Origin of the sequence: Tardiphaga sp., from assembly GCF_041424195.1 — a bacterium.
Taxonomy (GTDB): domain Bacteria; phylum Pseudomonadota; class Alphaproteobacteria; order Rhizobiales; family Xanthobacteraceae; genus Tardiphaga.
On sequence record NZ_JBGMOE010000032.1, the window covers coordinates 54286 to 110446 of the forward strand.

The window sequence follows — 56161 nt, forward strand, 5'->3', positions numbered from 1 at the left end:
AGGAGAAGGTGGCGCGCATCGATGCGGCGCTCGACGCGCATCAGCGCCGCCTCGATCAGTTGTCCCTGAAGGGCGCGGGGCCCGCACTTGCTGCGGACAGCGCCGCGCGCCCCCAACCATCCGAGCACAAGTCGGCCTTCGATGCCTATGTGCGATCCGGCGAGAGCGAGGGGCTGCGGCAGATCGAGACCAAGGCGATGTCGGTCGGGTCAAACCCCGATGGCGGCTATCTGGTGCCTGTCGAACTGGACAGTGTGATCGGCGAACGGCTCGCGATGATTTCGCCGATCCGCAGCATTGCAGGCGTGCGCAGAATCTCCAGCGGCCTCTACAGGAAGCCGTTCACGACGTCGGGGCCGGCAACGGGCTGGGTCGGCGAGACGGCGGCGCGCCCGCAGACCAATTCGTCGACATTCGATGTGCTGTCGTTTCCTGCGATGGAGCTTTACGCCATGCCGGCGGCGACCGCGACGCTGCTCGACGATGCGGCCGTCAATCTCGACGACTGGCTGGCCGGGGAGATCGATCAGGTCTTTGCCGAGCAGGAAGGCATGGCCTTCGTCTCCGGCGACGGGGTCAACAAGCCGAAGGGCTTTCTCAGCTATACGACGGTGGGGAACAGCGCATGGAGCTGGGGCAATATCGGCACCATCGCCACGGGCGTTGCCGGCGCCTTCGCCGCGTCGAACCCCTCCGACAGCCTGGTCGATCTGATCTATGCGCTGAAGGCCGGCTATCGCCAGAATGCGAGTTTCGTGATGAACCGCCGGACGCAGGCCACCGTCCGCAAGTTCAAGGACTCCACCGGCCACTATCTGTGGCAGCCGCCGGCCACCGCCTCAGGCCGCGCCAGCCTGATCGGCTTTCCGCTGGCCGATACCGAGGACATGCCGGACATCGCCGCCGGCTCGCTGTCCATCGCCTTCGGCGATTTCCGCAGGGGCTATCTGATCGTGGACCGCCAGGGCGTGCGCGTGCTGCGCGATCCGTATTCCGCCAAGCCCTATGTGCTGTTCTACACCACCAAGCGGGTCGGCGGCGGGGTGCAGGATTTCGATGCGATCAAGCTGCTGAAGTTTGCGGTGAGCTGAAGGGCGAACGGCGCGGGCGATGTGCCGTCGCCCGCCATTGCCTGGTTCAGCAATAGCGGTAGTTGCAGCCAAATTGCTGGCGGCCGACAAGCAGCTCCGGCGGCACACCATAATGGCTGTAGTAATAGGAAACCTGCGGCGGGCCGAAATAGCGGTAAACCTGAATGGGAGCTCCGACCGGGGACGAATAGGTGGTGACCTTGTCGAATGGCGGGGATTCGACGGCAAGGTAACGCCCGCCGCCAACAAGCGGCGCCGGCTCCGCCACTTGACCACTTCCATAGCGCGGAGCGCCCGGGAGATCGGCGGCTGCCGCCGGCAGCGTCACGGCAGCAGCGATGCAGGCGAAGGCGAGCTGGCGCAGCACGACGGGCATTCCTTCTGATCAGCGCGTCACTGCGCGGGAGCGATGGCGACGGTTGTGCGCAGCATGTTTGCCAGAAAGAGCTTGTGTGAGGCTGATCTGACCTGAGCGGCGTGGGCCGCAGATAGGCCGGATGGCGCGGCAGGAGCGCTCGCCATCGCCTTCGGCGATTTCCGCAGGGGCTATCTGATCGTGGACCGCCAGGGCGCGCGCGTGCTGCGCGATCCCTATAGCGCCAAGCCCTATGTGCTGTTCTACACGACGAAGCGGGTGATGATATAAATCGAACTCTAGAAGATGAAATTTTGACGCGACCGGCAGAGTGGTTGATGTGGCAGGGATTGTCTCAGAGGTGGTGAGGATCAAGCTTCGTATGCCTACTTCATAAGTTTAAACCGAATAATTCTGATCTGAGTAGCTGTTTCCTAAGTCGGAGATTGTTTCGCTGCCTGAACTTCGATGGCTCGACAAACTCTCACAATCGCACAATAAGCGAAAGCCAGCAGCAGGAACATCGATCCTAATACAAGCCACGTCACCTCCCACGTCAGTCCTTTTTGGTAACCGGGGTCGCGTTGAAGGCAGCCATGATTGACTGCGTCGAACACGTCCCTTCGCCCCTTGCTAATTGCGTCCTGCTCGACTCTTGCTTGATTTGCCATCTCTAGAACCGTCTTGCTCCGGTCAACAAGCCGCAAAGAGGCATCTCCGGTCTGAGAGTTTCCGTATGCGAGAGCGCTCTCGCTATTTTTCAGAAGTTTCTCAACCAAGTTGTTGTATAAGGCGATTTCGTTGTTAGCGGTACTGTTGGCCAAGATCTCGTGAGCATGCTCACAAGTCTTGTTTGATCCGATTTCTAGCATCGAAAGCGTAATCCCGCGGCCCGAAGCCACAGCCGTCAAAGCAACAGGCATCGCAATAGTTAGGAGGTAGCCAGCAAAAAGAATCAATATCAGCCCGGTCACAAACAAGGTTACTTTCCAAGTTTCGGACAATCTTCCGAAGGCCTTTACGAGTAATATCATTTTGCCATCCTATCTTACTGAGCGCATGGGGGCTGCGAGGGCTTGCCACACGCTTTTGCCGCGTCGGCAGGCTTAGGTGGTGGTGTTGTTGAGACCACGACGATACTCGTGGGAAGCGGAACTTGTTTAAAACCAGAGACGTTTCCGCTTTCGTCGAACTTGAGGCGATAAAAGCCTGAACAGTTTTGAATCACGGTCTTTGTCCCACCCGCAGCAGCTCCGGGCTTAAACGCTAAGACGCCGGCGCCCGGGGCGATTGATTTGACTAGACTAGCGACGGCTGTGAGATTTTCCGCTGTCTTGCTATGGGCTTTTCCGGTTAATCCTGTCAAATTCCAGCCGTCCTGGAGAGTTGGGTCAGCCTCAGCAGTCCCGAAACCTGCATCCATCGTAATGGCGTATTCTTCAGATTTGTCTGGCAACATTATTAGCTTCGCTTCGCAGCTTGTTGAGTTGCCGGCGACGGTGGGCTGTAGCGATAGGTAGGGAGCGGGTCTCCAGTATCTTACGCCGCGTTGGTTATCATCGGTGACTCGATCAACCGAAACGCGGGCACAACCAGAAAAATTGAAAGAGATCGCGACGGCTGCAATCAATCTTGCGCACGTTAAAGTCATAGCCGGCCCCATAATTAAACTAATCAAAAGAGCAGCATAGCAATTGCACTAAATCTATTACAAGTTGTATTTGTGAGGCCGTCTAGATGGTGCCGGATCTTGCAAATGGGTGGGATGATAGTCTCGCTGTTGGAAGGTACACAGGTCGTGAAGCTATCGGCAGGTCGCAACGATTGCTGCGAAGGCTTGCAAGGGAGAAGCGCCACACGATCGCGCTCAATCGATGTTCGGGATTACTGGTTAGAACGCCAAAGTATTCGGTAGCTAAATGTCCGTATCCCCCTTCACCCAACGCCCCGCGCGCGGCTTCACGCTCGAAGCCATCGAGAATATGCGCCAACGCTACGAGGACACCGACGAGACGCAGGCGTCCATCGCGGCGGATTTCGGCATCCACAGCAAGACGCTTCGGACGCTGGCGCGCGACCATGGCTGGAAGCTGCGCAAGGATCGACCGCCGCGCGGTTTGCCCGCGGCGATCCGGTTGAACCTGTTGGCCGATCAGGCGGTGGGTGCTGCAGCCGGCGAAGCGTCGTCCGATCCTCCGGCGATGATGCCAGCGGCTGAAGAGGCAGCCGTGTCACCAAATATCGCTGCGAGGTTGGAGCAGGCGGTCGAGAAGGAATTGCGCAAGGTCGAAGCCTTGCGCAACGAATTCGGCAATCCCGCGCATCGCAGCATCGAGGCCGAGCGGACGGCGCGGACGCTGGCCACGCTCACCGAAACCCTGTTCAAGGTGCGCCGGCTGCGTGAGCCGGGCCAAACGGGCGCCGTTGCCGATGACGATCTGCCCGCCGACATCGCTGAATTCCGTCACGAGCTTGCGCGCCGCATTGACGCGTTTGTCCGCAGCCGGGCTGACGGAGTCGTTCCTGCCGACGCTGGGCCTGCAGACGCAACTGCGCCTGCACCATGATTTCGCGTGTTTTGCGCATCGCCATCAGGAGCATGGTGAGGCCGGCAATAATGGCGCGCCATGGACGACCTGGCTGATGCTGGGCGGGCGAGGGGCGGGCAAGACCCGCACCGGCGCGGAATGGGTGCGGGCGCTGGTGCGCGGCACGCCGCCTTATGCAGATCATCCCCATGGCCGTGTCGCACTGATCGGCGAGTCCGAGCACGATGCCCGCGAAGTGATGGTGGAGGGCGAGTCCGGACTGCTGCGGGTTGGCCCGCGCGCCGAGCGGCCGACATGGACTGCCACACGCAAGCGGCTGGAGTGGCCGAACGGGGCCGTCGGGCAGGTGTTCTCTGCGGATAATCCCGAGAGCCTGCGTGGCCCGCAATTCGAGGCGGCATGGTGCGACGAGCTTGCGAAGTGGCGCTATGCCGAAGCGGCATTCGACACGCTGCAATTTGGACTGCGGCTCGGTGCGCGACCGCGGCAGTTGATCACCACGACACCGCGGCCTTTGCCGATCATCAAGCGCCTGCTCGCCGATCCGCGCACGCGGGTCACGCGCGCGCCGACGCAGGCGAACAAGGATTACCTGTCGCCGACCTTTCTCGATGCCGTCGTCGGCCGCTATGCCGGCACGCGGATGGGGCGGCAGGAGCTGGATGGCGAGCTGATCGAGGATCGGCCGGATGCGCTGTGGTCGCGCGGGCTGATCGAGGCGTGCCGCGTGGTGGAGCCGCCGCCGCTGCAACGCATCGTGGTGGCGATCGATCCGCCGGGCACCTCGCGCAAGGGCGCGGATGCCTGCGGCATTGTCGCGGTGGGCCGCGCCGAGAGCGGCTGGTTCTATGTGCTGGAAGATGCCTCGGCGGCGGGGCTGTCGCCGTCGGCCTGGGCCAGCAAGGCGGTGGCGCTGTATCGCCGGCTCAATGCCAACAACATCATCGCTGAAGTGAATATGGGCGGCGAGATGGTGCGCGCGGTGCTGCGCGAGGTCGATCACACGGTGCCGCTGAAGGAAGTGCACGCCACGCGCGGCAAATATCTGCGCGCCGAGCCGGTGGCGGCGCTTTATGAGCAGGGCAAGGTGAAGCATGTCGGCTGCTTCCCCGATCTTGAAGACGAGATGTGCGACTTCGGAGTGGAGGGACTATCGAGCGGGCGCTCGCCTGACAGACTCGACGCCATGGTGTGGGGCATCACCTCGCTGATGGGCGGTGGGACTCACAGCGGCCCGCGCATCCGGCTGTTGTGACAATCAGTTGTGACAATCGGACGACGCCACGGAACCATGCCCCGCCGCTGTCGTTACCTCCATTCACGCCAGCTTTGGGAGAACGACAATGAGACTGACCGAACGCGTCGCGTGTGCGGCGGTGATTGCCGCGATGGGGACCTTTGCGGGATCGGCGGCCCGGGCTGCCGACCAGACCTTCACGGGGGTCGTCACCATTCTCGATCGCACCACCAGCGAAGTGGTGATCAAGCAGGCGCCGGCCGGCGAAACCATTGGCGCGAATACGCCGGGGGCGGTGGAGAAATTCAGGCTGCGCAGCGTGCCGGAGTCGCTGCATGCCGGCGAGCGCGTGACAGTGACCTATACCGAGAGCAATGGCGTCAAGACGATCAGCAATGTGACCGAGAAGAAAGACTAGGCGATCCGGGCGCATGACATGCTTCCGCATGCGCCCGGACGCCCTGATGCAGGCAGGTTCAATCCTTCAGCACGAATTTCTTGCGCAGCTCGGCCGCGACTTCGTCGGCGAGCTGCTGCGCATAGGTGGCGTGTTTCGGCGCGGTGATCACCATCGGCCGCCAGCCGAGCGCGGCATCCCTGCGAACCGAGACATAGACGCCGCCGACAACGATGCGCTGGGCGATCATTTCCTCGAGTTCGGCTTCGGTCTTTTCTTCTTTTCGCACAACCGGCTTCCCGCACTGCCCTGTGAAAGCTACCGCTTTAATTGGGGCGGCGTTTCGAAAATGCAGTTCACAAGAATGAGAGACGCCGGCGCCGCGATGTCGCAGTCGAAGGCATCGTCACAATGGGCACATGCCGCAGCGCGGCAGGCGTGTTCCGCGCGGCGCCGCAGATCTCAGCAATAGCCGTAGAAGCCGCAGCCATAGGGCGCGCGGCTGAAGATCGTTTCGGAATTGGTGCCGTAATAGTTGTGGTAATAATAGGAATTCGGCTTGCCGTAATAGCCGTGCACGATGGAGGGAATATCGACCTCCGGCGCATAGTGCACGATCGGCTCTTCGATCGGCCTTTCGTCCCGGACCACCACCACGCGGCGGCTCTTCACCACCGGCTCGTCGAACAGCCGGCCGATGCGGCCCTGGCCGGCCATGTCGGCGGCCTGCGCGCCCGCGGTCAGGGCCATCGCGACGACGGTGAGCGTGAGCAGGCGCAGCATCTGTGACATCCCCATGATTCGCGGAGCATAGCGGAGAACCTTTCACGGATCTTAACGACGGCGGCCTGGCGCGGCGCTTTGCCGGCACAGCCTTGCGCTCGGGAGCGCCGCCGTCAGAGCGGCGTGCCCCAGGCGCGCGCGGTCTGCAGGATCCAGTCGCGATACAGCGTCAGCGGCGTCACGCCGGTGAGGCCGCCGCAGCCGGCGGCGTTCTTCGCGCCGGTGGACCACGACACCACGCCGATCACGACGTTGCGGCCGTTCTGCTGTTGCAGCACCGGCCCGCCGCTGTCGCCGGTGCAGGCGCCGAGGCCGTCGCGCGTGTTCTCGGTCGCGGGATCGACCAGTCTGATCTGCAACTTGCCGGGATGGCTGGTGGAGACCAGGGACGCCGCGCGCACGGTGCCGCCGCTCTTGCCGTCGCCGCGCACGGCGACGCCGATGCCGGCCACGGTGTAGCTCTGCCCGGCGGCGAAGGGCTCGGTGGGCACGCCGAGCGGCAGCGCCGCCTTGCCGGGCAGGGGATCTGCGAGCTGCAGCAGCGCCACATCGGCGCTGGCGCGATGCGCCTTGATGCCCTGCGCATTGAACTGCGGATGATCGGCGACCCGTTTCACCGCCAGCAATTGCGGCTGCCGCTGCGCGTCATAGAGCACGATCTTGTAGCTGGCGCCGGGCGTCACGCAATGCGCCGCGGACAGCACCAGCGTCGGCGCGATCAGCGTGCCCGAACAGAAATTGCCGCGCGAGCCGACAATGGTGATCACCGCGCGGCCGATCTCGTCATCGCGCACCGCCGCGCCGCCGACAAGGGCGGAGGCGGGGACGGATATTGACGCGATGAGGCTGCTGGCGATGGCAATGCGGGCAACGGCAATGCGGGCAATGGCGCGCGAGTGCCTGATCGCGCGTGCGCGCGGCGTTGCGCCGGCGCGCGGCGGCATGCGGGAACCTGTCTGAATCATGGCGGGGATGTCAGCCGCACGGCCCCGCGATGTCAATGCACCGATTGGTCACACGAGCATCCCGGAGTTCCCCATGTCCGCCATTCCTCTGCTGCCGCCGGCCGGCGAGCCGCTGTCGCTTGCCGAGGCCAGACAATTTCTGCGTGTCGAGCACACCGACGACGACGCCGTCATCGCCGCGCTGATCGCCGCCGCCCGCGCGCATGTGGAAGCGCTGACGCGCCGTGCGCTGCTGACGCAGACCTGGCGGTTCGTGCTGGATGCCTGGCCGGCGGATGGACGCATCGCGCCGCGCATCGGCCCGCTCACGTCGCTGCTGGCAGTGCGGATATTCGATGCGCGTGGCGTCGCCCATGCGCTGGAGGTCGAGAGTTTCGTTGTTGATCGCGCGGCGAATGTCATCGCGGCGCCGTGCTGGGCCTTGCCCGTGCCGGGACGCGCTGTCGCCGGTATCGAACTCGATGCGGTCTGCGGCTTCGGCGCATTGGCGGGCGACGTGCCGGCGGATCTGATCCATGCGCTGAAGATCCTGCTGGCGCACTGGTATGACAACCGCGGGCTGGCCCCGGCCAGCGGCGGCGCGGCGACGCAGCCCGCAGGTCTGCAGGCGCTGATCGCGCCGTATCGGATGCTGTCGCTATGATCGATCCCGGACGGTTGAAAACACGGCTGGTGATCGAGGCGCCCGTTGAACGTGACGACGGGCAGGGCGGCGTCACGCGCAGCTACGGCGCCGTCGCCACGGTCTGGGCCGCGGTGCTGCCGGCGCGCATGACGCGCGCGGTCGAGGCCGATGCCGACGGCGCGCTGGTGCATCTGCGCATCGTCCTGCGCAGCGGCGTCGCGCTGACCCTGCGGCATCGCTTCCTCGACGGCGCGAAGATCTATCGCATCACCGCGCTGCGCGAGATCGACGACCGCAGGTTCATCGAGATCGACGCCGCATGGCGCATCGACTGACCTGAATCTTACCCCCCTTCAGGGGAGGGTAAAAAAGAGGGATCATCCCATGCCCGCAGCCCAAGTGAGTGCCAGTGCCAGTGTCGCCTTGCGCGCGGCGATCTTCGAGGCGCTCAAGGCCGACACCGCACTCGGTGCCGCACTCGGCGGTCACCGTGTCCATGACGAGCCGCCGGCCAATGCCGCCTTTCCCTATGTCACGCTCGGCGATGCCCGCATCGTCGATGTCTCCGCCGATGACGGCCAGGTGCAGGAGCATCAGCTCACGCTGCATGCCTGGTCGCGGCAGGGCGGCCACAGGGAGGCGCATGTCATCACCGGCGCGCTGCTGCAGGCGCTGGACGACGCGCCGCTGACGCCCGCCGGCCACCGGCTGGTCAATCTGCGTTTCGCCATCGCCGATATCCGGCGCGAGGCCGATGGCCGGACCTATCACGCCGTGGTGCGGTTTCGCGCCATCACCGAACCAGAGGATTGAAGGGAGCACGCGATGGGCGCACAGAAGGGCAAGGATCTGCTGATCAAGATCCATAACGGCACCACCTTCGTCACGGTGGCGGGATTGCGCAGCCGCCGCATCGCCTTCAATGCGGAGATCGTCGACATCACCCATGCGGAGTCCGTCGATCGCTGGCGCGAGCTGCTGGCCGGTGCGGGCGTGCGCCGCGCCTCGATCTCCGGCCGCGGATTGTTCAAGGACGGCGCGTCCGATGCCTTGGTGCGGCAGGCGTTCTTCGACGGCACCATCAATAACTGCCAGGTGCTGGTGCCCGATTTCGGCACCATCACCGGCCTGTTCCAGATCGCGAGTCTCGAATTCGCAGGGGAACACAATGGCGAAGTGAGCTTCGATCTCGCGCTCGAGTCCGCCGGCGCGCTGACCTTTGCCGCGGTGTGACCGACGGTGCTTGTGGCTTCACCCCACCCCGTCTCGCATTGCGCTTCGCGCGCTGCTCACCGACCCTCCCCCTTCAGGGGAGGGTAAGAACGGAGATCACCATGCCCAACAGATTGCGCGGCGAGATCGCCGCCGAACTCGGCGGCCGCAGCCGCACGCTGGTGCTGACGCTCGGCGCATTGGCGGAGCTGGAAAGCGCGTTCGGCGCCGACGATCTCGCAGCTCTGGCGGAGCGTTTCGGCTCCGGGCGGATGTCGGCGCGCGATCTCATTCGCATCATCGGCGCCGGACTGCGCGGGGCGGGCGAGGGGATCAGCGATGACGAGGTTGCGGCCATGACGGTGCCGGGCGGCGCGGCGGGCTTCGTCGGCATTGCGGCCGAGCTGATAGCAGCCACCTTCACCGATGCGCGGCAGGCGGCGCGATGACATCGCCCGCGCCATTTCCGTGGGCCGAGGCGATGCAGTTCGGCTTCGGCGTGCTCAGGCTGTCGTCCGATGCGTTCTGGCGGATGACGCCGCGCGAACTCGCTTGCGCCATCGCCGCGGTGCGCGGGCCCGCGTCGATGCCGATGGATCGCGGCGCACTCGACGAGCTGATGAAACAGTTTCCCGATTCCAGGGAGCCCTTGCATGAGTGACGCCAGTGACCTCAGCGCCGCATCCGGCGCGCTCGACAGCATGACGGCGAAGACTGCCGGTCTGACATCGGCCGCCACCACCTTCTCGAAGGTGATGACCCAGGCATTTTCGAGCTCGGTCGCGTCCGGCCAGAAATTCGACGACGTGCTGAAATCGCTGGCGCTGAAGATGTCCGATCTCGCCACGAAATCGGCGCTGCAGGCGGGCGCGGGCGCCATGACATCCGGCATTTCGGCGCTGGTGTCCGGCCTGTTCGGTAGCGGCAAATCCAGCGCAAGCAATAGTGTGAAAGCCTTCGCCGCCGGCGGCGTGATCGGGACGCCCAGCTATTTCCCGATGCCGGGCGGCGGCACGGGTCTCGCCGGGGAGGCAGGACCGGAAGCGATCATGCCGCTGCAACGTGCATCCGACGGCAGCCTCGGCGTCGCAGCTCAGGGCGGTGGCAACACGATCAACGTGCAGATCGCGACGCCGGATCTCGATGGCTTCCGTCGGTCGGAGAGCTATGTCACCGGCCAGATCGCGCGGGCGGTGGCGCGCGGCCAGCGCAGTCTGTGAGGCGCTCGCGGACCTCATGGTGAGGAGCCCGCTTCTTTCAGCGGGCGTCTCGAACCATGAATGCGTGCGATCTGCTTACCCTCCCCTGGAGGGGGAGGGTCGTCACGTGCGCAGCGCGTGACGGGGTGGGGTGACTGTTCATCGACGGTACTTGTGGCTTTACCCCACCCCGTCTCTCATCGCGCTTCGCGCGCTGATCGTCGACCCTCCCCCTCCAGGGGAGGGTGAAGGAAGAGTCTCATGACAACCTTTCACGACATCCTGTTTCCCCTCGATATCGCGCTGAAGAGCGCGGGCGGGCCGGAGCGGCGTACGGAGATCGTGTCGTTCGGCTCCGGGCGCGAGGCGCGCAATGCGCGCTGGGCGCATTCGCGGCGCCGCTTTGACGCGGGCTACGGCATCAGGACACTGGCGGCGCTGCAGAGCGTGGTGGCGTTCTTCGAGGAGCGGCGTGGACGGCTGCACGGCTTTCGCTGGCGCGACAGGCTCGATCAGTGGTCGAGCATGTCGGGCGAAGCGATCTCGCCTGATGATCAGGGCATCGGCGTCGGTGACGGCGCGACCGCTTCGTTTCAATTGATGAAGACCTATGGCAGCAATTTTGCGCCCTATCAGCGGCCGATCACCAAGCCCGTCGATGGCAGCGTGCGGATTGCCGTTGGCGGCAACGAGCTGGCGAGCAGTGCATTCACCTGCGACCCGACCACCGGCATCGTGACATTTGCCGGCGGGCATCTTCCGGCCGTGGGTGCAGCCATCACCGCAGGCTTTCAGTTCGACGTGCCGGTGCGGTTCGATACCGACTATCTCGAAGTCGATCTGTCGGCCTTTGCCGCCGGGGCGATCCCGAAAATTCCGCTGGTGGAGATCAGGATATGAGGACGATCCCGGCAACCTTGCAGGCCAGGCTCGATTCCGGCGTCACCACGCTGGCGCAGGTCTGGAAGCTGACGCGGCGCGATGGCGTTGTTGCGGGCTTCACCGATCACGATTGCGATCTCGTCATTGACGGCGTCACCTATCGCGCGGGCACCGGGCTCGCCGCATCAGAGGCCTCGAGCCGCTTCGATCTGTCGGTCGATGGGGGCGATATCGCCGGTGCGCTGGACGACGAAATCCTCACCGAGGCCGATCTCGCGGCGGGGCGTTACGACGCCGCCCAGGTGGAGACCTGGCTGGTGGACTGGAGCGACGTGGCGCTGCGCCTGCTGACGGCGCGCGGCACGCTCGGCGAAGTGAAGCGTGAGGGCACGGCGTTCATTGCCGAGTTGCGCGGCCTCGCAGACCTGCTATCGCAGGAAAGCGGCCGGCTCTATACGGCGAAATGCGGCGCCGATCTCGGCGACGGCCATTGTCGGGTCAATCTCGCCGGCTGGCGTGGCACCGGCGCGGTGGCGGCGCTTGAGGGCGTGTCGATGTTCTCGGCCAGCGGCCTCGATGCGTTTGCGGATGATCTGTTCACCGCGGGGCGTCTGACATGGGCAAGCGGCGGCAATGCCGGGCTGGCCATGGAGGTCAAGCAGCATCGCGTCACGCCGGGCCACGTGCGGCTGTCGCTGTGGCGGGCGATGGCCGAGCCGATTGCCGCCGGCGATACGTTCACCGTCACCGCCGGCTGCGACAAGACTCTGGCGACCTGCCGCGACCGTTTCGCCAATACCGACAACTTCCGCGGCTTTCCCGATATCCCCGGCAATGACTTCGTCATGAGCTATCCGACGCCGGGGACGGGTGGGGGATGACGCCGCAAGGAGCCATCCTCTCTTCGATTGATCGTCTGTGCCGTATACGCGACAGATTCTTGCAGCAACCAGTTGCGGAATTGCCGAAACGCGTGATTTCGCAACGAATCCTCGCTGTAAACGAGATAATACGTTCCTGTGCTCGCTGAATGCACTTTCGGATATGGCGAACTCAGTCGTCCGCTGGCTAAATCGTCGGCAATGAAGGAAGGGTCAGCCAATGCGTAGCCGAGGCCTTCAATGGCCCCCTGAATAGCCAAGCTGCGAGAGCTGAGCCAAATATCCTCGTTACTACTATTTTTCGTCAGTCCTGCGGTGGCGAGCCAGACCGGCCAATCTCCTGGCCGGGTCTGGATGTGCAGCATGGGGCGTGCAGCAAAGTCGTTGTGACGCTCTCGCAAGAACCTTGGGCTGCAAACCGGAGTCAGGTGCTCACCAAACAGCCGGTCAGCCAACAGGCCGGGCCAGTTGCCACAACCGTTTCGGATCCCGCAGTCGAAGCGCGACTGCTGGAAATCCACAACTTCCGCAGAGGCATCAATACTTATGCGGAAGGCGGGGTTTTGATGATGAAGGCGCTGCATCCGGGGAAGAAACCAGCGCGCCGCGAAAGTCGGCAACATGGTGACATGCAGTAACCGCTCTCGCTCTGAAATCGTCTCTGGCGCAACTGTGCGCCGAATGAGATCAAATCCGGCAGTCAACTGCGGCAACATGCGCTCTGCCGCCTCAGTCAGGCTGATGGAATTCGCGCGCCGTATGAACAGCTCAACTCCAAGCTCGGTCTCCAGCAGCCGGATCTGATGACTGATCGCAGATGGCGTGACATGCAATTCCGCTGCGGCGCTCTTGAAGCTCAGGTGCCGGGCGACAGCCTCGAAGGCGCGAATCGCGTTCAGAGACGGAAGGCGAACCTGCATGAGAATCTCTCAACCGATGGGCAAATTATTCGCGTTTGCGCCCAGCGTAGCGCCGAACCTAACTTAAATCCAAATAACTCTCTTCAAGATTAGGTTAGGTCCATGTCAGAATTTCCAGAGTTTCCCCAACTGGAAACCGCTCACAAGTCCTCAGGAGAGGTCTACGATCATGTGCAGCGCGCCTTCCACTGGATCATGGCCATCATCATTATTGTCGCCGTCCTGCTCGGTCTATGGGCGTCGTTCCTGATCCCGGGCACACCGCTCCGGCGAGCCTTGCTTGAGGTGCACAAGTCCTTCGGCATGATTTCGCTTCTTCTCATCGTTCCACGGATTGCCTATCGCTTGCTGGTTCCGGGGCCAACGGAGCTTGCGCACGGCACGGCCTTGACCCGCGCCGCCGCTCACGGCGGGCATCTGCTCTTATATATCCTGATGATCGTCATGCCCGTCTCCGGTTATCTGTTTTCCGGAGCCGGCGGCTATTCACTGCCGTTCTTCGGTCTGTTTTCCTGGCCGCGTATCGTCCCCCAAGACGATGCTCTTTCAAAACTTGGACAGGCTATTCACGATTGGGCAGCGTGGGTTGTTTACGCCATGCTCCTGGTTCACGTTGCAGCGGTCGTCGTGCATGAGGTTTTTACGCCTCATAGCGCACTTGCGCGAATGCTGCCGAGCTGGAAGCGACGGAGCGATCCGTAACATTGAGAAGTTGCTGATGTCGGCAGTCAAAGGATCTTGAAGTCGACACATCGACGGCCGCACAATTCGGTGAACGCATGTCGAGTGATCTCAAGCGCTGGAACACGATTATGGCGGCGCAGCCTGTTGCTCACTTGCCGCCGGTGACATCGAGGAAGGTGTTGGTGATGAAAGACGCCTCGGCGCCTGCCAGCCACAGGATCGCGCGCGCAACTTCTTCAGGTTGACCGCCTCGGCCCATCGGGATCGAATCCTTGACGCGATCCACGCGTCCGGGCTCTCCGCCGCTCGCGTGCATGTCGGTATAGATGTGTCCGGGGCGAATGCAGGCGACGCGTATGCCATCCCGCGCGACTTCCTTGGCCAAGCCGATGGTGAATGTCTCGAGAGCGCCCTTCGACGCGGCGTAGTCGACATATTCGTTCGGACTGCCGAGCCGGGCCGATGCCGATGAGATGTTGATCACGACGCCGCCCCGCCCGTTGTGACGATACGACATGCGCTTCACGGCCTGCTGGGCACAGAGGATAGGGCCAATCGCGTTGACGGCGAAGATGCGCTGCATCCGCTCGAATCCGAGATCTTCCATCCGGGACTGCCGCGCAAGCATTGCGGCGTTGTTTACCAGCACATCGATCCGGCCGAACACACGGTCGATCTCGGCGAATAGCTGGGCGACCTGCTCTGGATCCGCGCTATCTGCGCGCACGGGTAAAGCCTGACGCCCGGCAGCTTCAACGTCAGCCGCCACCGCAAGGGCGGCAGACTCGTTGGAGACGAAGCTGATCGCGACATCGTAACCTTGTGCGGCAGCAAGCCGCGCAGTCGCCGCGCCTACGCCGCGACTTCCACCCGTTATCAGAATGAGCGGCGCCTGTGAGACGGTATCCATTTGGCGAACCTTCATGTGGTGGTGAGCTGAAAATTGATCGACATTGCCGGCGACAGGCCGATGATCTCGCTGGCGGCATTCGGTTGGAGCACCGCGGCGCAAATGACCCATGCGAAAGCCGCAGCGTCATGCCTGCTGTCCGGACGAATGCGACGCCGCACCGGCGTCGACGTCGTCGCTCAGATGCCGCGAGAGCGCGATCACGAACGGGCAGATCGCCAGCGCCGTGATCGCGGTCGCGGCCGTGGCCGTCGCGGGGCCGAACGCATCGCCCAGAAAACCATAGAGAACGGGGGCACCGGCGCCCGCGCCGATGGTGCCCGTATAGAACAGAGCGAATGCACGCTCGGTGCGATGGGGCGGGGTCAGTTCGGGAACCGTTCCATACAGCACCGATGACGTGCCGTTGAGCATCACTCCCAGCGCCGGCAGAAGGACGATGGCCGGGACCAGCGGCAGAACCAGAACGCCGACAATCAGAACGGCCGTAGCACCCTCGGTGAAGAGGACGGTGCGCCGGGTGCCGATCTTGTCGCCAAGCCAGCCGCAGGCAAACTTGCCGGCGGCCCCGCCGATGAAAACAAGTGCCAGGGCAAAACCGATGGTGGGAAGCGTCGCGCCCTTTGCAATCAGTAGAAATGGCAGAAAGGCGAGGAAGCCCATTCTGACGGCGCTATCGAGCATTCCGATCGCCAGCAGCCAATAAAACCCGCCCCGATTTCGGCCCGTCTGGCGGGATCGTTCCTTCGCATCAATTGCATGTCCTTTGCCGACCGCCGGCATCCACACAGCCATGGCGAGGGACACGGCGATGCCCGCGACAGCGAGAGCGAATACGGCGTGTTGCCAGGCGACGCTGACAAGCAGCAGGGACATGAGCGCCGGGATGGCCGCCTTTCCGAGATCGCCGGTGAAATTGTAGACGCCAAGCGGCCTTCGCGCAGCGCGCCCATAGGCGCGCGACACGGCGGCGGATGCCAGAGGGTGTTGGGTGCTTGAGCCTGCGCCTGCCAGCGCAAGCGCCAGGCACAGTCCGACGATGCCGCCGGAGAGGCCCGCGAGCGCGTAGCCCAGTGCCGCCAGCGCTGTGCCGCAACAGAGAATGATTTTGGCGTCGATGCGCTCCGCAAGATGGCCTGCCGGAATTTGCAGACACGCCATGGTGCCGGAATAGAGCCCGCGCAAAATGGCGAGCACGCTGTAGCTCAGTGCGAATTCGGCCTGCCAGATCGGCAGCAGCACGTAGATCACGTCGGTGAAGCCGTCATGCAGGGCGTGATTGAGCCCGGTGAGCGCAAGCGTTCGCGCGGCGCGTGTCTGGTTCGGAGGAGGCGACGTGGCGGAGGTCGCGGTCTCGTGCTGTGTCATGGGTCTTCCGGCGCTGGCGCAGCAGTTACAGAAAATCTGAAGATTGGCGTGCCGGATTTGAATCGGACGCGCAAAATGCTGCTAAAAGTCACCATGAACGAGACTTGTGACTGTCACAAATCAGTAATACTCAAGTTATGGGTTAGAAATTCTCAATCATGTCCACCTTTGTCCCGCGCCGCAGCCTGCCGCCGCTGAATGCGGTCCGCGCCTTCGAGGCCGCCGCCCGTCTCGGCAGTTTGAAGGAGGCGGCCGTCGAACTCAGCGTGACCCATGGCGCCGTCAGTCAGCAGATCCGCCTGTTGGAAGACTGGTTGGGTGCTCCGGCGCTGTTTCGGCGCTCGGTCCGGCGGGTCGTGCTGACGCCTGCGGGCGCCGCACTGCTGGCCGAATTCGGGCCGGCCCTCGATCGCATTTCGGCTGCCGTGCAGCAGCATCGCACCAGACGGGATGATGCGCCGTCCATCGTGCTGCATGTCAACGCGCTGGCGACCTTCAGTCTGCGATGGCTGTTACGACGCATGGGCGCGTTTCGTGCGGAGCATCCCGACATCGAGGTCCGCTTGAGTACGTCGAACGAGACGATCGACGCCCTGGCCGAGCCATTCGACGTCGTGATCAGAGGAGGGCCGGACACCTTTCCCGGCTACACGTCGCGTTTCCTGTTCGGGGAACGGCGGCTGCCAGTGTGCAGTCCGGCCATTCTGGATCGGGCGCCGCTGACCGACATCCGCGATCTGTCGCGCCATACGCTGCTTCATGTCTCGTCGATGGCACGACTTTGGCGCGACTGGCTGACCGAGGCTGGGGAGCCCGCCCTTCGCCCGGAGGCATCCCTGACCTTCGATCATTTCTACCTGACCATACAGGCAGCGATCGATGGGCTCGGGGTGGCGATGGGTCCGACCGCGCTGGTCGCCGATGATCTTGCGGCCGGGCGATTGATGACGCCGTTTCCGGACATCAGTCTCTCGGCGCGAAGCTACTTCGCCTATCTGCCGGAAGCGCGACGGACCGATCCACATATCGCCGTGTTCTGCGACTGGCTCGAGCAACAAGGCCGCGATCTCGTCCGCAGCTAGCCTTCGCTGCATTGCTTCGTCCCGGGGCTCATCGCAATGACAACTGCACGCATCACCCGCGCTTTCCTCGTCGCCGAGGCGCGGAGCTGGATCGGCACGCGCTATCAGCATCAGGCGTCGCTCAAGGGCGTGGGATGCGATTGCCTCGGCCTCGTGCGCGGCGTCTGGCGCAGTTGCATCGGCAGCGAGCCGGAAGCGCCGCCGCCTTATGCCCCGGACTGGGCCGAGGCGCGGGGCGAGGAAGCGCTGGCGCAGGCGGCGCTGCGTCATCTGGTGCCCATTGCGTTGAATGAGTTCAGCGCCGGCGACGTGCTGCTGTTTCGCTGGCGCGACGGCTATGTGGCCAAGCACGCGGCGATTGCGAGCGGCGAGGGCACGATGATCCACGCCCATGACGGCGCCGCCGTCTGCGAAGTCGCGCTAACGCCGTGGTGGCGGCGGCGCCTGGCCTATGCGTTTCGGTTTCCCGGAGTCACTTGACGCCGGGCGCGTTGCGCGGACTTCATCATGCGCGGATTTCGCTCCCGGCTGCATCATCATTCATTGCGACACGTTCCTGTACCAGCATCGCGAATGATGTCTGGGCGTCATATCGATCGCTGTCGGCTTTCCAGACACATCGCGTCTCCGAAACAACATTCCCGCCTTTCAGCGGAAGAAGAACGACACCTGCAATATGCGCGGATATCATGGCGCGCGGAACCAGGGCGACGCCAAGACCGTGAGCGACGGCCGAGATCACGCTGACCCAATGCCGCACCTCATGAATGACCGTCGGCGAGAAGCCGGCAGACTGACAGGCCTCCAGAATGGAATTGAAATAGGCGGGCGAAGCCGAGCGACCGAACAGGATAAACTCCTCGCCGGCCAATTTCTCGAGTTGGACGGATCGTTTGGTGGCGTAGCGATGATCGCTGGGAAGACAGGCAAGAAGTGGCTCCCGGCAAAAGCGAAATCCGTCAAGGCCATCGGGCGTCTCGAGACCGTTGATAAAGCCGAAATCAATCTCGTCGCGCTTGAGGGCGGTAATCTGCTCAGCAGTATTCAGTTCCTGCAACCGCAACTCGATGCCGGGATGCAGCTGTCGGAACGATCGAATGATGGCAGGCAGGCCGCGATAAAGGGTCGAGCCGCCAAAGCCGACGCGCAACAAGCCGCCTTTCTCATGGTCGACTGCTCGCACGAAGTCGCGAACTTCCTCGACGCGACGGAGCAGAAAAGTCGCCTCCGATTGAAGTGCGCGCCCGGCAACCGTCAGCTCGACATTGCGGCTGTTGCGTTGAAAGAGCTTGGTGCCGAGGCTTTCCTCAAGCTGCCTGATGGCCAGACTGAGAGGCGGTTGAGAGATGGACAGCCTCTGGGCGGCGCGCCGGAAATGGCGTTCCTCGGCCAGAACCAGAAAATACCGCAGCAATCGCAGTTCCATCGCCGTCTCCGGGGATTGATATGTTCTGTGGATCGATCAACACGAAATAGTATTGGACGCTATCGGTCCGCCGCGGTCAACTGACTCCCAGAAAGCAAAAAAATCCGGGAGGACATCGAATGAATCGACCGAGGATGGCTGGCTTCGCCATGGCGATGGTTGCTGCGAGCCTCGCAATGGCGTGTAGCTCGGCGGCGAGAGCCGAATATCCGGATCGCCCCGTCAAACTCATTGTCCCCTTCGCTGCGGGCGGCCCCACCGATGCGCTGGCCCGCAATCTCGCCGAAGGACTGCGCGTCCAGCTCAAACAGACAGTGGTGGTTGAAAACAAGGGCGGAGCCGGGGCCAATATCGGCGCCGAATACACCGCCAATTCGCCGGCCGACGGCTATACCTTGATGTTCGGAACGTCAGGGCCTCTGGCCATCAATGTCAGTCTCTACAAGAAACTCAATTACGACCCGATCAAGAGTTTCGATCCCGTCATCATGCTCGGCAAACTCCCGAACGTGCTTTCCGCAGGTCCGGGATTGCCGGTCAAGGACCTCAAGGAGCTGATCGCCTATGCCAAGGCCGGCAACAAGCTGAACTATTCGTCCTCGGGTGTTGGCGCCTCGACGCATCTGTCGGGAATTCTCTTCAATGCGGAAGCCGGCGTCGATCTGCAGCACGTCCCGTATCGCGGTGCCGCGCCAGCCATGACCGATCTGCTGGGCGGACAGGTCCCGCTCAGCTTCTCGGACGTCTACTCGTCCGCTCCGCACATCAAGGCCGGGGCGATCCGCGCGATCGGTGTCACGACACTTGAGCGCACCCCGCTGCTTCCCGACGTTCCCACGCTCAACGAACTTGGGCTCAAGGGTTTTGACGTGAGTGTTTTCTTTGGAATTGTCGTTCCGAAGGGAACGCCGCCCGAGGTCATTGCCACGCTCAACGCGGCATTCCGGGAGGCCATCAAGGATCCCGCCATCAAGGCTGCCATGGACCAGCAAGGCATTATTCCGGCCCAGTCACTCACCCCGGCCTATCTGGCCGAGTTCATGGCATCGGAGACGCTTCACTGGCGCAGCGTTCTCGCGCAGGTCGGATTCGAACAGCAGTAAGAGAATTCAGAAAAGAGATATCGACATGAACTATCAGCATCCTTCGTCCAATTTCTCCATGCCGTCAGAGCAGCTGGCCAGCCGCGAGGCCACAGCCGAGCGCTCGAAGAAGCTTGCGCCGGACTGTGCGGGCAGCAACTTCTTTGACATCGATCACAATCTGCAAGTGTTGCTGCTGCAATATATCGATGCCGCGCTGCTGGATCACATCCGTCCGCATCTCGACAGTCTCGGTGAACTGTGCGGCAACGAGCTCCACGATCTGGCCGACGCCTCCGAACGGCACCCGCCCGTCCTGCGGCAGCGCGATCGATACGGGCGCGACGATGAAACGGTGGAGTATCACCCTGCCTATCAACGCATGGAAGAAATCGCCTACGCGCGCTACGGCATCCATGCCATGTCGTATCGGCCGGGGGTGCTGGGCTGGCCCGCGAAGCTTCCGCCGATCGTCAAATACGTCTTCCAGTACATCTTCTCGCAGACCGAATTCGGATTGATGTGCCCGGTCAACATCGCCGGCAGTTCTTCAGAACTCATTCGTCGCTACGGAAGCGACGAGGTGCGTGCCCGCTTCGTCGACCGCATGCTGTCGCAGGATATGAACCAGCTCTACCGTGCGGCACAGTTCATGACCGAAAAGGCCGGCGGCTCCGACGTTGGCGCGGCCGAGCTGACGGCCGTCCGGGATGGCGAAAACTGGCGGCTGTGGGGCGAGAAATGGTTCTGTTCCAATGTCAGCGGCGACGTGGTCGTGGTGCTGGCAAGGCCCGAAGGGGCCCAGGCTGGCGGCAAGGGCCTTGGCCTGTTCGCCATGCCCAAACATCTCGCGGATGGCACGCGTAACGCCTATCGGATTGTCCGCATCAAGGACAAGCTCGGCAGCAAGTCGATGGCCAGCGGTGAAGTCCGGCTGGAGGGTGCGGTCGCCTACCAGCTCGGTGATCTCAATCGCGGGCTCAAGCAGATGCTGGAGATGGTCAATTCGAGCCGGGTCTCGCACCTGGCACGCGCCGCCGGCATGATGCGGCGCTGCCTCAATGAGGCAATGGTTGCCACCCGCAACCGAAACGCCTTCGGCAAGAGCGTTATCGACCATCCCCTGATGCGCCGGCAGTTGCTGAAACTCATGGTGCCGACCGAGCAGGCGTTGTCAGCGCTGCTGTTTACCGCATCGGTCTCGGCCAATGAGGACCAGCCGGACGCACAGAAGATTCTGCGGATCATGACGCCGATCTGCAAGTATCGCGCTTGCAGGGACAATGTGACGGTCGCGACCGGATCGATGGAGGCTCGCGGCGGCAACGGCTATATCGAGGATTGGCCAAACGCAAAGCTCGTTCGCGACGCGCATCTCGGCGTGCTGTGGGACGGCACGAGCAACATCAACGCGCTCGATGCCATCCATCGATCGATCAAGAAGGAGCAGGCGCATCTTGTCCTGCAACAGGATCTCGAGAGCCGCCTCAAGCGCGCCGAAGGCCTTCCGGGCCAGTTCCGGACCCGCCTCGAAAACAGCGTGCGACAGGCATTTGCCTTTGCGGCCGAAATCGCCGCCGAACCGGACAACGAACGGTTCTGCCGTCTCGCCGCCGGTCAGTTGTACCATGCGGTCACCATGGTGCTTATGGCTGAAGAGGGACTGCGCGCTGCAGCGACAGGCGGCGACGCGCGCCGCCTTCTGCTCGCACGTTTCGTTCTCGAACATCGGCTGCAGAACAATGCGCCCCTCAACATCGCTTCGCTGAAGTGGGAAGAAGAGGCCATCGACCTGCTGCTCAATGACGGTCCGGTATCGCTCGATAGAGCCACCACGCTGCTTGTCGCCTGATGGCTGGAGGCCGACTATCGGGGGGATCGCACGACGCGGTCCCCTCCGTTGAATGGCGTGCGGTCACTCTCTGATCCACGGGACGCCGGTCCTTCCGGGCTCGAAAGGATGGCGCGATGGCAGGACGGCCTGCGGCTGGCAGCCCCAAGCGGGCGAATTTGCTTCCTTGTTTATACCGCCCGCGGTCTTCTCATCTGGATTTCCTATATGGGAATGGCCATGTTTGGTATTCGCGCTTCGATTTTGAGGGAGATCGCGCCGACATACCGGCTTGATCGGGCCGGGATTTCGATCTGACTGCTTCCATTGTGCGGCGAGGCGTATCGAACACCAAACGGGAGATGAACCGATGGCCGGTATTGAAGCGAATATGCGCCAGGACATCGCACCAGCGGTCATCGAAGCAGCGGACATCGACGCAGCGGCCGATGCGACTCCTGTTCTCGGCCCGGCAGCATCAGGGATGTTGCGATATCTCGCTTCATTCGCCATGACCGCCCTCGCGACAGCGGCGGCGGTTGGTATTGATAGCAAGGTGGCGATACCCAACCTCTCGCTGATATTTGTCATTCCCGTCATCATCGCGGGACTGAGCTTCGGTCTGGGCCCATCGTTCCTGTCCGCAGTACTCGGTGCTCTCGCCTTCAATTTCTTTCTCACGGAACCTCGCTACAGTCTCAGCGTCGATGACCCGGCCAATATCTGGGCGATTGGACTTCTGTTCGTCGTTGGACTTGTCGTGAGCGGCGTTGCCTTCACCTCTCACCAGAGGGCGGCCGAGGTATCCCGGTTGAATCGGCAGGCGATCGTCTTGCAAGGCTACAGCCGTGACGTCGCTGCAGCCGACAGCGTGAAAGCGATCGTCTCGCTCACATGCCGGGCTCTTGCCGCGCTGTTTCACGCGCCTGTGGTGGTGATGCTCATGTCCGGTGACAGAGTCATTCTTCTTGAGAAAACCGGTGACGCAGAACTGCAGGAGCCTGAACTGGAGGCGGCGCGTGCATCCCTCGCGACCGGGAGCACCGTACGCGGCGGCGTCTACCCGGACATCGCCTCGCGCTTTGACTTCTGGCCTGTACAGGCTGCCGGGGACAGCAATGCCGTTTTGGGAATCGCATTCGATCCGGATGAGCGTCCCGCCAGGCCGGACTTATCCGTGAACGTCGTGCGAAGTGTATTGGCCATGGGGCTTGCCCTCCAGCATGCGCGGCCGACCCGCGATGTTGAGCTCCAGAGCTGAGGCGGCAGCTTCGCCAGCCGGGCCCTGCGGAGATTGATTGCGAACTGCTCCCCGTCCGCACAGCCGAGAGCAACGAGAGATCGCGCAGCTCTATCGCGCCTGTCTCGCGAGCCCGGAATTGATATCCGGGCTTCGCTTGCGTGCAGAAATCCCCTGACGGGTGAACTGCGCGTGTCGGCGCTCCCATAAACAGACGCGAGAATTTCCAGCAGATGACCCGCGTGCGCGGTGTCTGGCCCATGCGTTCCGCTTTCCCGGAGTGAGCTGATGTCGCAACTCGTCCTCTCCACGGCCGGCGGCGCCATCGGCGGCATGTTCGGTCCCATCGGCGCGATCGCGGGGCAGCTTGCCGGCGCGGCGCTCGGCGGCGCGATCGACAACGCGCTGTTCGGCGCCGGCGATCAGACAAGGAGCGGTCCGCAGCTCGCCGATCTCGATGTGATGGCCTCCACCGAAGGCGCGCCGATCCCGCGCGTCTATGGCCGTGCGCGGCTGAGCGGGCAGGTGATCTGGGCGACACCGCTGGAGGAAGTCGCAACGTCGGAGACGGTGCCGACGGATGGTGGCAAGGGCCTCGGTGGCGGGCCGACCGCCACGACCACGACCTGCAGCTACTTCGCGAATTTCGCAGTGGGGCTGTGTGAGGGCGTGATCGGCCGCGTCGGGCGCATCTGGGCCGACGGCAAGCCACTCGATCTCGATGGTATCAATTTTCGCGTCTATCGCGGCACCGAAGATCAGATGCCGGACGGGTTGATCGTCGCGAAGGAAGCCGCGGGCAACGCGCCGGCCTATCGCGGGCTGGCCTATGTCGTGTTCGAGCGGCTGCCGCTGGCGAATTTCGGCAACCGGATTCCGCAACTGTCCTTCGAGATCATCCGGCCGATCGGTCTGCTCGAACGGATGGTGCGCGCGGTGACGCTGATCCCCGGCACCACCGAATTCGGCTATGAACCGTCCACGGTGGTGCAGCTGCTCGGTCCCGGACAATCCGCACCGGAGAACCGCCATCACGGCTCGGCGCGATCCGATGTGGTGGCGGCGCTGGACGATCTGCAGGGGCTGTGCCCGAACCTGCAACGGGTGGCCGTGGTGGTGGCGTGGTTCGGGTCGGACCTGCGCGCCGAATACTGCGTGGTGCGGCCGGGCATCGACAATCCCGCCAAGACCACCAGCCCGCTGTCCTGGTCCGTCGCTGGCGTCACGCGCCCCTCCGCCTATGTAGTGTCGCAAATCGACGGACGCGCGGCATTCGGCGGGACGCCGTCCGACGACAGCGTGACGCATCTGATCGGCGAGCTGAAGGCGCGCGGGCTCAAGGTCACCTTCTATCCGTTCGTCATCATGGACGTGCCGTCCGGTAACGGCTTGCCCGATCCGTGGAGCGGGGCGGGTTCGCAACCGGCCTATCCCTGGCGCGGGCGTATCACCTGCCATCCTGCGCCCGGACAGCCCGGCTCGCCCGATGGCACCGCCGCCGCGGGTGCGCAGCTCGATCATTTCTTTGCCGGCGGCGTCTGGAACTATCGCCGGATGGTCCTGCATTATGCGCAGCTTGTGTCACTGGCAGGCGGTGTCGATGGTTTCATCATCGGATCGGAACTCCCCGGGCTGACCCGTGTGCGCTCGGCGCCCGGCGTCTATCCCGCAGTCTCGCAACTGGCGGCGCTTGCAACTGACGTGAAGGCGATCGTCGGCGGCAGCACCGTCGTGACCTATGGTGCGGACTGGACCGAATACGGCGCGCATGTGGTCAGCGCGGATGCCTCGGAGATCAGGTTTCCGCTCGATCCGCTCTGGGCATCGGCCGCCATCGATGCGGTCGGGATCGACTACTATGCACCGCTCGCAGACTGGCGCGATGAAGCCGGTCATCTCGACCGCGATCTCGCCGACACGATCCATGATCGTGCCTATCTGCGCGGCAATGTTTCCGGCGGCGAGGCCTATGACTGGTACTATCCGAATGCGGATGCGCGACGCGCAGGCGCGTGTCGCCATCACCGACGGTCTCGGCAAGCCGTGGGTCCATCGCGTCAAGGATCTCTGGAACTGGTGGGGCAATGCACATCACGAGCGCGTCGGCCATGCGGAATTGGGCAATCCGACCGCATGGATCCCGTGCAGCAAGCCGATCTGGCTGACCGAGGTCGGCTGTCCGGCCGTCGACAAGGGCGCCAACCAGCCCAGCGTGTTTCCCGATCCGAAATCGTCGGAGAACTTTGCGCCGTATTTCTCCAGCGGCGCGCGTGACGACCTGATGCAGCGGCGCCATCTTGAAGCGCTCATCTCCGTGTTCGATCCGGCCTTCGGCGCAAGCGATGCCGGGAATCCGCTGTCGCCTGCATATGGCGGGCGGATGATCGATGTATCGGCCATTCATGTCTGGACCTGGGACGCGCGGCCTTATCCAGTGTTTCCGGCGGCCGATGACATCTGGGGCGATGGCGCCAACTGGCATACCGGCCACTGGCTGAACGGCCGGCTCGGCGGCGCGCCGCTGGATGCATTGGTGGACAGGCTTGCGACGGATGCGGGGGTGACGGGGATCGATGCCTCGGCCCTTTCGGGCGGCTGCGATGGCTATGTCGTGGACCGGCCGATGGCGCCGCGGGCGATGATCGAGCCGCTGTCGTTGGCCTATGCTTTCGACGCCACGGCTGCGGATGGCACGCTTCGTTTCATCCCGCGCGGCGGGCTGCCGGTGGCGGAATTCACCGAAGACGATCTGGTGGCAACCGATGACGGCGGGCTGGCGCGCCTCGTGCGCGCGCAGGAGACCGAATTGCCCCGTCAGGTCAGCATCGGCTTCAGCGATGCGCTAACGGATTATCGCCGCTCGGCGGTCACATCGCGCAAACTCACCGGCGGTGCCAGCCGCATGCTGCATGCGGATCTCGCCGTCATCACCAGCGATACGGCGGCGACGCAGCGCGCCGAAGTCTGGCTGCAGGATCTCTGGGCGGGACGGGAGCGGGCGGAATTCGCCCTCGGCATGAACGCGCTGGCGCTGGGGCCCGGCGATGTGATCGCACTGACGTTGAACGAGCGACGGCGGCTGTTCGAGATCAGCGGTCTCGTCGATACGCAAGCGCGGCAGGTGACGGCGCGCAGCATCGACCCCGACGTGTTTGCCGTGCCGTTGCTGGCGCCGCAGATCAAGCTGCCGCCGGTGCCGGCGGCGCTCGGGCCGGTGCAGGCGATCGCGCTGGACCTCCCGGTGATCGACAGTGGCAATGCCGACGTGCTGACGCGGCTCGCTGTCTTCGCCAATCCGTGGCCGGGCTCGGTGGCGGTGTGGCAATCGAAGGACGGCGCGAGTTTCCAGGTGGCCGCCGTGGCGGCAATGCCTGCTGTCATCGGTGAGACGCTGGATGCGCTGCCGGCGGGGCCGACCGCACGGTGGGACAATGCCAACACATGTCGCGTGCGGCTTCATGGCGGCGCGCTGGCGTCGCTCTCCGATGCGCGGGTGCTCGGCGGTGGCAATTCCGCAGCGGTACGAAATCCGGATGGCAATTGGGAGATCATCCAGTTTGCCAATGCCGAACTGGTCGAGGCCAACACCTATCGTCTGTCGCGGCTGCTGCGCGGGCAGGCGGGCTCGGAATCCGCGATGGCATCGCTGCTGCCGGCCGGCGCGCCGTTCGTGATGCTGGGCAGAAGCCTGGTGCCGATCGCACGGGGCCTCGACGCACTCGAACGACCGCTCTCGCTGCGCGTCGTCGGCAACGGCCGCAGCCATGACGATGCCTCGGCCGTCGCGCTGACACTGACGCCCGATCGCAGCGCGCTGCTGCCGCTGGCGCCGGTGCATGTGAAAGCCGCGCGCAAGCCCGATGGGATCCACATCTCATGGATCAGACGGACCCGCTTCGACGGCGACGGCTGGAATGCCGAAGTGCCCCTCGGCGAAGACCGCGAGGCGTATCGACTCGAGATCCTTGCCGGCGCGTCGGTCGTCCGCAGCATCGCCTGCGCCACAGCGCAGGCACTCTATGCGGTGGCCGACGAGGCCGCCGATTTCGGCGCGCCACAGCCGAGCCTGCACCTGCGCGTCGCGCAGCTCTCCGGCACGGTGGGGGCCGGACATTCCACTGAACTGACACTGATACTCTGAGGCCGACATGACCGACACGCCAAATCTCAAGCTGCCCTTCATCGATGGCGGGCAGGCGCAGAAACACGTCACTCATAACGAGGCGCTGCGGATACTGGATGCGACGATCCAGATCGCCGTGCTCGACATGACGCGCACGACACCTCCGGTCGATCCGTTCGAGGGCCAGCGCCATGTGATTGCCGCGAGCCCGTCGGATGTCTGGGCCGGTCATGCGCAGGCCGTCGCCTGTTGGCAGGACGGCGAATGGGTATTTCTGGGGCCGAAGACCGGCTGGTGCGTGTGGTCGATCGCCGACGAGCGCATGCTGGTGTTCGACGGCACCCGATGGCGCATGCTCGACCAACTGCCGCGTTTCGGCGTCAACACGTCGGCTGACAGCACGAACCGCTTCAGCGTCAAGTCGGATGCGGTGCTGCTGTCGCATGACGACGTCACGCCGGGGAGCGGCGACATGCGTCTGACGCTCAACAAATCCGCCCTGGCGAGGGATGCCGGCATCATCCTGGAGTCCGACTATTCTCCGCGCGCGCTCATCGGGCTGCTGGGGAACGACAACCTTGCCGTCAAGGTTTCCGCCGATGGCGTCAGCTATCGCACATCCCTGTCGATCGACAAGACCAGCGGGCAGGTCAGTTTCGAACAGTCGCCGAAGTTTCTCGCTTATCTGAACTTCGACAAATATTGCGCGGCGAACACCTTCACCAAAGTGCAATTCAACAATGCGGCGCATAACGACCAGAGCGTCTTCGACGCCGCGAACAGCCAGTTCGTCGCGCCGGTGGCGGGCGTCTATGCGCTCGGATTCCGCGTGATGTTCAAGGCCAATGCTGCATTACCCGCCGGCGTCACGGCGGCGATGTACAAGAACGGCGTTGAATTGCTCGACGACACGCGTGTGCAGACGTCCTCCGCGGTTGTCAGCAACAGGACGACGCTGAGTTGTCACACACTGCTCAAGCTTGCGGCGGGCGATGCCATTTCCGTCTGGGCCGCGATGGAGATCAATGACGGCTATATCGCCGCAGCCCAGAACGGCTTCTACGGCCATCGCATCGCCTGATTGCGCGAAGGCGGCGATCTCGCTCTCCCACAGGATCATCATCATGAAGCTAGATGAAAGAACCTTGCGGCGCCTCTGGCCGCAGGGTGACAGCCGCGTGCCCGGATTACTGTCGGGTATGGCGCAATCGTCCGAGGCCGTGTTTCAGCGCTACGGCATCACGACGCCTTTGCTCGCCGCGCATGTGATGGCGCAGATATCACACGAATGCGGCGCAGGGCGCGACGTCGTCGAGAACATGAACTACAGCGCCGGTCGGATGATGCAGGTGTGGCCGTCGCGGTTTCCGACCATGGCCAGTGCACAGCCTTATGCCGGCAATCCGCGGGCGCTCGCCAACAAGGTCTATAACGGCCGCATGGGCAATGCCGTCGGCTCCGACGACGGCTGGAATTTCCGCGGCCGCGGCGGATCGCAAACCACGGGTCGCGAAGGCTATGAGCGTGTGAAGAAGGCCACTGGCATCGATGTGGTCACGCATCCCGAATACCTGATCGATCCCCGCTATTTCCTGACCTGCGCCGTCTCGGATTTCATCAATTGCGGCTGCCTGCCTTTTGCCGGAGACGACGATGTTGTCGGCGTCACCCGGCGGCTCAACGGCGGCACGGTCGGTCTCGCCGGGCGCAAGGCGTGGCTCGCCAGATGGAAGGCTGCGCTACGCGATGTGCCGGCGACCGTGCCGCCGGTCGGGCTACCGCCCGTGATCGCATCGCCGCCGCTGGCCCCCGAACTGCCGACGGGCAAGCGCACCAATCTTTCCGCTTTCATCGCCGCTGTTGTCGCGGCTTTCCGGAGGACATGACCATGGACTGGGGTGACCTTGCCAAACAGGTAATTGGATTGGGCGCGCCGATGCTGGGGACCGCATTGGGCGGTCCGCTCGGCGGCGTCGCCGGTGAAATTCTCGCCAGGGCGGTGGGCTCGGTAACATCGACGCCGGCGGCGGTGCAGGCGGCGCTCCCTGCGGCCGATCCGGGCAAGCTCGCAGAGGCCGAGGCGCAATGGGCTGACATGATCCGCGCCGAGGCGGAGACCCAGCGCGCCGCGATCAGCGAAACCCAGGCGACCATCCGTGCCGAGATCGCCAGTGACGATCCGCTGCAGCGCTGGTGGCGGCCGGCTTACGCGCTGGAACTGACGGTAGAATGCGCCGCGTTGTGGTGTGTGCTGATGCACGAATTCTGGACCGGCGATGTCCAGACCATCAATGCGCTGGTCAACGCCACCGCGCTGCTGGTGACCTATTGGGGGTTCCGTTTCGGCGTGCTAGGCGTCTATATCAGCGGCCGTACCCGCGAAAAGGTCAGTGCACTCACCGGGCAGGATTCGCCCGGCATGGTCGAGAAGCTGGTCAAGGCGGTTCTGGCCAAAGACGGTGTGAAGAAAAAGTAAGGTTGGCGGCTGCCGCCATTCATGAAGCGTTCACGCGCCCGGGCATCAATTCGAGGTTATGAACGCGGAGAAGTCAGTTGCGCCTGCTCGTTGTCGAAGATGATCCAGATCTCAACCGTCAGCTCACCACGGCGCTGACCGATGCCGGCTATGTCGTCGATCGCGCCTTCGATGGCGAGGAGGGGCACTTCCTCGGCGACAGCGAGCCCTATGACGCCGTGGTGCTGGATATCGGCCTGCCGAAGATGGACGGCATTTCGGTGCTGGAAGCCTGGCGCCGCAACAACCGCATCATGCCGGTGCTGATCCTCACGGCGCGCGACCGCTGGAGCGACAAGGTGCAGGGCTTCGATGCCGGCGCTGACGATTACGTCGCCAAGCCGTTCCATCTCGAAGAGGTGCTGGCCCGCATCCGCGCGCTGCTGCGCCGCTCCACCGGCCACGCCCAGTCCGAACTCACTTGCGGACCTGTGTCGCTGGATACCCGCACCGGGCGCGTCAGCGTCTCCGGCAATCCGATCAAGATGACATCACACGAATACCGGCTGCTGTCCTATCTGATGCACCATACCGGCCGGGTGATCTCGCGCACCGAACTGGTCGAGCATCTCTACGACCAGGATTTCGATCGCGACAGCAACACCATCGAGGTGTTCGTCGGCCGTATCCGCAAGAAGCTCGACGTCGATATCATCCAGACCGTGCGCGGTCTCGGCTATCTGCTCACGCCGCCGCAGCAGTGAGCGCGGTCAGGATCGTTTTGGCATGATCTTGTCCGAAAACCGCAGCGCACTTTTCGGGATCATGCCCTGATGCGCAACAGCTCGCTTGCAACGCGGCTGTTCCTGTCGGCGACGGCCTGGGTGGTGGTGATCCTGTTGATCACCGGCATCATCTTGTCTTCGGTCTATCGCAGCGCCACCGAGCGCGCCTTCGATCGCCGCCTCAATCTCTATCTCCGTACCCTGGTGGCCGAAGTCGCCAATCCGCCGGACGCGCCGGATCACGAGACGCCGTCGCTCGGCGAGCCTTTGTTCGAATTGCCGCTGTCCGGCTGGTACTGGGAAATAGCGCCGATCGAGTCCGAGAAGACCGAGACCCGCGGGTCGCGCTCGCTATGGGACAAGAAGCTGCCGAAGCTCGAGGACCAGGGCATCGAACTCACGGCGTCCGGCATCCGCCAGGGCTATGTCGATGGGCCGGAAGACCAGCGGCTGCGCATGGTGGAGCGTCCCGTCGATCTCGGCGCCGACGGTAAATTCCGCGTCAGCGTCGCCGGCGATGCCAGCGAAATCTTCGAGGAAACGCGCAGCTTCGACTATTATCTCGGCGGCACCTTTGCCGCTCTCTCCATCGTTCTCGTCCTCACCACGATCTTTCAGGTCCGCTTCGGCCTCGCGCCGCTGAAACGCATGTCCGATGCCATCGCCGATATCCGGTCCGGCCGCGCCGAACGGCTCGAAGGCACATTCCCTGTCGAGATATCACCCTTGGCGCGCGAGATGAATGCGCTGCTCGATGCCAACCGCGCCATTGTCGAGCGCGCACGCACCCATGTCGGCAATCTCGCCCATGCCATCAAGACGCCGCTGTCGGTGATCGTCAACGAGGCGAACAGCAGGGGCGTCGATCCGTTCGCGACCAAGGTGCTGGAGCAGGCCGACGTGATGCGCGATCAGGTGACGCATCATCTGGAGCGTGCGCGGATTGCGGCGCGCGTCACCATCGTCGGCACCGTCACCGAGGTCGCGCCGACGTTGGAAGCATTGTGCCGGACGATGGAGAAGATCCATCGCAACCGCGGCATCAGCATCGATCTGGACGCGGACGCATCAGCGAAATTCCGCGGTGAGAAGCAGGACCTCGAGGAGATGGCCGGCAATCTCGTCGACAACGCCTGCAAATGGGCGGAGACGCAGGTCACCATCAGCGTCACGGTCGAGCGCACTGGCGGCACCGACCCGGCGTCGAAGCTGCGGCTCGTCGTCGACGACGACGGGCGCGGGTTGTCGGACACCGAACGCGCCCAGGTTGCCCGCCGCGGCCAACGCCTCGACGAAACCAAGCCGGGCTCCGGCCTCGGCCTGTCCATCGTCGTCGATCTGGCCGCGCTCTATGGCGGCAGCCTGACACTCGGCAAGGCGCCGATCGGCGGGCTGCGGGCAGAGCTGGTGTTGCCGGGCGTGTGAGGACTTGCCCGTCGCTGCCTGGAAGTGCCTGTGCCCGTATGCAACCTGTAGTTTAATGTTATGGTGTTGCTTCCGGTAGGTGCGGTATCAGGCCGCTGGGTTTGGGAGAAACCAAAGGGTGTTGACATCCGTTAACAGAAGAATAGGTATTGGGTGTGAGGATGGCTAGGCGGCCTTTGCATCCGAACAAGGAGATCGAAGCTGCGGTTGCTTATGCCGAGCAAAATGGCTGGTCATGGGTGAAGGTCAAAGGGCATGCCTGGGCGAAGCTCTTGTGCGCGCATCATGATCGCGAAGGGTGTGCGGTATTCGTCTGGTCGACACCCCGAAATCCGCAGAACCATGCGCGCCAGCTGAGACGCGAGATCGATCGTTGCCCGCACCGAGAACAGGAGGACAGTGATGACAGAATTTGAGTTCAGCATCATTGCATCCGGTCTCGATCCGGACGCGGAGGATTTCGCTGATCGCTTTTTCGATGCGGGTTGCGACGATGCGACAATTTCGTTCCAGAAAGGCCACATCATTGCTGATTTTGCCCGCCAAGCGACATCGATAGATGCGGCCATCTGCTCGGCGCTCGAGAATGTCATGAAGGCGGGCGCGCAGGTCGATCGCGTCGAGCCCGATCCGCTGGTGAGCCTTTCAGATATTGCCTTGCGAACCGGGCTGTCGCGCGCGGCGATCACCCACTATGCCAGCGGCAATCGTGTCGGCAATTTTCCGCCACCGGTTGCACGCGTGACCTCGAAGACCTCGCTGTATGACTGGTCAGCGGTGGCGACATGGCTGTTCCAGCATGATCACCTGTCGCGCGAGAAGGCGATGGAGGCGGAAGCTGTCGGGATCGCCAATGAGGCGATCCGCGCACGCGTGCCGAAATTGCAGGAGGCACTGCGCGATGGCTTGGCGGCCTACGCAAAGAGGCTCGACGGCGTCGCATAGGCTGGATCCTTTGCTCTCGCTATCGACACGCGTCTCATATAACGCCGAAGCGAAATCATGAGGATGGCAATGCGGGTAGGGTTTGTTGAATGGCCAGAAAACTTGATTGCCGATAGCGAGCAATGGCTTGGTTTGGCAGACGATCTTTCCAATAGGGCAGTCGATATATTGGTAACGAATGAGTTGCCTTTCGGTCCCTGGATTGCGTCAACCCCGGATTTCGATCCGAAACTGGCGGAATATAGCATTGAGTGTCATCGGGCAGGCTTAGCGGCACTCGAAAGGCTAAATATCCCGGCGGTCATTTCTTCCCGACCTGTTTGGGAGGGGGCGCGGCTTGCAAATGAAGCCTTCTGTCTTGAAGGTGGAGAAGTAAGACATCTCCACACAAAGCAATATTTTCCAGCGGAATTGGGCTGGTATGAGTCGAATTGGTACGCGACCCAATCGCGCGAGTTCGAGCCGGTCGTAGTTTGCGGTGTATGCGTAGGAGTGCTGCTATGTACGGAAGTGATGTTCAACGAACATGCTCGCCATTACCGTCAACAAGGCGCCGAGTTGATCGTTGTACCGAGAGCCACGGGTAGAACCGTGGATGTTTTTCGCACAGCAGGCGCGATGGCCTCGATTGTTTCAGGCTGTTATGTCGTAAGCTCGAACCGCGTTGGGCAAGGATCGAGTGGGCCGATATTTGGCGGCAAAGGTTTTGCGTGCGCGCCTACCGGAGAATTGATCGACATGACGTCTCCGGAAAAGCCGTTCGTGGTCATCGAGCTTGATATCGCTTCCGTCAAGGAGAAGCAGAAAAGCTACCCCTGTTATGTGACGGAACCTGTTTGATCGGCGGAGTGGCGCCGGCAGCCCGGTTTTATCGATGGACTCGCGACTGGCCTCCCCAGCCTATGCAAGCCCACCCGTTTCCGACGAGATCGAGCAGGGTCCGAAACCCGCCCGTCTTGCGCCCCGATCTCGCCCGAATTATCCCGTTCGTAACGTCTTTGACGTTTCCTGTGTCCCGGTTTGCGTTCGAGGCCCGAAGTCCATGTTCAAGTTCAACGCCTTTTGTGTTGTCGCTGTTGCGCTGGCGCTGGGTGGTTGTGACCTGACCACGTCGGATGGCGGCCTGAGCCTCGGCACCGATACGATCGCCCGGGCCTATACCAGCACCAAGTCGGCCGTTGGCCTGTCCGAGGAGAACGCGGCGACGGCGGTGACCAATGCCGCCTTTGGCGGTCTGATCGGCGCCAAGCTCGGAGCCCAGCTCAACGATGAGGATCGCCGGCTGGCCTATGAAGCCCAGATAACCGCCCTTGACCGCGGCGCGCCCGGCGCCCCGGTGCCGTGGCGCAACACCACGTCGGGGCGCTATGGCAACATCGTCGCCGGACCGGCCTACAACCAGAAGGGCCGGGAGTGCCGGGGCTTTTCCCACACGATCACGGTGAATGGCGACCTCAAGACCGCCCGCGGCACTGCCTGCCGCAGTCCTGAAGGCACATGGGCGGCGGCCTGATCCCGGTTCCTCAACGCCTTCTTAACGGGGCGCCTGCTACAAAAACCGGTGGCGGTTTTCGGTTGTAGGGCGACCGGAAAGCACAGAATTCTCAGGCTGCATGAACAAAACGTCGATCGATCGCTTGCGGGAGTATCTTGCGCAACTGCCTGGGCAGTCGCAGATGCTGCTGATGCGCGAATATGAGCGCGCAATCGAGCGCGGCGAGGACGTCAAGGTCGCCAATTTCGTGCTCGAACTGCTGCGTGGCGTGGTGCGTGGCCACGAGAATGTCGTGCGCCCGCGGGTCGAGGATCCCAGCCGACTGGTGTTCAAGTCGCTCGAGCCGTTCCTGGTCGAGGGCGTCGGCAATGTCCGCCCCGGTCAGATCCGGCGCGCGTCCCTGCTGCCGATCTGGCAGTGGCTGGAGCGCGACGCCGCAGATGCCGTGCGCGAGTTCGAGGCGGTCGTCGCCGCGTCGCCCGAGCCGGGCGCTTCGGACATCGAGCGCGCCGTCAGGAAATTCCAGCAGGCGGCAGCAGCTGCCATTGCCGCCGTCACGTCGGGCAATCGCGGGGCGGCCCGCATCGGCCCGACCCATGCCGTCGAGGACCTGCCGTCCATCGGCGCGGTGCTGAAGGCGCGCGAACCGCTCGACGGCTTTGCCGGCAAGCTGCCGAGCGTGCTCCGCAGCTTCGGCGACTCCCAGATCGCCTCGGTCAACAGCGCGCTGAACGTGCCGACGCTGACCACGCCGCAAGTGCTGCCATTCGCGCTGTCGCTGGTGATGCAGCGGCTGGCGGCGCCGTGGCAGATCATTCGTCTTGCAGTAAAGATCGCTGCCTCCGACGACGAGATCCGCGTCGCCGCCACGCCCTATGGCGTCGCCGTGACCATGGCGCTGTCCGATCTCAATCGCGTGGCGGCCGAACTGCGCTCCGATATCAGGCGCGGCAAGTTCGACAGCGTCCCCGAACATCTCAAGGTCGTCCATGACGGCGTGCGCGGTCTGCGCACCGAACTCGACATGCGCAACGACTCCACCTGGGGGCGCCAGATGGCGGCGATCCGGGTGGAGATTTCCTCGACGCTGCAGTCGGAGATCGAGAGCGTGCCGGGCAGGGTGCGGCGCCTGCTGCGCCAGCGCCCGGACAAGGATATTGCCGCGACGGCGACGATCGATTTCGCCGAGGTCGAGGAGACCGTGGCGCTGATCAATTTCGTCGCGGTGTGCCGGACCTATGCCAGCGAACTCGCCATCAACGAGGTGACGCTGCGGACCTATTCCGACCTGCAGCAATATGTCGAGAAGTCCACGGAGTCGCTGGTGCAGTCGCTCCGCGCCGGCGAGCCCCGCGTGCGCAACTACCGGCAGATGCAGGCGAAGGCGGCGATCCGTTTTTGCCAGGTCCTGTTCGGCCAGGAATATGCCTCGCTGATGAGCCGCGCCGCCGAGCAGGCCATGGTCGTGGTGGAGCGCAAGCCGAAGCGGGCCGGCTAAGGCCGTTTTGCCTTGACGTTTTCTTCGCGCGAACCGGCGTCCGTTTCCCCGAAAACGTTGCGGGTCAAGTTCTTGATCCAGAACAAGCGGCCGGACGTCGCGATGGCATAAAAGTCAATTGCGCGGCGTCGGTGGCCATGGTGTAACCCGGCAAAGACGTCGTTTGGATCGACTCAAAGATTGCGCCGGAACCCATTGATGGCCTTATGGTTTGTGTTCGCCTTGATGACCGCCGCGGCGATTTTCGCCGTGCTGTGGCCGCTTGGCCGGACCCGCTCCAATGCCGGTGGCACCGAGGCCAGCGTCTACCGGGATCAACTCGCCGAAATCACCCGTGACACCGCCGCAGGGCTGATCGGGCCGACCGAGGCCGAGGCGGCGCGTATCGAGATCAGCCGTCGTCTGCTGGCCGCGGTCGATGCCGAGGGCGCGGCGCCCGTGGGCAGCAGTCCCGGGTTTCGCCGCGCCGTGTCGCTGGTGGCGTTGATCGGCCTGCCGCTGCTGGCCGTCGGCTTCTATCTGCCGCTCGGTTCGCCTGCCATGCCGGACTTTCCGCTCGCCGCGCGCAACCAGTCGCCCAGTCCCACCCAGCCGCTGGACAATCTTGTCGCTCAGGTCGAGCAGCATCTCGAGAAGAACCCCACCGACGGCCGTGGCTGGACCGTGCTTGCGCCGGTGCTGGCGAAGATCGGCCGTACCGACGATGCGGTGCGGGCGTTCCGCAACGCGATCACCTATGCCGGCGATACGGCCGCGCGCCGCGCCGATCTCGGCGAGGCCATGGCGATGGCGGCCAATGGCGTGATCACCGCGGATGCCAAGACCGAATTCGAACGCGCCGTCGCGCTCGATGCCGGTGAGGTCAAGGCACGCTACTTCCTGGGCCTCGCGGCCGAGCAGGACGGGCGTGGCAGCGACGCAGCAGCGATCTGGCGCGACATGCTGGCAAAGGGACCTGCGGATGCGCCGTGGCGCCCGGTGGTCACGGCGGCCCTGGCGCGTGTCGGCGGCAGCGTTCCGAAACCAGGCCCGAACCTGCCGGCGCTGTCGGAAGACACGATCGCGTCGGTACAGGGCATGAATGCAGGCGACCGCAATGCGATGATCCAGGGCATGGTCGACCGGCTTGCGACGCGGCTGAAGCAGGATGGCAGCGACGTCGAGGGATGGTTGCGGCTGGTGCGCGCCTATATGGTGCTCGGTGAGCGCGACAAGGCAAAGAGCGCGCTGGCAGATGCACGGGAGGCGGTCGGCACCGATGCCGAGCGACTGCGCAAGCTGAACGATGGCCTGAAAGACACGGGGCTGGATGGGTAAACGCATGATGCCGAAAAGTGTGAAGCGGTTTTCGGACAACATCATGCGTCTTGAAGGTGAAGCATGACGCGCAAGCAGCGACGATTGACGATGATCGGTGGAGCGCTCGCAGTGCTCGCCATCGCGGCCGGGCTTGTGCTCAACGCGCTGCGCGACTCCATCGTGTTCTTCTCGACGCCGCAGATGGTCGCCGAAAAGCAGATTCCGGTCGGCAAACGGTTTCGTCTGGGCGGCATGGTCGAGCAGGGCTCGCTGGTGCGCGGCGACAAGCTGGCCGTCAGCTTCAAGGTCTCCGATGGCGGCGCAACGCTGCCGGTGAACTACAAGGGCATCCTGCCGGATCTGTTCCGCGAGGGGCAGGGCGTCGTCGCCGAAGGCGCGCTGGATGCGTCGGGCGTGTTCAAGGCCGACACTGTGCTGGCAAAGCATGACGAGAACTACATGCCGAAGGAAGTCGCCGACGCGCTGAAGAAGCAGGGACGCTGGCAGGAAGGCGAGGGCGGCAAGCCTGTGATGTCGCAGGGCGCCTCGTCCACCAAGCCGAGCCTGACGCAATGATCGCCGAAGCCGGACATTACGCACTCGTTCTGGCGCTGGCTTTGGCGCTGATCCAGTCGACCGTGCCGATCATCGGCGCGCGGCTGCGCGATCCCGCATTGATGAATGTGGCGCGCTCCACGGCGCTGGCGCAGCTCCTGTTCGCCGGGCTGTCGTTTCTCGCGCTGACGACGCTCTACGTGACGTCGGATTTCTCGGTCGCCAACGTGTTCGAGAATTCGCATTCGATGAAGCCGCTGCTCTACAAGATCACCGGCGTATGGGGGAACCACGAAGGCTCGATGCTGCTGTGGGTGTCGATCCTCGCTTTGTTCGGCGGGCTCGTTGCAGCCTTCGGCAATAATCTGCCGCTGTCGCTGCGCGCGCATGTGCTGGCGGTACAGGGCTGGATCGCCACGGCGTTCTATCTGTTCATCCTGATGACCTCGAATCCGTTCCTGCGGCTGGCGCAGCCGCCGTTCGAGGGACGCGATCTCAATCCGGTGCTGCAGGATATCGGCCTCGCGGTGCATCCGCCGATGCTCTATCTCGGCTATGTTGGCTTCTCCATCGCGTTCTCCTTCGCCGTCGCCGCGCTGATCGAAGGGCGCATCGACGCGGCCTGGGCGCGCTGGGTGCGGCCCTGGACGCTGGTGGCGTGGATCTTCCTGACGCTCGGCATCGCGATGGGCTCCTACTGGGCCTATTACGAACTCGGCTGGGGCGGCTGGTGGTTCTGGGACCCCGTCGAGAATGCCTCGCTGATGCCATGGCTGTCCGGCACCGCGCTGCTGCACTCCGCCGTGGTGATGGAGAAACGTAACGCGCTGAAGGTCTGGACCATACTTCTGGCGATCCTGACCTTCTCGTTGTCGCTGCTCGGGACATTCCTGGTGCGCTCCGGCGTGCTCACCTCGGTCCATGCCTTTGCGACCGACCCGACGCGCGGCGTGTTCATCCTGCTGATCCTGTGCGTATTCATCGGCGGCAGCCTGACGCTTTATCTGTGGCGGGCATCGTCGCTGAAGCAGGGCGGATTGTTCGCGCCGATCTCGCGCGAGGGCGCGCTGGTGCTAAACAACCTGTTCCTCACCACGGCCTGCGCAACGGTGTTTATCGGCACGCTGTATCCGCTGGCGCTGGAAATGCTGACCGGCGAGAAAATCTCGGTGGGAGCGCCGTTCTTCAATCTCACCTTCGGACCGCTGTTCGTGCCGTTGCTGCTGGCGATGCCGTTCGGGCCGTTGCTGGCGTGGAAGCGCGGCGATCTCCGGGGCGTCACGCAGCGACTGATGGCGGCGGGCATCGCAGCGCTGCTGGCGGTGGCGCTGGTCTGGGCATGGACGACAGGCGGCGCGGCGCTGGCGCCGCTGGCGATCGGCCTCGGCGTGTTCGTCATTGCCGGATCGATCGTCGATATCGCAGAGCGCACCATGCTGTTTCGTCTGTCATTCGGTGTTGCGTTTCGGCGCGCCCGCGGATTGCCGCGGGCGGCCTGGGGCACGGCCTTCGCCCATGCCGGCATCGGCGTGGCGCTGATCGGCATTGTCTGCGAGAGCACGTGGAATACCGAATATATCGGCACCATGCAGCCGAATGATGTGGCCAAGCTCGCGGGCTATGAACTCACTCTCAAGGACGTGACGCAGCGGCAGGGGCCGAATTTCCGCGAAAGCCTCGCGCGCTTCAGGGTAACGCGCGGCGGCGACGACATCGGCGAGATGACGCCATCGAAGCGCAACTTCACCGCGCGGCAGTCCTCGACGACGGAAGCGGCGCTGCTGTCGCGCGGCGCCAGCCAGCTCTATATCTCGCTCGGCGAGGAGGCCGCCGGTGGCGTGGTTGCCGTGCGGATATATCACAAGCCGCTGGTGCTGATGATCTGGTGGGGGCCGGTGCTGATGGCCTTTGGTGGCCTGCTGTCGCTGTCCGACCGGCGGCTACGCGTCGGCGCACCGAAGCCGGCAAAGGCCCCGCGCGCATTGCAGCCGGCGGAGTGAGGTTAGCGCTGCCCGCGCGAGCGCTTGGTGTTAGCGATCGCAACCTTGCGGCGCGCAAAGCGCTTTGGATCGGCCTCCTGCTCCGTAACTGCAACAGGGCTTAGAAGATCCAAGGGAACGCCGAGCGCTTGTGCGAATTTCCGGTGTAGAGCGAGCGGTCCTTTCCGCTTTCCGGTTTCCAGCTCCGAGAGATAATTCTGTGTGATTTGCACACTTTCAGCGGTCGCAAGTTCGGCCTGAGTCATGCCGCGAAATTGTCGCAACACCCGGATTGGATTTTCCCCGCTTGCGAGTTGCTCGACAACGGCCATCGGTAGCAGCGGCGCGCCAGCAGCCACATCTTTCTTGCCCTGTGCAACGAGTCGCGCAGCGGCGGCGTCCTCCAATGCTTCCCGCTCGATGGCTTTAAGCCGCTCATACTCTGCGCGCGGCAAAATCGCGATCTCGCCGGTGGAGGATTTCTTGAACTGGACTTTCATGGCGTCAGCCTAATCATAAATTTCTCGCCGATGCCCAACGCTGACCACGACGATCGTCTGCGCTTCCTGATAGAAGATGATACGGTAGTCACCAACCCGAAGCCGAGAGCCATCTTGTCCCTTCAACTTCTTGATGTCGCCATGACCGAATTCTGCAAAAGCGCTGAGTTTGGCGCCGAGGCGCTGTCGCGTTTGCGGCGTCAGTTTCAACCATTGCCGCGTGGCGGCCGGTGTAAACACGACGTCGGCCATGTCCCATTATATCGCATAAAGCGATATTTTGGTCAAGGGTGTCGTGGCATCTGCGCGCTGCTTCTGGTGGTGTTCTGCGTGCTTTCCGTTCCGGCGCATGCGGTGCAGCCCGACGAGATCATGAAGGACCCGGCCCAGGAAGGCCGCGCGCGCAACCTGTCGAAGGAGTTGCGCTGCATGGTCTGTCAGAACCAGTCCATCGACGATTCAGATGCGCCGCTGGCGCGCGACCTGCGTCTCCTGGTGCGCGAGCGCATCGCCACTGGCGAGAGCGACCAACAGGTGCTGGATTTCCTCGTGGCACGCTACGGCGAGTTCGTGCTGCTGAAACCGCGCCTCAACCTGCATACGCTTTTGCTGTGGCTCTTGACGCCGCTGGTGCTGATATCAGGCGGCGTCGCATTGTGGTGGCACAACCGGCGGCGCGGCCGGGCTGCAGGTGACGATGAGGCCGTGATGAAACTCACCGCCGAGGAAGAAGCGCGGATCGAACGGCTGATCGCTGCGGAGACCGCGCAAGACAAGCCGGTCTAGTTCTCTGATCTCGCCGGCTGCCGAGTCATAGCCGAGGACACAACGAACGAGACGGCTCGCAAAGCCGCCATTGCCTCATGGTGCATGGAATGCGTGTCGATCGTCCGAAGAGGTTGCGACGTTCTGCGCTGGTGCCACGGATGGACAGGCTGGTGCCGTTCAGGCCTGACGTCGCGTCATGACAGTCGTCGTGCCGCCATGGCGACCGCGATATAGGCCCAACCACCGATCATCAGCGAGACGCCGACCATGATGCCGGGCGTATACAGACCGGCGATGGGAAATTTGGCTAACAGGACGATACCCGTCAGCAGCGATATGATGCCTGCGGCGGCGAGCCATCCCCATCCGTCGTCCGGCCGGACCCGCATCGCGAGCATCATCTGCGTCACGCCTTGAACGAGAAAGGTAATGGCGATGATCACGGTGAGCGCGATGGCGCCCGCGAAGGGGTTCAGATAGATCAGCACGCCGCCGATCGTTTCGATGACGCCAGTGAGCAGATGCCAGGTGAAACCTCGCCACGCCTTGACCTGGAAGGACTGGATGATCTGCACGAGGCCGCCGACGACCAGCACCGCACCGAACACCAGACTCACCGTGAACGTGGTGATGATTGGCATGAGAATGGCCAGCGCGCCGCCGATGAGCAACACGATGCCGAGGACAAGAAACCATCCCCATTTGGCGCGCACCTCTGCCGCCAACGAACTTTTGCCGACTCCAGCCGCATCAGACATCGTCATCGCGCATCTCCTGGCAGGTCCATCGCAAAGCAAATGAAGGGGCGCAGCTCAACCCTTGCCTTTCTCCTTCGAGAATTCTTCGAAATATTCATCGGCCATCTGCCGAAGCGCACGGCCGATTCTGGCATATTCATATTCGTTGAGATTTGCGAGAGAGACGCGGCCTGACGGTTGTTTGGTGCCGAAGCCGCGCCCCGGCAGCATCACGATTCCCGTCTTGTCGGCGATGCGGAACAGCAGATCTCCGTGGCTGAACTTCTTCTTGATCCACGCCGCGAATTTCGCGCCGTAAAGTTTGAGCGCAATATTTTCGAGGTCGAGTAACGTATAATAATCGACCGCGTTGTCGTCGTGCTCGGGGCCCAGCCCGAGTTCGCGATACAGCGTTTCCTCGCGTCGGCGGATCAGCTTCTTCAGTTCGGCCTTGTAACCGTCGGCTTCGTCCATCAAGGCAAAAAGCGAGAACAGCACCATTTGCACCTGTTGTGGTGTCGACAGGCCGGCAGTGTGATTCAGCGCGACCGTGCGGCTGTCGGCAACCAGCCGATCGATGAATGTCAGTTTCGAGACATCCGGCAACAGGGATCCGTAACGCTTGTCGAGCGCCGTTTTCGTCTTTGCCGGCAGGGCGGCAAGCTGCTCGTCGAAGATATTGTTCTTGTGCGTTGCGACGACGCCAAGGCGCCAGCCCGTCGCGCCGAAATATTTCGAGAAGGAATACACCAGCATGGTATTGCGCGGGCAGATCGAGAACAGCGAACGGAAATTGTCGGCGAAGGTGCCGTAGACGTCGTCTGTGAGAATGAACAGATCGGGACGGTGGTCGCGGACGATGGCGGCGACTTTCGCGAGGCTGCGATCATCCATCTTCACTGAAGGTGGATTGCTGGGATTGATGCAGAAGAACACCTTGATGGCCGGGTCCTTGAGTTTCTCAAGCTCTGCATCCGGATATTGCCAATCCATTCCCGGATCGGCGTCGATGGCCACTTCGACCAGCCCGTATTCGTCCAGCTCGGGAATCTCGATATAGGGCGTGAAGACCGGCAAGCCGATCGCGACCTTGTCGCCGCGCTTGATCAGGCCATTCTGCTTCAGGCTGTTGAAGATATAGGTCATGGCTGCCGTGCCACCTTCCACGGCAAACAGGTCGATGCTGCCAGCCGAGAGATGGCCGCCGATCATTTCCTTCACGATATATTGCTGCACGACCTGCTCGGAGACCTTCAGCATGCGTGGTGGAACCGGATAATTGCAGCCGAGAATGCCCTCGACGATCTCATGCAAGAAAGCTGAAGCGGACAGCCCTAGCTGGTCGCGCACATAGCTCAGTGCCCGCCCGAGAAAGACGACACCCGGGTGATGGCTGTTGTCTGCGACGAAACGGTCGAAGCGGCCTTCGATTCCTTCGATTTGGGGGAGGCCGCCGATACCGTTGGGCATGTAGGAAAATGAAAGCTCTGCTTCTGCTGCTGCGAAGAGGCCCAGCCGGAAGAAGGCCCGTCGCGGCAAGGTCGCCAGGAAGTTGGGATTGCCGCGCCCGGCATTCAACATCATGTGGTTCTCGCGACCGGATGCGAGTTTGATCAGCTCGTCCTTCAGTTCAAACGGGCTAAGCTTGGCGTAACGGCTGAAATCGGTATCCATGACGGCTGTCTCCAGTGATCAGGCGAAAGCGACGACGAGAGGTCCCAACAAGGTGAGAAAGACATTGGCCAGCGCATAAGTGATCGCGAACGGTGCCGTTGGGATCGCGTTACCAGCCTTGTCGAGAACTTCGCCGAATGCGGGATTGGCGCTGCGCGAACCAGAAAGGGCACCGGCGAAGATTGCCGTGTTGTCGTAACGCAGGATGTAGCGACCAACGAGCATGGTCAGAATCAGTGGCAGTAACGTCACGACAACGCCGATCAGGAAGATAGATAGTCCGCTGCTGGCGATGGTGGTCACTGCCTGCAGCCCGGACTGCAAACCGACGACGGCAACGAAGCCGGCGAGGCCGAGATCGCGCAGTATCGTCGATGCGGCAATCGGCATGTTCCCGATCGTCTGATTGCGCCCGCGATACCAGCCGAACAACAGTCCCGAAAGCAGCGCGCCGCCGCCGCTGCCGAGTGTCAGCGGAATCGAACCGATCCGGATCACGATGAGCCCGATCAACAGACCCACCACCAGGCCGATGCCATGGAAAACAAAATCGGTCTTTTCGCTGGGAAACAACACCGCGCCGATCCGGTTTGCGGCTCGCTGCACATCGGCAGGAGTGCCGTACAGAGTGACGATGTCGCCAGTCTGGATCACGGTGGCATCCGTAATTGGCAACGGCTTGCCGGCACGCTTCAGCGCCGTCACGTAAATTCCGTGCCGCATCGCCTTGGCCGCGGTGGCCCGGATTTCGCCGACGGTGCGGTGGACCAGATCAGGGCTGGCGATAGCCACGTCGCGCGTGACGACAACCAGATCCATGCCGTCGGACGATTGCAGTTCCGGTCCGAACTGGTGCGCCGCCTGTACGACGCCCGCCCGCCTTCCGACCACGAGCAGGATATCGCCAGGAACCAGGGCGAGGGCCGGCTCCGCCCCGATCAAGGCTCCGGCACGTTTGACACGCTCGATGCTGATCGGAGCACCGGCACTTTCCTCAAGCTGCGCGATCGTTTTGCCAGCTGCTTGTTCGACGCGAAAAATGCGGCCAACGATATCCGGCGTGGCCGGCTGTTCGCCCGGGCCATAGGCATGTGCGCCCGCGAGCATCTCGGATTCGGCTTTCAGTGCGTCGTCGCGAATGCTGCGTCCCGTCAGCCACGGCAAAATGTTGACGCAGACAATGATGGCGCCGAACGATCCGAAAATGTAGGTGACAGCATAGCCGATGGCGACATTGGCCTGCAGGCGCTGGGCTTCATCGGCGACCAGGCCGAGCTTGCCGATGGCGGCGCTGGCGGTGCCGATGATGGCAGATTGCGTCAGCGCACCTGCTGCAATTCCCGCGGCCAATCCTTTATCCAGACCGAAGATGCGCGCCAGCACGACAACCGTCAGCAGGCCACTGATGGCGAGTACGGTGGCCATGATGATTTCGCGAATGGACTGTCGTCCCAGCGATCCAAAGAATTGCGGGCCGCTTTCAAAGCCGACTGCATAGATGAATAGTGCGAACAGGACGGACTTGACGCCATTGTCGATGGTAATACCGACCTGGCTTAGCGCTACTGCGACCAGCAGCGATCCGGCCACGCCTCCGAGCTGAAATTTTCCAAACTGGAATTTCCCGATCCAGTAGCCAACGGCAAGCGAAAGAAAAAGCGCAGTCTCGGGCGACTGGTTGAGGATCGAATGCAGCCACGACAAGAGCATTCTCCTAAAAAAATTACAAACCAGGAGTAAGCGATCAGTGCGGAGACTACCTTTGCGCGATTTTTGCCAATGATCAAATCAAATCAGTTATTTCAAATTTGGCTCGTTCAATTCGCGCTGTCATGATCTGTTTTGATCAATGTCACACGCTATTGTTACATGCTTATGAGCATTGACCGCTTCACTTCCTGGCTGCGTTTGTTGTGCGTGTGGTTGGTCAGTGCAGGGAAATATCTGAAGTTCCCGGATGTTACCTGCTTGTGTGTGGGCCTGCGTGGCTTCTCGATGAGGTCGGTCGCGATCTGGAATCGATGCCCATTGCGAACCTCACGCGCAGGAACTTCGCTTTTTGTAACTGTAAATCACCAGGCCGTTAGACGCTGCCAGCGCTGAACTCGTGGTGAGAGCTGTCCTGCGTCACCCCGTCGCACGGACATTTCCCCAGATTACAAAACCTTAATTCCCCTGCCAGCCGGCGGTAAGGTGGAAACATCCATCTTCAGGTCACACGAGGCGCCTTGCCCCCCGCGCCGTTGCTCTGGAGATTCTCTCGATGTCCGACCGCCCCACCGATTTTTCCGAACTACCGTCCTACAAGGCACCCCGCCGCTCGCTGTTCTCTGCGCGCAAGTTCGCGCTGATGGCGTCAGTCGTTGCCGGCCTTGGTGTCGCCGCTTACGGCCTGTCGCCGTCCAATGGCCCCGTCGACATCTTCACCACCACTGCGCATGCGCAGGTCGACAAGCAGGTGAAGTCGCAGGCTGCGCAGCCGATCGGCTTTGCCGACATCGTCGAGCGCGTGAAGCCCTCGGTCATTTCGGTCAAGGTCAACATGAAGGAGAAGGTCGCATCGAAGGATGACGACAACAGCGACTCGCCGTTCCAGCCGGGCTCGCCGATGGAGCGCTTCTTCAAGCGCTTCGGCCAGGATGGTCTGCCGCCAGGCATGCGCGGTGGTCCGCGTGGTGGCCGCGGCATCGTCAGCGGTCAGGGCTCGGGCTTCTTCATTTCGGCTGACGGTTTCGCCGTGACCAACAATCATGTGGTCGATGGCGCCGACAAGGTCGAGGTGTCGACCGACGACGGCAAGACCTATCAGGCCAAGGTCATCGGCACCGATCCGCGCACCGACCTGGCGCTGATCAAGGTCGAAGGCCGCACCGACTTCCCGTTCGCCAAGCTTGCCGACGGCAAGCCGCGGATCGGTGACTGGGTGCTGGCAGTCGGTAATCCGTTCGGCCTCGGCGGTACCGTGACCGCCGGCATCGTGTCGGCCTCGGGCCGCGACATCGGCAACGGACCGTATGACGATTTTATCCAGATCGATGCGCCCGTGAACAAGGGCAATTCGGGTGGTCCGGCTTTCGACACCTCCGGTGAGGTGATGGGCGTCAACACCGCGATCTATTCGCCGTCGGGCGGCAGCGTCGGCATCGCGTTCTCGATCCCGGCCTCGACCGTGAAGACGGTGGTGGCGCAGCTCAAGGACAAGGGCTCGGTGTCGCGTGGCTGGATCGGCGTGCAGATTCAGCCGGTGACCCAGGATATCGCCGACAGTCTCGGACTGAAGAAGGCGGAAGGCGCGCTTGTCGCCGAGCCGCAGGCTGATGGTCCGGCAGCCAAGGCCGGCATCAAGTCGGGCGACGTCATCACTGCGGTGAACGGCACGCCGGTGAAGGATGCGCGCGAACTCGCCCGTACCATTGGCGGCTTCGCGCCGGGCAACACGGTGAAGCTCAACGTGCTGCACAAGGGTGAGGACAAGGTTCTGTCCATGACCCTCGGCCAGTTGCCGAACACGGTGGAGGCGAAGGCCGACATCGATGGCGGTGACCGCGGCAACGCGACACGCGGCTCCGATGTGCCACGGCTTGGCCTTACGGTCTCGCCTGCCAGCAGCGTCGCCGGCGCCGGCAAGGACGGCGTCGTCGTGACCGGCGTGGATCCGAAGAGCGCCGCCGCTGAACGCGGCTTCAAGGAAGGCGACGTCATTCTCGAAGTTGCCGGCAAGAGCGTAACCAGTCCCGGCGATGTGCGCGAGGCGATCGTCGCCGCGCACAACGAAAACAAGAACAGCGTGCTGATCAGGGTTCGCTCGAACGGCTCCTCGAAGTTCGTCGCCGTTCCTCTCGCGAAGGGCTGATCACTGCACATGAACGGAGAGTGTCGCCGGCATAGTCGCCCCCGCTGACGGCTCTTTCCAGGGGGCGAGCCACAAACTCGCTCCCACTGCTTCCTTTCGATGGAAAACAGCCCCCTTCCGTCGGAAGGCCAATGGGCGGTGAAGTTTCCCCCAGCTTCACCGCCTATTTTCTATTAGAGCCAAGGGGCATTCCGACACCTTGCATGAGAGCCCAGTGCGCGCCATGGTGACCGAGACCCACAAGATCCACAGCGAATCCGATCCCCAGATGCGTCTGCTCATCATCGAAGACGACCGTGAATCCGCCGACTATCTGGTCAAGGCCTTCCGTGAGGTTGGCCATGTCGCGGATCACGCCAGTGATGGCGAGGAAGGTTTCGCGCTCGCCGAATCCGGCGATTACGACGTGCTGGTGGTCGATCGCATGCTGCCGAAGCGCGATGGTCTTTCCGTGATCGGTGGCCTGCGCGACAAGGGGAACCGGACGCCTGCGCTGATCCTCTCCGCGCTGGGGCAGGTCGATGATCGCATCAAGGGCCTGCGCGCCGGCGGCGACGATTATCTGCCAAAACCCTATTCATTCGCCGAGCTGCTCGCGCGCGTCGAAGTGCTGTCGCGCCGCCAGGGCGGTCCCGCCGAAGAAACCACCTATCGCGTCGGAGATCTCGAACTCGACCGGCTGTCGCATGGCGTAACGCGCGGTGGCCAGGAACTGATCTTGCAGCCCCGCGAATTTCGCCTGCTCGAATATCTCATGAAACATGCCGGGCAGGTGGTCACCCGCACCATGCTCCTGGAAAACGTCTGGGACTATCATTTCGATCCGCAAACCAACGTGATCGATGTCCATATCTCGCGCCTGCGCTCGAAGATCGACAAGGGGTTTGAGCGTCCGCTGCTGCATACCATTCGCGGCGCCGGCTATATGGTCCGGGACGGGATGAAGTGAGCATAGCGACATGCGGGGATGTCGAGATTTTTGAAACGCCGGTCCCCGGATATCGCTCCGCTCTTCAGGGCTACAGGGACCTATCTTCCAGAGACATTCCGTGACGGCCATCGGTAAACTGTTTCGCACGACGGCCTTTCGGCTGACGCTGGCCTATCTGCTGCTGTTCGCGCTGTTTGCGGCATCGCTGCTCGTCTATTTCGCCTGGAATACCCACCGGCTGATCAACGATCAGATCACCACCACGGTCGATGGCGAAATAACCGAGCTGAGCGACCTGTTTGCGCGGCGCGGCTTGCGCGGCATCGTTTTTGCGATTGAGAACCGGGCCTTGCGGCCTGGCGCCAACCTGTATCTGATCACGACACCGGCAGGCCAATCCATCGCTGGCAACGTCTCTTCGCTGGCGCCGGGCGTGATGGCCACCACGGGCTGGTCGGAAACGGCCTATCGTCGGCTCGACGATCCCGACTCCTCCAACCATCGCGCTCTGGTGAAGGTGACGCAGTTGAGCAGCGGCTTCCGGCTGCTGATCGGCCACGATCTCGAAGAGCGCCGGCGCCTGTTCGACATCGTCGGCGATGCCGCGAAGTGGTCGGTGTTGATCGTCGTCGTCCTCGGCCTCGGCGGCGGCATCTTCGTTGCGAGCCGCGTGCTGCGACGGATCGATGCGATGACCGGCACGACACAGCGAATCATGGCCGGCGATCTCTCCGGCCGTCTGCCGGTGGGACGGAGCGGCGACGAACTCGACCGTCTCGCGGAAAATCTCAATGCCATGCTGGAGCGCATTGAAGCGCTGATGACAGGACTGAAGGAAGTCTCGGACAATATCGCCCATGACCTCAAGACGCCGCTCACGCGGCTCCGCAATCGTGCGGAAGAGGCGCTGGCGCGATCCAGCAACGAGGCCGAATATCGCGCGGCGCTGGAACGGACCATCGAGGAATCCGATGGCCTGATCCGGACCTTCAATGCGCTGCTGATGATCGCCCGGGCTGAGTCGGGTCAGGCGCGCGGCAATATGGACAATTTCGATGCCGCCGAGGTGGCCGAGGGGATCCACGAACTCTATGAACCGCTGGCTGAAGACAGCGACCTTACGCTGACCGTCAAGACCGCGACTGCGCCGCTGCATGGCAATCGCGAGCTGATCAGCCAGGCGCTCGCCAATCTCGTCGAAAACGCCATCAAATATGGCAAACCGGCGATCACGGACGAAAATAGCGATGGCGCGGGCGCTGCGGCTGCCAGGGACATCGTGATCGAGGCGCGGCGCGAGGGCGATCAGGTGCTGCTCAGCGTGTCCGATCATGGGCCCGGCATTCCCGAAGCCGACCGGAAACATGCGGTGGAACGCTTCGTGCGGCTGGAAGCAAGCCGTACATTGCCGGGATCTGGCCTCGGCCTCAGCCTCGCATCTGCCGTGGCCACACTGCATGGCGGTGAATTGCAGCTCGGCGACAACCATCCGGGGCTGCGGGTCACGCTGGCGCTCCCTGCAGCGGCCGCCGAAGGCCTTGCAGGCCAAACGGGGAATGTGCCACAGAAGTCGGCATGACCTCAGCCGCAACAGGCGAGGGCCAGCTCGCGCTGGCCGCGCAATTCGTCAGCGGACCGCAGCTGTTCGCCCCCGCCGATGCCGAACGGCGCTTCGGTGAATGGCTCGTCGATCTCGCACCGGACGATGCCGCCGCATTTCGTGCGGTTACCGGGCAATTCCCGCATGCTCAGGCGATCCTGCTCGGCATTGCCGAGGCGTCGCCCTATCTGTTCGATCTGATCCGCGCCGATGCCGGACGTGCCTTGCGTCTGCTGCGTTGCGATCCCGAGCGCCATCTCGCGGGCCTGATCGCCGAGACCGCAGCGAATGTCGCAGCCGCTGGCGGCGATCCCGATGTCATGCATCTGCTGCGACGGATGAAATCCGAAGCGGCGCTGTTGATTGCGCTGTGCGACATCGGCGGCGTCTGGCCGGTGATGCGCGTCACGCGGGCGCTGACCGATCTCGCCGTGTCCTCGGTCCAGACGGCGTTGCGCTATCTGCTGCGCCAGGACGCGGCACGCAAGCGCATCCTGCCGCCGGATCCCGATAATCCGGAGCAGGGCAGCGGCCTGATCGTGCTGGCGATGGGCAAGATGGGCGCCGGCGAGCTCAACTATTCCAGCGACATCGACCTGATCGTTTTCTTCGATCTCGAGGCGCATACGCTGGCCGAGGATATCGAGCCGAATTCATTCTTCGTGCGCATCGCGCAGGGCGTGTCGCGGCTGCTGCAGCAGCGCACCGGCGATGGCTATGTGTTCCGCGTCGATCTGCGGCTGCGGCCGGATCCGGCCTCGACGCCGGTAGCCGTCTCGACGGCGTCGGCGCTGCATTACTACGAGCGCGAAGGCCGCACATGGGAGCGCGCGGCCATGATCAAGGCGCTGCCTTGCGCCGGTGACATCAAGGCCGGAGAGGCACTGCTGGCCGAGATCGCGCCTTTCGTCTGGCGCAAGCATCTGGATTTCGCCGCACTGGCCGATGTCCATGACATGAAACGGCAGATGCAGACGTTTCGCGGGCAGAATGAAATCTCCGTCGAGGGCCACAATGTCAAAGTCGGGCGCGGCGGCATTCGTGAGATCGAATTCTTCGCGCAGACCCAGCAGCTGATTGCCGGCGGACGTCATCCCGAATTGCGCGTGCGGCCGACGCTCGAGGCGCTGAATATTCTCGCTGCGAGCAACTGGATCACTTATGAGGCGCGCGATGAACTGACGCTCGCCTATGAATTCCTGCGCCGTGTCGAGCATCGGCTGCAGATGGTGGCCGACGAGCAGACTCATTCGCTGCCCGATGATGTCGGCGCCATGGAACGCTTTGCGCGCTTCTTCGGCTATGACAGCCGCGAGGCCTTTGCCCGCGATCTTCTGGTGCACCTCAACTGCGTGCAGGGGCATTACGGTCGCCTGTTTGAAGGGGATCCGATCGACGACGCGCATCTTCCGGCTGTCGACTACAAGGCCGGTGCAACGGACCAGCGGTTGCTCGAACATTTCACCAAGCTGGGTTTTCGCAAGCCGGCCATGGTGGCGGAGACGGTGCAACACTGGATGACGGATGACTATCGGGCCCTTAAATATGAGGGGACGCGGCAGGCATTCATGGAATTCGTGCCAGCGCTGATCGCCGGGCTGGCCGATGCCGAAGAGCCGGATCTCGCAGTCATGGCCTTCGACCGGTTTCTGCAGGCGCTGCAGCGCGGCGGCCGGCTGATCTCGCTCCTCAGCCAGCATCGCGATCTCGTCGCTCTGGTGGCGCTGGTGCTCGGTGCGGCGCCGCGTCTGGGTGACATGCTGGCGCGGCAGCCGCAGATCATGGACGGGCTCATCGATCCGCGGTTCTTCGGCGCCATGCCGGACCAGCGCGAGCTCTCGACGCGCCTTGCGGCGACCCTCGAAGACGCCAATTCCTATGAAGAGTTTCTCGATCGTCTCAGGTTGTTCGGGCAGGAGAGCCTGTTCCTGATCGGTACGCGCATTCTCTCGGGCACCGTTTCCGCGCAGCAAGCGGGGATCGCCTTCGCCGACGTCGCCGAAGGCATTGCACATACGCTGCACGGGCTGGTGCTGGATCAGTTCGTGGCCCAGCATGGCCGCATCAAGGATCAGCAGACCGCCATCGTCGCCATGGGCAAGCTCGGCAGCCGCGAGATGACCGCCGCGTCCGATCTCGATCTGATCCTGATCTACGACTTCGATCATGACGCGCCGGATTCCGACGGACCACGCCCGCTGCACGGCGCGCAGTATTTCGCGCGGCTGACGCAGCGCCTGATCAGCGCCTTCACCACGCGCACCAATTACGGCGTGCTCTATGAGGTCGATATGCGGCTTCGCCCGTCGGGCCGGGCCGGTCCGCTGGCGTCGCGCATCGATTCCTTTGCTGAATATCAGGAAACCGAGGCCTGGACCTGGGAGCACATGGCGCTGACGCGCGCGCGGGTGATTTCGGCGACGCCGGCGTTCCGTGAGAAGATCGAACGGGTCATCCGCGACGTGCTGACGCGTCCGCGTGAAACCACGATCATCGCCAATGACGTTGCCGAGATGCGTCAGGCCATCGCCGAGGAAAAGGGCGAAGACGATATCTGGGACCTGAAACATGCCGCGGGTGGCATGGTCGATATCGAATTCATCGCGCAATACTTGCAACTGGTGCATGCTGCAGCGAAGCCCGAGATCCTCAGCGTCAGCACACAACAGGTGCTGGAAAACGCGGCGCGGCTGGGCATCCTGTCGCCATCCGCCGCCGATGTCCTGCGTCCGGCGGTGAGGCTCTATCACGACCTCACGCAGGTGCTGCGGCTCTGCGTGAGCGACAAGTTCAAGCCAGAGACCGCAGGCACTGATCTGTTGCGCATGCTTGCACGCGTGAGCAACGAACCGGACTTCTCCTCGCTGCAGGCACGCGTGCGTGAGACGCAGTCTGACGTGCGTCAGGTGTTCCGCGCCGTGGTCGAAGGTCAGACGTAGCCATATCTGCGGGAACCGCGCGGCGCGGGAAGGGCATTCAGCAGCGTTTTTTGCCGAGCGCTAGGCGGCTTCCGATACGTGCTGAGGCTTTTGCCTGGTCTCGAGCGGGATGGTGACGCAGACCACCGTGCCGGTGCCGAGCTTGGAGCGCAGCTTCATCGATCCGCCGTGCAGGGTGGTCAGCGACTTCGCGATGGCGAGGCCGAGGCCCGAGCCGTGATAGGTTTTGGTGAGCTGGCTCTCGACCTGTTCGAACGGGCGACCAAGCCGCTTCAGCGAATGCGGGGCGATGCCGATACCGCTATCGGCGATCATCAATGCGACGGAGTCGCGCAGGACGCGGCTGCGCACGGTGACACGGCCGCCATCGGGCGTGAACTTCACGGCATTCGAGAGCAGATTGACCAGGATCTGCTTGATGGCGCGGCGGTCCGCCACCACCGGCGCATCAGCCGCGATATCGGCGCTGAGTGTCAGATTCTTGTCGTCCGCGCGCCCGGATACGACACGCAGTGCTTCGGACAGCGTCTGTCCGAGATCGAGGGGCTCGAGGTCCAGCTTCATGCGACCCGCCTCGATCTTCGACATATCGAGAATGTCATTGATGACTTCGAGCAGGTAGTGACCGCTGGTGAGAATGTCGTGGCAGTATTCGGCATATTTGTCGGAGCCGAGATTGCCGAACATGCCGCTGCCCATGATTTCCGAGAAGCCGATGATGGCATTCAGCGGCGTGCGCAGTTCGTGGCTCATATTGGCCAGGAATTTCGACTTGGTCTGGTTGGCTTCCTCGGCGCGGTTCTTCTCGTCGGAGTATTTCTGCGCGAGGTCGGCGAGTTCGAGCGCCTGTTTCTCCAGCGCGGCCTGGGAGTGCTTGAGATCGATGACGCTGGCGCGAAGGCGCAGGTCGTTATCGACGAGCTTCCGCTCGTGCTCCTTGATGCGGGTGATGTCGGTGCCGACGGAGACGTAGCCACCGTCCTTGGTGCGGCGTTCGCTGATATGCAGCCAGCTGCCGTCCTCGATCTGTGCTTCGAAGGTACGGGCGCCAGGCGCCGCGCCGCCGGCTTCCGCGAGACGCGAGTGAACCTCGGGCATGCTGCCGACTTCGAGCACGGTCTCGTAGGACGTCCCGGGCGACACCGCCGAGTCCGGCAGCTTGTGCAGGCGCTGGAAATGCGAGTTGCAGAGCACCAGGCGATCTTCCGCGTCCCACAGCACGAAGGCTTCGGGAATGGTCTCGATGGCGTCGCGCAGCCGGACATCAGCTTCGATCGTCTTCTCGGCGAGGCTCTTCTGTTCGGTGACGTCGATGGCAATGCCGATCAGGTGCTGGCTGCCGTCGTTCTGACCCTGGGCGAGTTCGCAACGCAACTGCAGCCAGATCCAGTGACCGTTGCTGTGCTGCATGCGGAAGGTCTGGTCGATGTGACCGATCTTGAAGGAGATCAACCGATCGGCGATCTCGAACAGATTGATGTCGTCCGGCTGCACGAGCGCATTCACTTCGCCGAAGGTCAGGAGATCGCTGCGGCTATCGAGGCCGAGCATGGTGAACATCGACTGCGACCAGAAGATGCGACCGCGTGACAGATCCCAGTCCCACAGACCGCAGCGGCCGCGATTGAGCGCGGTGTCGATGCGACCACGGACGGCATCGTTGATGGCATCGCCTTCGCGGGCGCGGGTCGATTGCCAGTGGAACGCAAAGCCGAGGATCAGCACCACGAAGCCGGTTGTGGCCGAGAGCGTGATCGACAGCGCGGAGTCCGACCGCCAGATCGGCTCGTCGTTCTCCTGAATGACGACCACCTGACCCGGCAGCGCCTTGACGATGCGGCGGGTTGTCAATGCGTGGCTGTTGTCGGGCAGCTTCGCATCGATGACGTCGCTCCGTTGTCCCAGTGCAGCCATGGTCTGGGTTGCGCTGAGGACGTCGAGGATACGATTGGCATTGCCGGGCACAAGATCGATTGGCACGCGCGCCAGAATGCTCTGGTCAGCACCGAGCACGATGACGTGGCGGCCGCTGGCGATCCCCCATGATGGAATCAGGCTGGGCAGCAGGCTCTGCAGGCGCTCGACGGCAGCAGGACGGTCCTGGCGAATGGTGCCATTGCGTTCGAGACGCTCGGCGAGCAGATCGGCGAGCGTTGCGAGATCGCGCTTCATCGACGACTGTTTCTGACGGTTCTGATCGACCACCTGCACGAAGGCGCCGAAGAAGATGGTGATGAGAAAAGCGATGATGAGTGTAGGAACGGCCCGGCGAAGCGCCGGCTCTGCGATCAGTAGCCTGTGATAGGCCGGCTTCGCAATCGACTGCGCCAATCCTTTGATCGAATCGGATTGGACGCATGCGTTGTCCGCATGCGCACGCGCCATACTTAGCCCCCTCGGAAGAATCTCGCTTGCGTCGCTCGAAACAACTGCCCCGCCACTTCGAATCGCAAGACCAATAAGAATCCACTTTGCGAGGGCTGTCGAGAGTCAACGAAACGTTAACGTGAATTTATTTGTATCCACCGAAGAGTTTCGTCGTTGTTTGCACTTGTGTGAGTCCGAAACAGGAACGCCGCGCATGAGAATCATGCGCGGCGTTTGAATCCGAAGACTCGCAGAGCGCGTGTTACAGCGTCACCACGATCTTGCCGAGATGCTTGTTGGCTTCCATGCGGTCGAACGCCGTTCCGATGTCGTCGAATGCGTAGACCTTGTCGATCGGCAGCTTCAGTTGGCCCGCTTCGACGGCGGGCCAGATGTCCGCGCGCACCGCGCTGAAGATGTCGCGAACTTCCTGCATCGACCTCGTGCGAAAAGTCACGCCGATATAGTTGATGCGGCGTGCGGCATGGAGATCGAAATTGAAATCGCCATGCGTGCCGCCGAGGCGGCCGACATTCACAATCCGACCCATCACTTTCGTGGCCTTCAGGTTCTGGTTGGCGACGGGGCCGGAGATCTGATCGATAATGAGATCGACCCCGTTTCCATCGGTGGCCTTGAGCACCTGATCGACCCAGCCGGCATCCTTCGAGTCGATGGCGAGGTCCGCGCCGAAGTCCTTCAGCCGGGCGCGGCGTGCGGCGTCGGTGGATGAACCGATCACCGTCTTGGCGCCCTTCAGCCTGGCGATCTGCAGCGCCATCAGGCCGACGCCGGAGCTGGCGCCCTGGATCAGCACCGATTGGCCCGGCTGCAGTCCGCCATTCGTCACCAGCGCATTGTGCATCGTGGTGATGGCGACGGGCAGGGTGCAGGCATCCTCGAAACTCATGCTGGCCGGCATGTGGAACAGCCGGCCGTGATCGGTGACGGCAAATTCGGCAAAGGCAGCCCCGCCGGATCCCATCACGCGATCCCCGACCTTGACGCCCTTGGCCTCCGGACCAAGCTCGGCAATCTCGCCCGCCCATTCCATTCCCAGCACCGTGCCGACGCCGCCGGCAGCGCCGTGGGCATGGCCCTTGGTCATGCCGAGGTCGGCGCGGTTGAGGCCGCAGGCCTTCACCCTGACCAGCACCTGCGTGCCGGCGGGCGAAGGTTTCGGGGCGTCGCTGATCGCAGCGCCATTGGCGCCGTAGACATAGGCTTTCATGGCTCTGCCTTCCGTTCCGTTTATTCAGCGGCCTGGCGCTGGCCGCCACCAAGCATGGCTTCGAGGCGTGCGCGGATAATCGTCTCGGCATCATGCATGATGCGCGAGACGAGCTCCTGGCAACTCGGGATGTCGTGGATCAGGCCCTGGACCTGGCCGGCCGACCAAATGCCGTCCTCGGCATCGCCGTGCGAATAGACCAGCTTGCCGCGGGCGCCGGCGACGAGTTCCTTGATTTGCTCGAAAGTGGCGCCTTCCTTCTCCATGGCGACCACCTGCCGGC

At 63.1% G+C, this 56161-nt stretch carries 54 protein-coding genes and 3 pseudogenes (2 of these 57 running past the window's edge); 38 read left to right on the plus strand and 19 right to left on the minus strand.

Features of this window, described 5'->3' with window-relative positions:
• Positions 1 to 1091 carry the 3' portion of a phage major capsid protein gene (locus ACEK02_RS04050; RefSeq protein WP_371420515.1) on the plus strand. Its footprint begins 166 nt before the window's first position, so only the last 1091 of its 1257 coding nucleotides appear in the window; its start codon lies beyond the left edge, outside the window; the stop codon is at positions 1089 to 1091.
• 46 nt (positions 1092 to 1137) lie between these two features.
• Here ACEK02_RS04050 and ACEK02_RS04055 read toward each other — a convergent pair whose 3' ends face one another.
• Entirely contained in the window at positions 1138 to 1467 is a 330-nt protein-coding gene (locus ACEK02_RS04055; protein WP_371420516.1) for a hypothetical protein, read from the minus strand.
• A gap of 105 nt (positions 1468 to 1572) precedes the next feature.
• Between ACEK02_RS04055 and ACEK02_RS04060 the strand changes: the two are divergent.
• Positions 1573 to 1737 (plus strand): annotated as a pseudogene (locus ACEK02_RS04060) (phage major capsid protein); the annotation flags it as partial.
• 143 nt (positions 1738 to 1880) lie between these two features.
• Here ACEK02_RS04060 and ACEK02_RS04065 read toward each other — a convergent pair.
• Positions 1881 to 2480: a hypothetical protein gene (locus tag ACEK02_RS04065; RefSeq protein WP_371420517.1), complete on the minus strand. Its 600-nt coding sequence runs from the start codon at positions 2478 to 2480 to the stop codon at positions 1881 to 1883.
• A 14-nt stretch (positions 2481 to 2494) separates the two neighbouring features.
• Positions 2495 to 2905 carry a hypothetical protein gene (locus ACEK02_RS04070; RefSeq protein ID WP_371420518.1) on the minus strand — a complete coding sequence of 137 codons (411 nt, stop codon included), beginning with the start codon at positions 2903 to 2905 and terminating at the stop codon, positions 2495 to 2497.
• A 460-nt stretch (positions 2906 to 3365) separates the two neighbouring features.
• Here ACEK02_RS04070 and ACEK02_RS04075 point away from each other — a divergent pair, with 460 nt between their 5' ends.
• The 3 genes from ACEK02_RS04075 to ACEK02_RS04085 all read left to right on the plus strand — a co-directional run bounded on the left by ACEK02_RS04075 (position 3366) and on the right by ACEK02_RS04085 (position 5650).
• Entirely contained in the window at positions 3366 to 4013 is a 648-nt protein-coding gene (locus ACEK02_RS04075; RefSeq protein ID WP_371420519.1) for a hypothetical protein, read from the plus strand.
• 76 nt (positions 4014 to 4089) lie between these two features.
• Complete coding sequence (locus tag ACEK02_RS04080) at positions 4090 to 5250, plus strand: DNA-packaging protein (protein ID WP_371420577.1); 1161 nt, start codon at positions 4090 to 4092, stop codon at positions 5248 to 5250.
• An 88-nt stretch (positions 5251 to 5338) separates the two neighbouring features.
• Positions 5339 to 5650 (plus strand): hypothetical protein, encoded by a 312-nt coding sequence (locus ACEK02_RS04085; RefSeq protein WP_371420520.1) that lies wholly within the window; start codon positions 5339 to 5341, stop codon positions 5648 to 5650.
• A gap of 58 nt (positions 5651 to 5708) precedes the next feature.
• Here ACEK02_RS04085 and ACEK02_RS04090 read toward each other — a convergent pair whose 3' ends face one another.
• The 3 genes from ACEK02_RS04090 to ACEK02_RS04100 all read right to left on the minus strand — a co-directional run bounded on the left by ACEK02_RS04090 (position 5709) and on the right by ACEK02_RS04100 (position 7299).
• Positions 5709 to 5918 (minus strand): hypothetical protein, encoded by a 210-nt coding sequence (locus ACEK02_RS04090; protein ID WP_371420521.1) that lies wholly within the window; start codon positions 5916 to 5918, stop codon positions 5709 to 5711.
• Between the two features lie 173 nt (positions 5919 to 6091).
• Positions 6092 to 6412, minus strand: coding sequence for a hypothetical protein (locus ACEK02_RS04095; RefSeq protein WP_371420522.1), 321 nt, complete (start codon positions 6410 to 6412; stop codon positions 6092 to 6094).
• Positions 6413 to 6525: 113 nt separating this feature from the next.
• Positions 6526 to 7299, minus strand: a complete 774-nt coding sequence (locus ACEK02_RS04100; protein ID WP_371420578.1) for a trypsin-like serine protease — start codon at positions 7297 to 7299, stop codon at positions 6526 to 6528.
• A 151-nt stretch (positions 7300 to 7450) separates the two neighbouring features.
• Here ACEK02_RS04100 and ACEK02_RS04105 point away from each other — a divergent pair, with 151 nt between their 5' ends.
• The 9 genes from ACEK02_RS04105 to ACEK02_RS04145 all read left to right on the plus strand — a co-directional run bounded on the left by ACEK02_RS04105 (position 7451) and on the right by ACEK02_RS04145 (position 12176).
• A complete protein-coding gene (locus tag ACEK02_RS04105) occupies positions 7451 to 8020 on the plus strand; it encodes a head-tail connector protein (RefSeq protein WP_371420523.1) in 570 nt (189 codons plus the stop codon).
• A complete protein-coding gene (locus ACEK02_RS04110) occupies positions 8017 to 8337 on the plus strand; it encodes a head-tail adaptor protein (RefSeq protein WP_371420524.1) in 321 nt (106 codons plus the stop codon). The genes ACEK02_RS04105 and ACEK02_RS04110 overlap by 4 nt, the downstream gene beginning before the upstream one ends.
• Positions 8338 to 8386: 49 nt before the next feature.
• Entirely contained in the window at positions 8387 to 8815 is a 429-nt protein-coding gene (locus tag ACEK02_RS04115; protein WP_371420525.1) for a DUF3168 domain-containing protein, read from the plus strand.
• A 12-nt stretch (positions 8816 to 8827) separates the two neighbouring features.
• Positions 8828 to 9235, plus strand: a complete 408-nt coding sequence (locus tag ACEK02_RS04120) for a phage major tail protein, TP901-1 family (protein WP_089267052.1) — start codon at positions 8828 to 8830, stop codon at positions 9233 to 9235.
• A gap of 101 nt (positions 9236 to 9336) precedes the next feature.
• Positions 9337 to 9663, plus strand: a complete 327-nt coding sequence (locus ACEK02_RS04125) for a gene transfer agent family protein (protein ID WP_371420526.1) — start codon at positions 9337 to 9339, stop codon at positions 9661 to 9663.
• On the plus strand, positions 9660 to 9875 hold the full coding sequence (locus ACEK02_RS04130; RefSeq protein ID WP_371420527.1) for a rcc01693 family protein: 216 nt from the start codon (positions 9660 to 9662) through the stop codon (positions 9873 to 9875). The genes ACEK02_RS04125 and ACEK02_RS04130 overlap by 4 nt, the downstream gene beginning before the upstream one ends.
• Positions 9868 to 10434, plus strand: coding sequence for a phage tail tape measure protein (locus tag ACEK02_RS04135; protein ID WP_371420528.1), 567 nt, complete (start codon positions 9868 to 9870; stop codon positions 10432 to 10434). The genes ACEK02_RS04130 and ACEK02_RS04135 overlap by 8 nt, the downstream gene beginning before the upstream one ends.
• 240 nt (positions 10435 to 10674) lie before the next feature.
• Positions 10675 to 11313, plus strand: coding sequence for a TIGR02217 family protein (locus tag ACEK02_RS04140; protein WP_371420529.1), 639 nt, complete (start codon positions 10675 to 10677; stop codon positions 11311 to 11313).
• Positions 11310 to 12176, plus strand: coding sequence for a DUF2163 domain-containing protein (locus ACEK02_RS04145; RefSeq protein WP_371420530.1), 867 nt, complete (start codon positions 11310 to 11312; stop codon positions 12174 to 12176). Before ACEK02_RS04140 ends, ACEK02_RS04145 begins: the two co-directional genes overlap by 4 nt.
• On the opposite strand, the gene ACEK02_RS04150 is transcribed toward ACEK02_RS04145, so the two are convergent.
• Positions 12146 to 13096, minus strand: coding sequence for a LysR substrate-binding domain-containing protein (locus ACEK02_RS04150; RefSeq protein WP_371420531.1), 951 nt, complete (start codon positions 13094 to 13096; stop codon positions 12146 to 12148). The two genes, ACEK02_RS04145 and ACEK02_RS04150, sit on opposite strands and share 31 nt — an antisense overlap.
• A gap of 102 nt (positions 13097 to 13198) precedes the next feature.
• Between ACEK02_RS04150 and ACEK02_RS04155 the strand changes: the two genes are divergently transcribed.
• On the plus strand, positions 13199 to 13798 hold the full coding sequence (locus ACEK02_RS04155) for a cytochrome b (RefSeq protein WP_371420532.1): 600 nt from the start codon (positions 13199 to 13201) through the stop codon (positions 13796 to 13798).
• Positions 13799 to 13928: 130 nt separating this feature from the next.
• Here the strand turns inward: ACEK02_RS04155 and ACEK02_RS04160 are convergent, their stop codons facing one another.
• Both ACEK02_RS04160 and ACEK02_RS04165 read right to left on the minus strand, forming a co-directional pair.
• On the minus strand, positions 13929 to 14690 hold the full coding sequence (locus tag ACEK02_RS04160) for an SDR family oxidoreductase (protein ID WP_371420533.1): 762 nt from the start codon (positions 14688 to 14690) through the stop codon (positions 13929 to 13931).
• 126 nt (positions 14691 to 14816) lie between these two features.
• A complete protein-coding gene (locus ACEK02_RS04165) occupies positions 14817 to 16058 on the minus strand; it encodes an MFS transporter (protein ID WP_371420534.1) in 1242 nt (413 codons plus the stop codon).
• Positions 16059 to 16216: 158 nt separating this feature from the next.
• Here ACEK02_RS04165 and ACEK02_RS04170 point away from each other — a divergent pair, with 158 nt between their 5' ends.
• Both ACEK02_RS04170 and ACEK02_RS04175 read left to right on the plus strand, forming a co-directional pair.
• A complete protein-coding gene (locus ACEK02_RS04170; protein ID WP_371420535.1) occupies positions 16217 to 17140 on the plus strand; it encodes a LysR substrate-binding domain-containing protein in 924 nt (307 codons plus the stop codon).
• A gap of 36 nt (positions 17141 to 17176) precedes the next feature.
• Positions 17177 to 17620 (plus strand): NlpC/P60 family protein, encoded by a 444-nt coding sequence (locus ACEK02_RS04175; protein ID WP_371420536.1) that lies wholly within the window; start codon positions 17177 to 17179, stop codon positions 17618 to 17620.
• Between the two features lie 25 nt (positions 17621 to 17645).
• On the opposite strand, the gene ACEK02_RS04180 is transcribed toward ACEK02_RS04175, so the two are convergent.
• Both ACEK02_RS04180 and ACEK02_RS04185 read right to left on the minus strand, forming a co-directional pair.
• Complete coding sequence (locus ACEK02_RS04180; protein WP_371420579.1) at positions 17646 to 18293, minus strand: LysR substrate-binding domain-containing protein; 648 nt, start codon at positions 18291 to 18293, stop codon at positions 17646 to 17648.
• Between the two features lie 147 nt (positions 18294 to 18440).
• Positions 18441 to 18566 (minus strand): annotated as a pseudogene (locus ACEK02_RS04185) (LysR family transcriptional regulator); the annotation flags it as partial.
• A gap of 119 nt (positions 18567 to 18685) precedes the next feature.
• Here ACEK02_RS04185 and ACEK02_RS04190 point away from each other — a divergent pair.
• The 16 genes and pseudogenes from ACEK02_RS04190 (at position 18686) to ACEK02_RS04265 (ending at position 39299) form a co-directional block, all read left to right on the plus strand.
• The gene (locus tag ACEK02_RS04190) at positions 18686 to 19669 is read left to right on the plus strand and encodes a Bug family tripartite tricarboxylate transporter substrate binding protein (protein WP_371420537.1); all 984 of its coding nucleotides are present in this window, start codon (positions 18686 to 18688) and stop codon (positions 19667 to 19669) included.
• A 25-nt stretch (positions 19670 to 19694) separates the two neighbouring features.
• Positions 19695 to 21500 carry an acyl-CoA dehydrogenase family protein gene (locus ACEK02_RS04195; RefSeq protein WP_371420538.1) on the plus strand — a complete coding sequence of 602 codons (1806 nt, stop codon included), beginning with the start codon at positions 19695 to 19697 and terminating at the stop codon, positions 21498 to 21500.
• 349 nt (positions 21501 to 21849) lie between these two features.
• On the plus strand, positions 21850 to 22740 hold the full coding sequence (locus tag ACEK02_RS04200) for a DUF4118 domain-containing protein (RefSeq protein ID WP_371420539.1): 891 nt from the start codon (positions 21850 to 21852) through the stop codon (positions 22738 to 22740).
• 267 nt (positions 22741 to 23007) lie between these two features.
• Positions 23008 to 26860: pseudogene (locus tag ACEK02_RS04205) on the plus strand (glycoside hydrolase/phage tail family protein).
• A 7-nt stretch (positions 26861 to 26867) separates the two neighbouring features.
• Positions 26868 to 27923 carry a DUF2793 domain-containing protein gene (locus tag ACEK02_RS04210; RefSeq protein ID WP_371420540.1) on the plus strand — a complete coding sequence of 352 codons (1056 nt, stop codon included), beginning with the start codon at positions 26868 to 26870 and terminating at the stop codon, positions 27921 to 27923.
• A 43-nt stretch (positions 27924 to 27966) separates the two neighbouring features.
• A complete protein-coding gene (locus ACEK02_RS04215) occupies positions 27967 to 28728 on the plus strand; it encodes a glycoside hydrolase family 19 protein (protein WP_371420541.1) in 762 nt (253 codons plus the stop codon).
• Positions 28729 to 28730: 2 nt separating this feature from the next.
• A complete protein-coding gene (locus ACEK02_RS04220; protein WP_371420542.1) occupies positions 28731 to 29318 on the plus strand; it encodes a 3TM-type holin in 588 nt (195 codons plus the stop codon).
• Positions 29319 to 29395: 77 nt separating this feature from the next.
• Positions 29396 to 30061 (plus strand): response regulator transcription factor, encoded by a 666-nt coding sequence (locus ACEK02_RS04225; RefSeq protein WP_371420543.1) that lies wholly within the window; start codon positions 29396 to 29398, stop codon positions 30059 to 30061.
• A gap of 69 nt (positions 30062 to 30130) precedes the next feature.
• Positions 30131 to 31507, plus strand: coding sequence for a sensor histidine kinase (locus tag ACEK02_RS04230; RefSeq protein WP_371420544.1), 1377 nt, complete (start codon positions 30131 to 30133; stop codon positions 31505 to 31507).
• Between the two features lie 402 nt (positions 31508 to 31909).
• Positions 31910 to 32452, plus strand: a complete 543-nt coding sequence (locus ACEK02_RS04235) for a helix-turn-helix transcriptional regulator (protein WP_371420545.1) — start codon at positions 31910 to 31912, stop codon at positions 32450 to 32452.
• A gap of 57 nt (positions 32453 to 32509) precedes the next feature.
• Positions 32510 to 33292, plus strand: coding sequence for a carbon-nitrogen hydrolase family protein (locus ACEK02_RS04240; protein ID WP_371420546.1), 783 nt, complete (start codon positions 32510 to 32512; stop codon positions 33290 to 33292).
• Between the two features lie 202 nt (positions 33293 to 33494).
• The gene (locus ACEK02_RS04245) at positions 33495 to 33965 is read left to right on the plus strand and encodes an RT0821/Lpp0805 family surface protein (protein ID WP_371420547.1); all 471 of its coding nucleotides are present in this window, start codon (positions 33495 to 33497) and stop codon (positions 33963 to 33965) included.
• 100 nt (positions 33966 to 34065) lie between these two features.
• The gene (locus ACEK02_RS04250; protein WP_371420548.1) at positions 34066 to 35445 is read left to right on the plus strand and encodes a hypothetical protein; all 1380 of its coding nucleotides are present in this window, start codon (positions 34066 to 34068) and stop codon (positions 35443 to 35445) included.
• Between the two features lie 198 nt (positions 35446 to 35643).
• Positions 35644 to 36762 carry a c-type cytochrome biogenesis protein CcmI gene (ccmI, locus tag ACEK02_RS04255; protein WP_371420549.1) on the plus strand — a complete coding sequence of 373 codons (1119 nt, stop codon included), beginning with the start codon at positions 35644 to 35646 and terminating at the stop codon, positions 36760 to 36762.
• A 63-nt stretch (positions 36763 to 36825) separates the two neighbouring features.
• A complete protein-coding gene (ccmE, locus tag ACEK02_RS04260; RefSeq protein WP_371420550.1) occupies positions 36826 to 37320 on the plus strand; it encodes a cytochrome c maturation protein CcmE in 495 nt (164 codons plus the stop codon).
• On the plus strand, positions 37317 to 39299 hold the full coding sequence (locus ACEK02_RS04265) for a heme lyase CcmF/NrfE family subunit (protein ID WP_371420551.1): 1983 nt from the start codon (positions 37317 to 37319) through the stop codon (positions 39297 to 39299). The genes ccmE and ACEK02_RS04265 overlap by 4 nt, the downstream gene beginning before the upstream one ends.
• Positions 39300 to 39301: 2 nt before the next feature.
• On the opposite strand, the gene ACEK02_RS04270 is transcribed toward ACEK02_RS04265, so the two are convergent.
• Together ACEK02_RS04270 and ACEK02_RS04275 are read right to left on the minus strand one after the other, a co-directional pair.
• Positions 39302 to 39778 carry a helix-turn-helix transcriptional regulator gene (locus tag ACEK02_RS04270; protein WP_371420552.1) on the minus strand — a complete coding sequence of 159 codons (477 nt, stop codon included), beginning with the start codon at positions 39776 to 39778 and terminating at the stop codon, positions 39302 to 39304.
• A gap of 9 nt (positions 39779 to 39787) precedes the next feature.
• On the minus strand, positions 39788 to 40030 hold the full coding sequence (locus tag ACEK02_RS04275; protein ID WP_371420553.1) for a type II toxin-antitoxin system RelE/ParE family toxin: 243 nt from the start codon (positions 40028 to 40030) through the stop codon (positions 39788 to 39790).
• A 48-nt stretch (positions 40031 to 40078) separates the two neighbouring features.
• Here ACEK02_RS04275 and ACEK02_RS04280 point away from each other — a divergent pair, with 48 nt between their 5' ends.
• Positions 40079 to 40564 (plus strand): cytochrome c-type biogenesis protein, encoded by a 486-nt coding sequence (locus ACEK02_RS04280; RefSeq protein ID WP_371420580.1) that lies wholly within the window; start codon positions 40079 to 40081, stop codon positions 40562 to 40564.
• A 176-nt stretch (positions 40565 to 40740) separates the two neighbouring features.
• Here the strand turns inward: ACEK02_RS04280 and ACEK02_RS04285 are convergent, their stop codons facing one another.
• The 3 genes from ACEK02_RS04285 to aspT are packed head-to-tail and all read right to left on the minus strand — an operon-like array spanning position 40741 to position 44661.
• Entirely contained in the window at positions 40741 to 41310 is a 570-nt protein-coding gene (locus ACEK02_RS04285; RefSeq protein WP_371420554.1) for an HdeD family acid-resistance protein, read from the minus strand.
• A gap of 48 nt (positions 41311 to 41358) precedes the next feature.
• Complete coding sequence (locus ACEK02_RS04290) at positions 41359 to 42957, minus strand: bifunctional aspartate transaminase/aspartate 4-decarboxylase (protein ID WP_371420555.1); 1599 nt, start codon at positions 42955 to 42957, stop codon at positions 41359 to 41361.
• An 18-nt stretch (positions 42958 to 42975) separates the two neighbouring features.
• On the minus strand, positions 42976 to 44661 hold the full coding sequence (gene aspT / locus ACEK02_RS04295) for an aspartate-alanine antiporter (protein WP_371420556.1): 1686 nt from the start codon (positions 44659 to 44661) through the stop codon (positions 42976 to 42978).
• 559 nt (positions 44662 to 45220) lie between these two features.
• Here aspT and ACEK02_RS04300 point away from each other — a divergent pair.
• The 4 genes from ACEK02_RS04300 to ACEK02_RS04315 all read left to right on the plus strand — a co-directional run bounded on the left by ACEK02_RS04300 (position 45221) and on the right by ACEK02_RS04315 (position 52280).
• On the plus strand, positions 45221 to 46810 hold the full coding sequence (locus ACEK02_RS04300) for a Do family serine endopeptidase (protein WP_371420557.1): 1590 nt from the start codon (positions 45221 to 45223) through the stop codon (positions 46808 to 46810).
• A gap of 268 nt (positions 46811 to 47078) precedes the next feature.
• Positions 47079 to 47759, plus strand: coding sequence for a response regulator transcription factor (locus ACEK02_RS04305; protein WP_149530879.1), 681 nt, complete (start codon positions 47079 to 47081; stop codon positions 47757 to 47759).
• Positions 47760 to 47859: 100 nt separating this feature from the next.
• The gene (locus ACEK02_RS04310) at positions 47860 to 49320 is read left to right on the plus strand and encodes a sensor histidine kinase (protein WP_371420558.1); all 1461 of its coding nucleotides are present in this window, start codon (positions 47860 to 47862) and stop codon (positions 49318 to 49320) included.
• Complete coding sequence (locus ACEK02_RS04315; RefSeq protein ID WP_371420559.1) at positions 49317 to 52280, plus strand: bifunctional [glutamine synthetase] adenylyltransferase/[glutamine synthetase]-adenylyl-L-tyrosine phosphorylase; 2964 nt, start codon at positions 49317 to 49319, stop codon at positions 52278 to 52280. Before ACEK02_RS04310 ends, ACEK02_RS04315 begins: the two co-directional genes overlap by 4 nt.
• A 60-nt stretch (positions 52281 to 52340) precedes the next feature.
• Here ACEK02_RS04315 and ACEK02_RS04320 read toward each other — a convergent pair whose 3' ends face one another.
• The 3 genes from ACEK02_RS04320 to ACEK02_RS04330 all read right to left on the minus strand — a co-directional run.
• Complete coding sequence (locus ACEK02_RS04320; RefSeq protein WP_371420560.1) at positions 52341 to 54665, minus strand: PAS domain-containing sensor histidine kinase; 2325 nt, start codon at positions 54663 to 54665, stop codon at positions 52341 to 52343.
• 244 nt (positions 54666 to 54909) lie between these two features.
• Positions 54910 to 55878 carry a zinc-binding dehydrogenase gene (locus tag ACEK02_RS04325; protein WP_371420561.1) on the minus strand — a complete coding sequence of 323 codons (969 nt, stop codon included), beginning with the start codon at positions 55876 to 55878 and terminating at the stop codon, positions 54910 to 54912.
• A 20-nt stretch (positions 55879 to 55898) separates the two neighbouring features.
• Positions 55899 to 56161, minus strand: the 3' end of a protein-coding gene (locus tag ACEK02_RS04330) for an NAD(P)H-dependent flavin oxidoreductase (RefSeq protein WP_371420562.1). The gene runs 733 nt beyond the window's last position; 263 of the gene's 996 nt are visible here — the last part of the coding sequence; its start codon lies off the right edge, out of view; the stop codon is at positions 55899 to 55901.

Coding starts and splice junctions, on each gene's coding strand:
- ACEK02_RS04055 (WP_371420516.1), bottom strand. CDS start 1,467: ATGCCCGTCGTGCTGCGCCAGCTCGCCTTCGCCTGCATCGCTGCTGCC.
- ACEK02_RS04065 (WP_371420517.1), bottom strand. CDS start 2,480: ATGATATTACTCGTAAAGGCCTTCGGAAGATTGTCCGAAACTTGGAAA.
- ACEK02_RS04070 (WP_371420518.1), bottom strand. CDS start 2,905: ATGTTGCCAGACAAATCTGAAGAATACGCCATTACGATGGATGCAGGT.
- ACEK02_RS04075 (WP_371420519.1), top strand. CDS start 3,366: ATGTCCGTATCCCCCTTCACCCAACGCCCCGCGCGCGGCTTCACGCTC.
- ACEK02_RS04080 (WP_371420577.1), top strand. CDS start 4,090: ATGCTGGGCGGGCGAGGGGCGGGCAAGACCCGCACCGGCGCGGAATGG.
- ACEK02_RS04085 (WP_371420520.1), top strand. CDS start 5,339: ATGAGACTGACCGAACGCGTCGCGTGTGCGGCGGTGATTGCCGCGATG.
- ACEK02_RS04095 (WP_371420522.1), bottom strand. CDS start 6,412: ATGCTGCGCCTGCTCACGCTCACCGTCGTCGCGATGGCCCTGACCGCG.
- ACEK02_RS04105 (WP_371420523.1), top strand. CDS start 7,451: ATGTCCGCCATTCCTCTGCTGCCGCCGGCCGGCGAGCCGCTGTCGCTT.
- ACEK02_RS04110 (WP_371420524.1), top strand. CDS start 8,017: ATGATCGATCCCGGACGGTTGAAAACACGGCTGGTGATCGAGGCGCCC.
- ACEK02_RS04115 (WP_371420525.1), top strand. CDS start 8,387: ATGCCCGCAGCCCAAGTGAGTGCCAGTGCCAGTGTCGCCTTGCGCGCG.
- ACEK02_RS04120 (WP_089267052.1), top strand. CDS start 8,828: ATGGGCGCACAGAAGGGCAAGGATCTGCTGATCAAGATCCATAACGGC.
- ACEK02_RS04125 (WP_371420526.1), top strand. CDS start 9,337: ATGCCCAACAGATTGCGCGGCGAGATCGCCGCCGAACTCGGCGGCCGC.
- ACEK02_RS04130 (WP_371420527.1), top strand. CDS start 9,660: ATGACATCGCCCGCGCCATTTCCGTGGGCCGAGGCGATGCAGTTCGGC.
- ACEK02_RS04135 (WP_371420528.1), top strand. CDS start 9,868: ATGAGTGACGCCAGTGACCTCAGCGCCGCATCCGGCGCGCTCGACAGC.
- ACEK02_RS04140 (WP_371420529.1), top strand. CDS start 10,675: ATGACAACCTTTCACGACATCCTGTTTCCCCTCGATATCGCGCTGAAG.
- ACEK02_RS04145 (WP_371420530.1), top strand. CDS start 11,310: ATGAGGACGATCCCGGCAACCTTGCAGGCCAGGCTCGATTCCGGCGTC.
- ACEK02_RS04150 (WP_371420531.1), bottom strand. CDS start 13,096: ATGCAGGTTCGCCTTCCGTCTCTGAACGCGATTCGCGCCTTCGAGGCT.
- ACEK02_RS04155 (WP_371420532.1), top strand. CDS start 13,199: ATGTCAGAATTTCCAGAGTTTCCCCAACTGGAAACCGCTCACAAGTCC.
- ACEK02_RS04160 (WP_371420533.1), bottom strand. CDS start 14,690: ATGGATACCGTCTCACAGGCGCCGCTCATTCTGATAACGGGTGGAAGT.
- ACEK02_RS04165 (WP_371420534.1), bottom strand. CDS start 16,058: ATGACACAGCACGAGACCGCGACCTCCGCCACGTCGCCTCCTCCGAAC.
- ACEK02_RS04170 (WP_371420535.1), top strand. CDS start 16,217: ATGTCCACCTTTGTCCCGCGCCGCAGCCTGCCGCCGCTGAATGCGGTC.
- ACEK02_RS04175 (WP_371420536.1), top strand. CDS start 17,177: ATGACAACTGCACGCATCACCCGCGCTTTCCTCGTCGCCGAGGCGCGG.
- ACEK02_RS04190 (WP_371420537.1), top strand. CDS start 18,686: ATGAATCGACCGAGGATGGCTGGCTTCGCCATGGCGATGGTTGCTGCG.
- ACEK02_RS04195 (WP_371420538.1), top strand. CDS start 19,695: ATGAACTATCAGCATCCTTCGTCCAATTTCTCCATGCCGTCAGAGCAG.
- ACEK02_RS04200 (WP_371420539.1), top strand. CDS start 21,850: ATGGCCGGTATTGAAGCGAATATGCGCCAGGACATCGCACCAGCGGTC.
- ACEK02_RS04210 (WP_371420540.1), top strand. CDS start 26,868: ATGACCGACACGCCAAATCTCAAGCTGCCCTTCATCGATGGCGGGCAG.
- ACEK02_RS04215 (WP_371420541.1), top strand. CDS start 27,967: ATGAAGCTAGATGAAAGAACCTTGCGGCGCCTCTGGCCGCAGGGTGAC.
- ACEK02_RS04220 (WP_371420542.1), top strand. CDS start 28,731: ATGGACTGGGGTGACCTTGCCAAACAGGTAATTGGATTGGGCGCGCCG.
- ACEK02_RS04230 (WP_371420544.1), top strand. CDS start 30,131: ATGCGCAACAGCTCGCTTGCAACGCGGCTGTTCCTGTCGGCGACGGCC.
- ACEK02_RS04235 (WP_371420545.1), top strand. CDS start 31,910: ATGACAGAATTTGAGTTCAGCATCATTGCATCCGGTCTCGATCCGGAC.
- ACEK02_RS04240 (WP_371420546.1), top strand. CDS start 32,510: ATGAGGATGGCAATGCGGGTAGGGTTTGTTGAATGGCCAGAAAACTTG.
- ACEK02_RS04245 (WP_371420547.1), top strand. CDS start 33,495: ATGTTCAAGTTCAACGCCTTTTGTGTTGTCGCTGTTGCGCTGGCGCTG.
- ACEK02_RS04250 (WP_371420548.1), top strand. CDS start 34,066: ATGAACAAAACGTCGATCGATCGCTTGCGGGAGTATCTTGCGCAACTG.
- ccmI (WP_371420549.1), top strand. CDS start 35,644: ATGGCCTTATGGTTTGTGTTCGCCTTGATGACCGCCGCGGCGATTTTC.
- ccmE (WP_371420550.1), top strand. CDS start 36,826: ATGACGCGCAAGCAGCGACGATTGACGATGATCGGTGGAGCGCTCGCA.
- ACEK02_RS04265 (WP_371420551.1), top strand. CDS start 37,317: ATGATCGCCGAAGCCGGACATTACGCACTCGTTCTGGCGCTGGCTTTG.
- ACEK02_RS04270 (WP_371420552.1), bottom strand. CDS start 39,778: ATGAAAGTCCAGTTCAAGAAATCCTCCACCGGCGAGATCGCGATTTTG.
- ACEK02_RS04275 (WP_371420553.1), bottom strand. CDS start 40,030: ATGGCCGACGTCGTGTTTACACCGGCCGCCACGCGGCAATGGTTGAAA.
- ACEK02_RS04285 (WP_371420554.1), bottom strand. CDS start 41,310: ATGACGATGTCTGATGCGGCTGGAGTCGGCAAAAGTTCGTTGGCGGCA.
- ACEK02_RS04290 (WP_371420555.1), bottom strand. CDS start 42,957: ATGGATACCGATTTCAGCCGTTACGCCAAGCTTAGCCCGTTTGAACTG.
- ACEK02_RS04300 (WP_371420557.1), top strand. CDS start 45,221: ATGTCCGACCGCCCCACCGATTTTTCCGAACTACCGTCCTACAAGGCA.
- ACEK02_RS04305 (WP_149530879.1), top strand. CDS start 47,079: ATGCGTCTGCTCATCATCGAAGACGACCGTGAATCCGCCGACTATCTG.
- ACEK02_RS04315 (WP_371420559.1), top strand. CDS start 49,317: ATGACCTCAGCCGCAACAGGCGAGGGCCAGCTCGCGCTGGCCGCGCAA.
- ACEK02_RS04320 (WP_371420560.1), bottom strand. CDS start 54,665: ATGGCGCGTGCGCATGCGGACAACGCATGCGTCCAATCCGATTCGATC.
- ACEK02_RS04325 (WP_371420561.1), bottom strand. CDS start 55,878: ATGAAAGCCTATGTCTACGGCGCCAATGGCGCTGCGATCAGCGACGCC.